Origin of the sequence: Winogradskyella haliclonae (genome assembly GCF_014635865.1) — a bacterium.
Classification (GTDB): domain Bacteria; phylum Bacteroidota; class Bacteroidia; order Flavobacteriales; family Flavobacteriaceae; genus Winogradskyella; species Winogradskyella haliclonae.
This window is the reverse complement of record NZ_BMDQ01000001.1, coordinates 518,316-575,986: the sequence shown is the minus strand read 5'-3', so window position 1 is coordinate 575,986 and position 57,671 is coordinate 518,316. Positions and strand designations below refer to the sequence as shown.

The following is a 57,671-nucleotide window of genomic DNA, read 5'->3' as shown; positions in this document are numbered from 1 at the left end:
CCTCATCGTTACGTATGATTCCTGGAAGTGAAAAAATTATAAAACACACTTTAAGGCGAAACCCCAATAAACGACTAACATTACCAGAAGATGTCGCAAATGCTGTTTATTTATTAAGTAAAGACGAAGCTGCTTGGATTACAGGTACGATTATCCCTGTTGATGGCGGAGAACATTTAAGTTAGAATGACTGTATCAGAAATCATAGCACTATTACCTTACCAAAAACCTTTTTTGTTTGTGGATGGTATTGAAGCCATTTCAGATGAAGGCATAACAGGACATTATACATTCAATAAAGACGAGACCTTTTACAAAGGTCATTTTAAAGACAATCCAATAACACCTGGCGTAATCCTCACAGAATGTATGGCACAAATCGGGCTGGTGTGTTTGGGTATTTATTTATTAAAAGACGAGTTAAATTCCGAGCATCAACCACAAATTGCATTAACGGCACACCAAATGGATTTTTATTTACCTGTTTTTCCAGAAGAAAAAGTGACGGTGATTTCAGAAAAAGAAGTATTTAGATTCAACAAACTGAAATGTAAAGTGCAACTGCTAAATGAAAAGGGCGAATTGGTGGCAAGAGGAATAATTTCAGGAATGATGAAAGCATGAAAAATAGAGTGGTCATAACAGGATTAGGCGTAGTTGCACCAAATGGTGTTGGTGTTTCAGACTTTACAGAAGCCTTAAAACAAGGCAAGTCCGGAATTACGTTTCATCAAGAATTAAAGGACTTAAAATTTTCTTGTCAAATTGGTGGAATTCCAAACATTTCAGAAGAAAAAAAGAAAGAGTACTTCACAGATTTACAACTAAGAGGCTTTAATAGTTCTGGTATTTTATACGGCTGTATTTCTGGAATTGACGCATGGAAAGACGCAGGTTTTGATACGAATCCGGATAGCAAATTAGACTATGATACAGGACTTATTTTCGGAACAGGAACGTCTGGTGTTGAGAAGTTTCGAGAAGCGATTTATAAACTAGATGAAGGCAATGTAAGACGACTAGGAAGCACTGTTGTTTTGCAAACCATGGCAAGTGGTGTAAGTGCATATTTAAGTGGGATGTTAGGTTTAGGAAATCAAGTCACAACAAATTCTTCGGCTTGCACAACAGGAACAGAAGCCCTTTTAATGGGCTTTGAACGTATTCAAAATGGAAAAGCAAAGCGCATGTTGGTTGGCAGTTGTAGTGACCACGGACCTTATGTTTGGGGTGGTTTTGATGCTATGCGTGTGATGACTTATAAGTACAATGATAATCCAGAAAAAGGGTCACGACCAATGAGTGCATCAGCTTCAGGCTTTGTACCAGGAAGTGGCGCAGGTGCCTTAGTTTTAGAATCTTTAGAAAGCGCATTAGAACGAGGTGCAAAAATCTATGCTGAGGTTTTGGGAGGTGAAGTCAATTCTGGAGGCCAACGGCAAGGCGGAACATTAACGGCGCCTAATGCTGAAGCTGTACAACGTTGTATCAAAAAGGCAATTGAAAATTCGGGGATTTCTTCAAATGACATAGAAATCATTAACGGGCATCTCACAGCAACTTCAAAAGATACTTTAGAAATCGAAAATTGGACCAAAGCACTAAATAGAAACGGAAAGGCTTTCCCATATATAAACTCAACAAAATCTATGGTTGGACATTGTTTAGCAGCAGCTGGCGCTATTGAGAGTGTCGCTAGTGTTATACAACTTAATGAGCAGTTTATTGCTCCAAATAGTAATTGCGAAGATTTACACCCAGAAATAAAGAAGCTTGTTGCTTCAGAACACATTCCGACAGAAAAAATGGATTTAAGCTTTAACATCCTGGCAAAAGCTAGTTTTGGCTTTGGTGATGTTAATGCCTGTGTTTTATTTAAGCGATATATGGCGTAACTTTACATTATTAAAACTATACGATGACTAACCAAGAGTTAATTACCAAATTAAAAGCGATTGTATCACCTTACATACAGGATGAAGAAGCATTTAAAAACCTTTCTGAGGACACAGATTTTATAAAAGATTTGAAAATTAATTCAGCCAATTTAGTAGACATTATTCTAGATATTGAAGATGAATTTGATATTCGATTAGAAAACGAAGACATGGAAAAAATGCTTGATGTAAAATCAGCCATGGCTATTGTAAACACTAAGCTAGCTGGCTAATGGTTGGAAATGATATTATAGATATCGCTCAAGCAAAAAAAGACTCTAACTGGCAACGGCCACAATTTTTAGATAAAATATTTACGATTAATGAACATTATTTGATTCATAACTCTAAGGATAAAACTGAAACGATTTGGCGTTTATGGAGTATGAAAGAAGCTGCATACAAGTTATATGTACAGCAAAATCCAAGCCGATTTTATGCACCAAAACAGTTTGAATGTTTTATTGAAAATGATACAGGCATTGTAAAGTTTAAAAACTTTAGCTCTTATACAGAAACTAAAATTACATCAGATTACATCATCTCCGAAGCCTCTTTAAAACCGTCAAAACTGAATTCTGAAGTCATTCAATTCAACGCTCCACAGATAAACAATCAAAGTGAATTTTTAAGGCAAAAACTGATGTCATCAGCTTCAAAACAATACAATATTTTAGAAGATGAGTTAGATTTTAAAAAGGATGATTATGGGGTTCCTACTCTGGTGTTTAATGGTGGTACAATACATGTAAGCCTAACGCATCATGGCAATTTTGGTGCTTTTGCAATAGCTTAAAAATGGAGAAATTAAAAAAAATCATAGCATCGATTATCAAATTCAGAATAGCAATTATAGCTGTTTTGGTAATAACTATGGGGTTTTCTGGATATCAAACACTTAATAAATTAAGCGTTGATAACTCGTTGAGTATTTGGTTTTTGGAAGATGACCCAAGCTATAGAGCCTATATCGATTACCAAGAGCGCTTTGGTTCTGATGAGATTTTTGTTGGGATGATTCCTGTTGAGAATGCTCTTGAAGCATCAAATATTGATCAACTTAAAAAATTACATACCGCACTAGATTCTCTTTGGTATGTAAAAACATCATTTAGTTTGGCTGAGGCAAAGTATCCTATTTATGCAAACAACAATTTACTTTTTGATGATTTGTATACGTCCAAACGCAGTGAAAAAGGTCTAAAGAATTTATTCAAAAAAATACCAAATATTACACAACAGTTAGTTACTGATGATTATAAGAACTTGTTTTTCTACATTCAATTAAATCCAACACCAACCATAGAAGAAAAACGTGAAGTCATTGCTGGAGATATTAGAGCTGTGATTGAAAATTATTATGACGACTACTACCTAACAGGAGCACCTGTGCTTAACGAAGCCTATAGCAAAGGTATTTATAAGGAGAGTCTCGTCTTTGGTATTTTAACCGTTTTGGTTATTACCATAATGTTGTTATTTCTCTTACCGAGTAAGCGGTATTTAATCGTTTCTCTGTTGTGTGTCGCTGTACCAATTTCAATTTTATTCGGAATTATAACCTCGTTTGGTTTTGCATTAAATATGATTTCGATGCTAATTCCAACCATCTTAATGGTCTATTCGGTTAGTGATGCGGTTCACATCATTAATATCTATCATAAAGAAGGTATAGACAACGAAAATCTGTCAAAATTAGACTTACTGACACTTGCAGTACGTAAAAGTATCACACCTTGTTTTTATACGACCTTAACTACGTTTGTTGGTTATTTTGCCTTGTACTTATCGCCGTTGCCTGCATTTAAAAACATGGGTGTTTTTACTTGTATTGGTTTGGTTATGGCCTTTGTGTTAGTGTATGTTATTACCATTATAGGCTTTAGTTTTATGGATTTAAACTTTAAGACAGCTAAACCTATTTTGAGTTTAAAACGGTACAGTCAAACCAAAACAATTAATTGGCTTAATGCGCTTACTTCTCGTTATAAGAATAGTATTATTGTGGTGTCTTCGTTGATACTGATTTTTGGCTTGTATTCGATTTTTAAAGTGCAAATTGATACAAATTCACTTGACTTGCTGGCTGAAGGAAAAGCCAAAGAAGATTTGCGTTATGTTGAGAGTAAGCTAAACAGCAGTTCTCGATTGCAGCTTAATATTACTTCCAAGAAAGGAACGATGTTAGAGCGAGATGCTATCATACAATTAGAAAAACTACAAAATGTATTGAATAAAAACACCTTGCTTTCTGCACCGGTGTCTGTAGTTAATATCAAACGTTTTTTAGAAAAACGTTCACCAGTTTTATTCCAATCTAATATTTCGAAAGAAAAAATAGATGCTACTTTATCCGAAATAGGAGAGAATAGCAGTGAGTTTTTTAAACTCTTTTCTGAAGACTTTAAAACTGCAGGAATCACTTTGGGCGTCAAAGAAATAAAAACTTCAGAGTTAGAAACGGTATTAGGAGATATAAAATCGGCTTTTGAAAATAATTTTGATACAGATAAGTACAGCTTAAAAATCAATGGCTTTTCTGTGGTGTTCTCACAACTTAATGACTTTATTTTACAAACACAATTCAAATCATTTTTTGCAGCATTTTTTGTTGCATTTCTGTGTTTATGGTTTTTTATAAAACGAATCAAAACCACAATTTTGGTGCTTATTCCAAACATTTTGCCATTAGCTATTTTGGCTATTTTCATGAGTTTATTAGATATACCTTTAGATGTATCTACGGCAATGATTACGCCAATAATGCTCGGTATTGCTATGGATGACACCATTCATTTAGTCCATAAATACCGAAAAAGTAAACGTGTTCAAGGCACGTCTGAAGAGCGTATGGATCGCGCCATGCATTATACGGGAAGTGCGTTATTCTCGACAACAATAGCCTTAGTTAGTGGTTTCTTAATCATAGCCTCAAGCGCCGTGCCTTCTGTTAGAGATTTTGGATTGCTTTGCGCTGTAACCGTTGCGATTGCTCTAATTACAGACATCTTTTATTTGCCAGCGTTGTTAAAGAAGTTTGATAGGTAATCAATTGTTGAATGAAAAATACACACAACTTTTAGGAACTATTTCTGAGTGATGCTCAACAAAAACAGATTTTGAGTCATGTTCAACTTCTAGCAACCAAGATTCGCCATTAAAATAGGAGCTTTTTACCACGCCTTTTAAATCAGATTCTTCAACTATTTTCAATTGATGTGCGTAGTAAATCTCACCATCAATACTATTAAATTCATCAAAGAACGACGCAATTAAAGGTAGTTTCGGGTTGTTGTATAAGTTTTGGGGTGTGTCTTGAGCAATGATTGTTTTATGATGTAAAACCAGCATTTTGTCTGCAAAACCTAAAACATCATTTTTGTCATGAGTGGCAACAATGCAAGCAATATTTTTTTCTTTTAGGTATTTGAAGACGCTTCTACGAAGCGACTGTTTTTTAAAATTATCAATATGACTAAAAGGCTCGTCGAGCAATAAAATTTCAGGTTGTTTAGCCAGTGCGCGAGCTAAAGCCACACGTTGTTTTTGACCACCACTGAGGTTTTTGACTTTTGTTTTTGCAAAAGCTTCAAGTTCAACAACCTTAATGAGCTCGTGGGTGCGTTGTTGTTTTTCTTCAGGATAGAAACGGGACAGATATTTACCAATATTTTCTTCGACTGTTATAAAAGGCATCAAATCAAATTCCTGGGTTACATATTTCATAAAATCATAACCAATAACCAGATTATATTTTGGTCCTAGAATTTGTTGTTCTTTCCAGAAGATTTCGCCTTGAGGTAAATCATACTCACCATAAAGTAATTTTAAAAGTGTGCTTTTTCCCGAACCACTTTCACCAATAATGGCTAGATTTCTTCCAGGATTTAGAGAGAAAGATAGGTCTTCTAAAACGAGAATTTTATCATAACCAAAATGGATGTTTTTTACTTGAAGCATGCTGCAAAAATACCATAAAAAAGCCTACTTAATTTTAAGTAGGCTTAATGTATTATTAATTTTTTGTTTTAGTCTTTTAGCTTTTCTTTTGACTTACTTGGTAGGTCTTCAAAGCCCATATTAAAGAGTGTAAAACCATATACGTCTGCGGTTCTTTCGAGTATTTTACTCACAGGTGTTCCTGCACCATGACCAGCATCTGTTTCTATACGTATTAAAGTAGGATTATTACCGGTTTGTTTGGCTTGCAATTCGGCAGCAAACTTAAAGCTATGCGCAGGGACAACGCGATCGTCATGATCCCCTGTTGTGACCATGGTCGCAGGATATTCAACACCTTCTTTTACGTTGTGTACAGGTGAGTAACCCTTTAAATAATCGAACATTTCTTTACTGTCTTCAGCTGTTCCATAATCATATGCCCAACCCGCTCCAGCTGTAAATGTATGGTAACGCAGCATATCTAAAACGCCAACAGCAGGTAAAGCCACTTTCATTAAATCTGGGCGTTGTGTCATGGTCGCACCAACTAATAAACCTCCATTAGATCCACCACTAATTGCTAAATAATCTGATGAGGTGTAGTTGTTTTCAATTAGATATTCTCCGGCAGCAATAAAATCGTCAAATACGTTTTGCTTTTTTAGTTGTGTTCCTGCATCATGCCAAGCTTTTCCGTATTCGCCACCACCACGAAGATTTGGCACAGCATAAACACCACCCTGCTCCATCCAAACAGCATTTGTAATACTAAAGCTAGGCGTTAAACTAATATTGAAACCGCCATAACCATACAATATCGTTGGGTTTTTACCATTAAGCTCAAGCCCTTTTTTATGTGTAATAATCATAGGCACTTTTGTACCATCTTTTGAGGTATAAAACACTTGTTTACTTTCGTAATCTTCAGGATTAAAATCGATATCTGGTTTGCGGTACAACTCTGATGTACCATCCTTAATATTGTATTTATAGATGCTTCCTGGAGTGACATAATTAGTAAAAGAGTAATAGGATTCAGTATCTTCTTTTTTAGCTCCAAAACCACCGACAGAACCAACACCAGGTAATTTTACTTCTCTCACCAATTTTCCGTCGTAGTCATATTGTAAAACCTTAGATACGGCATCTACCATATATTCGGCAAAGAAATAACCACCGCCAGTTGATGGACTTAACACGTTTTCTGTTTCAGGAATAAAGTCTACCCAGTTTTCTGGTGCAGGATTACTAGCGTCTACTGTAACTATACGTTGATTTGGCGCATCCATATTGGTCATGATGTATAATTTAGACCCTACATTTTCAATAATATTAGAATCCGTGTCTGTATGGTCTAGAATGGTAATAAATTCTGAATTTGGCTGAGTCAAATCTTTAATCATTAGCTTATTTCCAGATGTTGAAACACGAGGTGTTACAATTAAATAACGGTCATCTTCGGTTACACCACCATATATGTAGCGATGCTTTTGTTCCGCTGTACCACCATAAATTAATTGATCTTCAGACTGTTTTGTACCTAGCTTGTGGTAGTAAACTTTATGTTGGTCTGTTTTTGCAGACAACTCACTTCCTTTTGGCTTGTCGTAACTTGAATAATAGAAGCCTTCGTTTTTGTACCAAGACATACCGCTAAATTTGATATCAATTAAAGTGTCTTCAACTATTTTTTTAGACTCCACATCCATGATTAAAATCTTACGCCAATCGCTTCCGCCTTCAGAAATCGAATAAGCCAATATTTTACCATTTTTAGAAAAACTTGTGCCGCCTAAAGAAATGGTACCATCTTCTTTAAATGTGTTTGGGTCTAAAAACACCTCTGCAGTACTTGGGTCAGCTTCGTTTTTGTAGCGATATATGACATACTGATTTTGAAGACCGTCATTTTTATAGAAGTATGTGTAATCACCTTCTATGAAAGGCGCACCTACTTTTTCGTAGTTCCATAATTTAGACAAACGCTCCTTAAGCTCTTCACGGTATGGAATGCTGTCTAAAAAACCTCCGGTTGTTGCATTTTGAGTTTTTACCCATGCTTCAGTTTCTGGACTTCTATCATCTTCTAACCAACGATAAGGGTCACTTACGTCTTCACCAAAATAGGTGTCAGTATGTTCTACTTTTGCCGTTTCAGGATAATCTACTTTAATGATTTTTTTTGGTTTAGTTTCGTTTTTACAAGACATAAAAAATACGAGTGCTACAAGCACATAAGATATGTTTTTCATTGTTTTAAGGTGGTTTATTTTTCTAAAATTAATCAAAAAAGCACCTATGGGATGTCCAAAGATGCTTTTTTAAGATTTTTTTATGGAAGCTTAGGATTAAACCAGATTATTAGCCAGAAGATATTCAGCTATTTGTACCGTATTTGTTGCTGCTCCTTTTCTGAGATTATCACTTACAATCCACATGTTTAAGGAGTTGGGCTGTGACATATCTCGACGTATACGACCTACAAATACATCATCTTTTCCGTTGGCATACATTGGCATTGGATACGTATTTACATCGATATTATCTTGCACAATAACACCATCGGTTTCGCTTAATAGTTTACGGACATCAGTAACATCAAAATCATTTTCAAATTCGATATTTACGGATTCGCTATGACCACCAGCTGTTGGTATACGTACAGCAGTTGCAGTTACGGCAATAGTTTTATCGTCAAGTATTTTTTGAGTTTCTCTTACCAGCTTCATCTCTTCTTTAGTATAGCCTGTTTCTTCAAAAACATCGCAATGCGGAATTGCATTTTTGGCGATTGGGTATGGATAAGCCATTTCACCTTTTTTACCGGCGATTTCGTTTTCTAGTTGTTCTACAGCTTTTACTCCTGTACCCGAAACAGATTGATATGTAGAGACAACTACACGTTTCATCTTGTATTTTTTGTGAAGAGGCGCTAAAGCCATTACCATTTGTATGGTTGAGCAGTTTGGATTAGCTATAATTTTATCTTCTTTAGAAAGTTGGTTTGCATTAATTTCTGGCACCACGAGCTTCTTGTCTAAATCCATACGCCAAGCGGATGAATTATCAATTACTGTCGTGCCAACCTCTGCAAATTTTGGAGCCCATTCTATAGAAGTACTTCCTCCAGCAGAAAATAAGGCAATATTCGGTTTTTGTTCAATTGCTTCAGGAATACCAATGACTTTAATTGGTTTATTTTTAAATGGAATTTCTTTACCAACAGATCTTGGTGAAGCCACCAATAATAATTCATCCATAGGGAAATTTCTTTCCTCTAAAACTTTAAGCATAACACTACCGACAAGGCCAGTAGCACCAACAATAGCAATCTTCATGTAATTAAAAATTTATAGGGTCAAAATTAGCTATTTCTAGAGTTGAAACCCTAAATTTTTTCCTAAAAAAGAACCGCTTCACAGATTGAAGCGGTTTTGTTAAAAATATGTAATGTAGCGGTTAGCTAAATTGTGTTATTTTTTTAGTAAATCTCTTATTTCAGCTAAAAGATCTTCTTGACTTGGTCCAGATGGTGCTTCTGGAGCAGGCTCTTCTTTTTTCTTCATTTTATTTACACCTTTAACTACCATAAACATTACAAATGCTACAATGATAAAGTCAATGACATTAGTTAAAAACGTTCCATATTCTAGAAACACATCTCCTACGCGTTCTCCTGCATCGTTAACAGTACCTTCTTTTAGTTGATATCTCATTGCTTTAAAGTCAGTATCAAAAATAAGACCAATTAAAGGAGACACAATTCCTCCAGTAAATGATGCAACAACCTTATTGAAAGCGGCACCCATAACAAAACCTACGGCAATGTCTACTAGGTTGCCTTTCATAGCAAATTCTTTAAATTCTTTAAGCATAATTTTAAGTATTAAGTAGTTAGTATTGAACACCAATTTAATCAAAAAATTAACATCTTTTATGAAAATAGAGAAAACTCCTATAAGACTTGTTTAAAAAAGAGTCGTTTAACACGCTGCGAAATAGCCGTTAAAACCTCATAAGAAATGGTTTTTGTGGATTCTGCAATAGCTGAAGCTTTATGGTTTTCATCAAAGATGATAACTTCATCACCTTCTTTACAATCAATGTTGGTGATATTAACCATAATCATGTCCATGCATACGTTACCAATGATTGGTGCGCTTTGCCCATTAATAAAAACAAACCCTTTTTCGTTGCCGAATTGTCTAGAAATTCCATCGGCGTGACCAATAGGGATTGTAGCTGTTTTTTCGAATCCTTTTGAAGTGTACGCTCGATTGTAACCTACAGTTTCCTCTTTTTCAATTAAATGAATCTGGGAGATAATAGATTTTAATTTTGCTATGGGTTTTAAGTTTTGATCTTCAGTAGCGGAATTTCCAAAACCATAAAGTCCAATACCACAACGAATCATATCAAAATGCGCCTCAGGATAATTAATAACACCAGAAGTATTGCAAAGATGTAACCATGGGCTATAGTCCATTTGAGACTCGAAATCAGCAGCAATGGTTTTAAAATCTGTGATTTGTCTTAGGGTAAATTCTCTTTCATTTTCATCTTCGCTTGCAGCTAAATGAGAAAATAAAGATTTAACAACAATCGATGATGTGTTTTTGAGTTGATTTGCTATATAATCAACATCATTATGCCAAAAACCTAGGCGGTTTAAACCTGTATTAAACTTTATATGGACAGGATAGTCGCTTTGCTTTTGTTCTTCAGCAATTTTTATAAACTCTCGTAAAATTTTTGGACTGTAAATACTTGGCTCAAGGCAACGCTCAATAATAGTTTTAAAATTCACAACCTGTGGATGCAAGACTAATATTGGGATTGTAATGCCTGCATCGCGGAGCGCAACACCTTCTCTAGCATAGGCTACTGCAAAATAATCTGCATTAAGTGTCTCGAGGTGTTTTGCGATTTCCACAGAATCACTTCCGTAGGCAAATGCTTTTACAACGGCTAGAAATTTAGTGTTAGGATTGAGTTTAGATTTTAAATAATTATAGTTATGCGTCAACGCATCTAAGTGAATTTCTAAGATGGTTTCTTGAGCTTTAGGCATCAGAATTTTTATCTTTAGTAATCAATTCTTCTGCATCTTTAACTTTCATCTGACGCACCTTTTCGCGAAGCATACATTTGTAATAAGCAGCTCTACTTAGAGGCTCATATTCGTCAACTTCGCCTAATAAAACAAGATCATCACTCTTAGCTTTTCGGTAGCTATATTGAGCTAAGTTTCCAGTTTTTGTACAGACAGCATGCACTTTAGTGACGTACTCAGCTGTGGCCATAAGGTTTGGCATTGGGCCAAACGGATTGCCTTTAAAATCCATGTCAAGACCAGCAACTATAACACGAATACCTTTATTAGCTAAATCGTTACAAACACTTACGATTTCGTCATCAAAAAACTGAGCTTCGTCAATACCAACAACATCACAACCGTCTGCTAAAATAGGAATATTAGCGGCTGCAGGAACAGGTGTTGAACGTATTTCGTTAGCATCATGAGAAATTACTTTTTCTTCATCATAACGCACATCTACAGAAGGCTTAAATATTTCAACTTTTTGTCGCGCAAATTGTGCACGCTTTAATCGACGGATTAATTCTTCAGTTTTACCAGAAAACATAGATCCGCAAATGACTTCAATCCAGCCAAATTGTTCTTTATGATTTACTGTATTTTCGAGAAACATTTTGTAATTTTAGCACTAAATCGTGTCTAATTTTCGTTTGTATAAAGGTGACGCAAATTTATTAAAAAACAAAAGTAATACTCATGAAAAAGAAATTAGAATCAGAATTAATTAGCATAGCGCATAGGATTCTAAAATTAACGGGGAAAGAAGACATCAATCGTATGCACGAAGAAGTTGCTGCATTGTATGAGAAACTCACGGTTTTAAAATTTGCGCAAGAAAATTTTGAAGATGATATTCCAACAATTGGCAATGATTCTTCATTTTTTGAAATGCTGGATACGGCTTTCAATAATAGGATTAGTGATAATATTGAAATTGAAAATAAAGTCTATGTAGACATGGACGAGCGTGAAAACGAACGCATCATTGAACCTGTAATGAACAAGATTAAAGACATGGTAGCCTTTATGCCAGAAGAAGATGAGGTCGTTGAAGAAGCACCTAAGGCAAGTTCTAATGGGCAACAAACAAAAACAATAGAGTTTGAAACCATAACTCAGGATTTTGCAAATATTCCAGAGTTTGAGCCTATTGAAGATGCTCAAAAGAGAGAGGCCGAAAACAAAGTAAAGTCCTTAAATGACAAACTAAAATCTGGTGGATTACAGATTGGTCTTAATGATAAAATTGCCTTTATAAAGCATTTGTTCGATGGAAAGAACGAAGATTATGATCGCGTTATATCTCAGATAAATACAGCCACAACATTACAAGAAGCGGAAGATTTTATACATCAATTGGTAAAACCCGATTACAACAATTGGGAAGGAAAAGAGGAATACGAAGAACGCTTTCTTGAGATTGTAGAAGGTAAATTCAACTAAAATATGTTGACCAAAAAAATTATTTACTGGGTAGCCACTGCTGTCCTCTGTGGCATTATGCTTTATTCTGCTCAGATGTATTTCAGAAATACGGAAATGGTACAAGGTTATTTTGAAGCATTAAATTACCCAACTTATTTCGTAATCCCGCTAGCAGTTTTAAAAGTGCTGGGTGTAATTATGATTTTATGGCGAAAAAGCCAATGGCTCACTGAATGGGCTTACGCAGGTTTCTTTTTTGACCTAGTATTAGCTACTGCTGCACATCATTATGCAGGTCATGGCGTAGTAGGGTTTTCATTATACGCGTTAGTTGCGTTGTTTCCATCTTATTTTTTAGGGAAGTATATACGCGATTAATATGTCTAAACTCTATCTTGTACCTACACCGATTGGCAATTTAAAGGATATGACCTTTAGAGCTATTGAGGTACTGAATGATGTTGATTTAATTCTAGCAGAAGATACGCGTACTTCAGGAAAACTCCTAAAGCATTTTGATATTGCAACGCAAATGCAAAGTCATCATATGCATAATGAGCATAAAACAGTCGATGGCTTAATAGAAAAACTAAAGTCTGGATTATCAATTGCTGTTATTAGTGATGCTGGCACACCTGCTATCTCAGACCCAGGATTCTTATTAACACGTGCTTGTGTAGAAAACAATATTGAAGTTGAATGTTTGCCTGGCGCTACAGCGTTTGTACCAGCACTAGTTAATAGTGGTTTGCCAAACGATAAATTTGTTTTTGAAGGTTTCTTACCAGTTAAAAAAGGACGCCAGACAAGATTAGCATTACTAGCTGAAGAAACCAGAACAATGATTTTTTACGAAAGCCCACATAAACTCGTAAAAACCTTAGGGCATTTTGCTGAATATTTTGGCAATGACCGACAAGTTTCTGTATCGAGAGAACTTACTAAACTCTATGAAGAGACGATTAGAGGAACAACAAAAGAGGTTTTGGAATATTATACCAATAAACCACCGAAGGGCGAAATTGTTATTATTGTAGGAGGGAAAAAGTGATGGAAGATTTATTACATAACATTAGCCAATGTACCATTTGCAAAGCTTATTTACCTCTAGGGCCGAGACCGGTAGCGACAGCACATATCAATTCTAAAATTATAATTATTGGTCAAGCGCCAGGCACTAAAGTTCATGAATCTGGAATTCCTTGGGATGACCAAAGCGGAAAAAAACTAAGGCAATGGTTAGGAATTACAGATGCACAGTTTTACAATATTGAGAATTTTGCCATTATTCCTATGGGGTTTTGTTATCCTGGTAAAGGAAAAACAGGAGATTTACCGCCGCGACCAGAATGTGCACCGCAATGGCATGAGCAGCTATTAGAAAAAATGCCAACTGTAGAATTGATTATTTTAATAGGTGCTTATGCACAGAAGTACTATTTAAAAGATAAAGCAAAGCACACATTAACAGAAACAGTAGGCGAATACAAAAGCTATTTGCCAAATTACTTTCCAATACCACATCCCTCACCAACAAATCGATTTTGGCGCGCTAAAAATCCTTGGTTTGAGGAGTTGATAGTACCAGAGTTGCAAACTAAAGTAAAGGCCATTCTGAAAATAAAGAAACCTCATCAGAAATGATGAGATTTAATTTTATCTAAAAGTTGTAAAGCGACAATCTAGTACCTCGACCCATCATGCTTCCCAACCTCAAAACCATGTTTACCAAGGTATTGATTACCACTTTCTACAGCGCCTTCTTCAATGTCTGTTCCCATAGAGTCGTTCCAACGGTTAAGATACCCGAAAAGAGAAATTACACCTAACATCTCTACAATTTCGCCTTCATCCCAATGCTCATATAAACGTTTTTTAATATCTGTATTTACAGTGTTTGGCACTAATGAAGCTGCTAAACTAAAATCTAAAGCGGCACGCTCTGCTTCAGAAAATGCAGGATGTGTTCTATAGTCCCAAATATTGTCTAATTGCTCTTGTTCAGCACCATAACGTTCAGCAGCTCTAATAGCGTGAGCTTGGCAATAACGGCAGCCTGTACTATTACTACTTACCCAAGCAATCATACGCTTTAAGGCTGAGGTCACACGACCTTCGTTAGCCATAACCGCTTTGTTAAGGTTTATAAATGCTTTACTTATTGCTGGTCTGCGCTGCATGGTTAATACAGAATTTGGACAAAACCCAAGGGTTTCGTTAAAGAATTCTGCGAGTTGTTTAGTTTCTAAATCATGCTCTGGAGATAACGGTGTTACTAATGCCATAGTTTTAAAAAGTACTTAAAGTTTGAGATGTCTAAAGTACTTAAAGTACACTTGCGTTGCAAACTAAACTTTAGTACACTTTAATCTTTTTAAACCATTTTAACTTGTTAACTTTAGGCACTTATAATTTAGAAACTTTAAATATGGCTGATAAAATCACAACACATTGGAAAGGTGGATTAACTTTTGAATCTGATAATCCAAGCGGAAAAAAAGTAATTATGGATACTGGTATCGATGGTCAAGATGAACGCTTTGGATTGTCACCTAAAGCCATGATGTTATCGTCTTTAGCAGGATGCTCTGCATTGGATGTGATTTCAATTTTGGATAAAATGAAATCGCCAATAGATGATTTTAAGATTGAAGTTTCTGGTGAGCTAACCGATGAACATCCAAGGTATTACCACTCTGTAATTGTAGATTATCATTTTTACGGTTCGGATTTAGATAAGAAAAAATGCGAGAAAGCAGTGAAATTATCCATTGATAAATACTGTGGCGTTATGGAAATGTTTAGGCAATTTGCCAAGGTTGAGACCAACAATCATTTTCATATTCTAATGAAGCGTTAAGAACTGCTTTATCTATTATGTTTTTCTTTTTTTAAAGCAAATAATTTAAGCATCACATAATTTTCGCGCACACTTTTTAATAATTTAACAAAAATACTGTGTTTTATTTGCAAATAGTTGTGAGTTAAAGTGGAAATCTCAATATTTGTTTTATAGAATTGGTAAAAATTCAAAAAATGAGAACTCAAATTATTAGCATTATTTCTATTGTCAGCGTAATTATTATTACGTGACGTATAGGATGTGCTACAATATTTATAAAGATGTTAAGCCTTCCTAGATTTTAGGAAGGTTTTTTTATTCTCTGTTTTTTGAAAAGAGCAATAAATTATTGAAGATAAAATTATGAATCCATATTATAACAAAGATAGTCTTGTATATCACAACGGAGCTATTGTAAAAGCATTAGGGACTAGCACACAGCTTTATAGCCAAACGTTGCATTATGGTAATGGTATATTTGAGGGTATTCGTGCATATAAAACAACTTTTGGCACAAAAATTTTCAAAGCCAGAGCTCATTATAAACGTTTAAAAAAGGGAGCTGAAGTGATGGATATTCCTTTCAATTATTCTGTTGAAGAACTTATTAAAATCACTTATGAATTATTGAAACAAAATAATTATGAAGATGCTTACATACGACCACTCATTACTACTGGCGCGGACATGAGCCTAAAGACTTCAGATGAATCTGTTTTAACCATTCAGTGTTGGAAATGGGGTAAGTATATGGGTGATAAATTATTACGTGTTAAAACATCAAAATTTCAAAGACCAAATCCTAAATCCTGTTATGTAGATGCTAAAGTTACAGGTCATTATATCAATTCTATTTTATCTGCAAACGAAGCAAAAAAAGCAGGATACGATGAGGCCTTGTTATTAGATATGAATGAGAATGTGGCAGAATCCTCAGGAGCTAATGTGTTTATGCAAAAAGGAAACATCTTAATAACACCTAAAGTAGGACATATCATGCCAGGAATTACAAGAAAAGTAGTTGTGGATTTATGCAAAGAAGAGGGTATCAAAGTCGAGGAAAGAGACTTTAGACTTCAAGAATTAAAAACAGCCGACAGTGCTTTTTTTACAGGAACAGCAGCTGAGGTTGTAGGGCTAAAATCTTTAGACGACTATCAGTTTCCGTTAGATTGGAACAAATCCCTAGGAAAAAAATTAATGCACTTATATAAACAAGAGGTGTTGTGCGAAAGAAAAGAGCTGGTAAAAGTATAACGTAATGAAAAACTTAAACAAATATAGTAAGGTTGTTACCCAAGATGATACTCAACCAGCAGCTCAAGCTATGTTGCATGCTATTGGTTTAATAAAAGAAGATTTTGAAAAACCTATTGTGGGTATAGCAAGTACAGGCTACGAAGGAAACCCGTGTAATATGCATCTTAACGATTTAGCTAAACTGGTTAAAAAGGGTGTTCAAAGCACAGACACTGTAGGGTTAATTTTTAACACTATTGGCGTAAGTGATGGAGTTTCTATGGGAACTCCTGGTATGCGTTATTCTTTACCCTCAAGAGATATTATTGCTGATTCTATGGAAACCGTTGTACAAGCCATGAGTTACGATGGCTTGGTAACCGTTGTTGGGTGCGATAAAAACATGCCTGGAGCCTTAATGGCTATGATTCGATTAAATAGGCCATCTATTTTAGTATATGGCGGGACTATTGATTCAGGTTGTCATAATGGAAAAAAATTAGATGTGGTTTCTGCTTTCGAAGCCTGGGGGAGCAAAGTTGCGGGTACAATGCCTGAAACTGAATACCAAAGTATTGTTGAAAAAGCATGTCCAGGAGCCGGTGCTTGTGGTGGGATGTATACAGCAAATACAATGGCTTCAGCAATTGAAGCTTTAGGAATGGCTTTGCCATTTAATTCATCTAACCCAGCTCTAAGTGATGAGAAAAAACAAGAATCTGTAGCAGCTGGAGAAGCATTAAGAGTATTGTTAGAAAAAGATATTAAACCTTCAGACATTATCACAAGAAAGTCGTTAGAAAATGCCATTAGATTAGTAACAATTCTGGGCGGTTCAACTAATGCAGTGTTACATTTCTTGGCCATAGCCAGAGCTGCACAAATAGAATTCACATTAAAAGATTTTCAAAATATAAGTGATAGTACACCATTTCTAGCAGATTTAAAGCCTAGTGGAAAATACCTCATGGAAGATGTGCATGCTGTAGGAGGCATTCCTGCTGTTTTAAAATATCTATTAAAAAAAGGACTGATTCATGGTAATTGTTTAACGGTAACCGGAAAAACCATTGCAGAAAATTTATTGGATGTTGAAGATTTAGCCGAAGGTCAAGATGTGATTAAGCCTATAGAAAAGCCCATCAAAAAATCAGGACATCTAAGAATGCTTTATGGCAATTTAGCACGAGAAGGAAGTGTTGCTAAAATCACAGGAAAGGAAGGCTTAAGTTTTAAAGGAAGAGCTAAAGTTTTTGAAGGCGAATATGCTGCAAATAATGGTATCAGAGACGGAAAAGTAGAAAAAGGAGATGTATTGGTTATTAGATATGAAGGACCAAAAGGTGGTCCAGGAATGCCTGAGATGCTTAAACCAACTGCAGCAATTATGGGAGCTGGTCTAGGCAAAGATGTAGCACTAATTACAGATGGTCGTTTTTCTGGAGGCACCCATGGTTTCGTGGTTGGCCATATAACTCCTGAGGCACAAGAAGGAGGAAATATAGCATTAGTAAAAGATGGAGATATCATAGTTATTGATGCAGAAACCAATTCTATAAATATTGAAATTTCTGAAGAAGAGCTTCAATATAGAAGAAAACATTGGAAAGCACCACATCTCAAATTTGAACGAGGTGTTTTGTATAAATATGCAAAAACTGTTTCGTCTGCATCTAAAGGTTGTGTAACAGATGAGTTTTAAAAAAGTATCTTATGAAAGAACTACAAACGCTACAGAAACATGAAACACAGAAAACACTTCACATAAGCGGAAGTGAGGCTATTATAAGGTGTCTTTTAGCCGAAGGTGTAGATATTCTCTATGGTTACCCAGGAGGTGCAATTATGCCCGTTTACGATGAGTTATATAAGTATCAAGGTCAAATCCATCATGTTTTAACACGTCACGAACAAGGTGCAACACATGCAGCTCAAGGTTATGCGCGCATCTCAGGAAAAGTCGGTGTGGCCATAGCAACATCTGGTCCTGGAGCAACAAATTTAATTACAGGTATTGCTGATGCACAAATAGACTCTACACCAATGGTTTGTATTACGGGTCAAGTTGGTTCACATTTACTAGGTAGCGATGCGTTTCAAGAAACGGATATTGTAGGAATATCTACTCCTGTCACCAAATGGAATCATCAAATTACTAAGGCCTCAGAGATTCCTGAGGTATTTGCAAAAGCATTTTATATTGCTAAAAGCGGTCGACCTGGGCCAGTTTTAATAGATATTACTAAAGATGCTCAGTTTGAAGTGTTTGATTTTAAGTATAAAAAATGTAAAGGTGTTCGTAGTTATAAACCTGTTCCTAAGCTCAACTTTTCATCCATTGAAGCAGCAGCAAATTTAATTAATAAGGCAAAAAAGCCTCTAGTTGTTTGGGGGCAAGGGGTAATTTTAGGAGAAGCTGAAGCTGAATTTAAGGCTGTAATAGAAAAAGCTAATTTACCTTCAGCATGGACAATTTTGGGAGCTTCAGCCATTCCGACATCACACCCATTAAATGTAGGAATGGTAGGCATGCATGGTAATTATGCTCCAAATTTTTTAACAAATGAGTGTGACGTATTAATTGCCATAGGTATGCGTTTTGATGACCGAGTTACTGGCGATTTATCTAGATACGCAAAGCAAGCAAGAGTTATTCATTTTGAAATTGACTTAGCAGAAATCAACAAAAATGTAAAAGCTGATATTGCTGTTCTAGGGAATGCCAAGAAAAGCCTTAAAGCTTTACTCCCATTATTGAATAAAAACTCTCACAAGGACTGGCTTCAAAAATTCAAAGACTTGTATCAAATAGAATTTAATAAAGTCATTCAGAACGATGTAAATCCTACTAAAGAAGGATTGACCATGGGTGAAGTTATAAAAGAGATTAATCAGCAAACCAAAGGGGATGCTGCAATCGTTAGCGATGTTGGTCAACATCAAATGATAGCATGCCGTTATGCAGAATTTAATAGAACAAAAAGTAACATTACATCTGGAGGATTAGGAACCATGGGTTTCGCATTGCCAGCAGCAATAGGTGCTAAAATGGCTGAGCCTCATCGTGAAGTTGTTGCCATTATTGGAGATGGAGGCTATCAAATGACCATTCAAGAACTGGGCACTATTTTTCAACAGCGAGTATCAGTAAAAATTGTAGTGCTTAATAACAAGTTTTTAGGAATGGTACGTCAGTGGCAGCAGCTCTTTTTTGATAAACGATATGCTTCTACAGAAATGACTAACCCAGACTTTGTAACCATTGCCCAAGGTTATCATATAGAAGCTCAAAAAGTAACAAAACGAGAATATTTAAAAGAAGCTGTAAAACAAATGATAGATTTTGAAGGTCCTTATTTTTTAGAAGTATGTGTTGAGAAAGAAGATAATGTTTTCCCCATGATACCAACGGGAGCTAGCGTATCTGAAATAAGATTAGAATAATTATGGAAAAAGAAACAAAGCTTTTTACAGTAAGTATTTATACCGAAAATAACGTAGGACTATTAAACAGAATCTCTGCAATTTTTCAAAGACGACATATTAATATAGAGTCTATTAATTCTTCCGTTTCTGAGATTGAAAACGTATCTAAATGGACCATTTTAGTGGTTTTAAAAGAAGATTTGATGAAGAAAATTATTGGACAAATAGAAAAGCAAGTAGAGGTTATTAAAGCCTATTATCATACAGAAGACGAAATCATATATCAAGAGTCGTGCATATTCAAAATGAAATCAGATTTGCTTTTTGATGAGCGTCAAATTCAAAATATAATCAAAGACAGTAATGCTGTTATAGTTACTGTAAACAAGAAATTTTTCGTTATTGAAAAATCGGGTAGACGAAATGAGATTGATTTACTCCATCGAGAGTTAAGCCTTTTTGGTATTATGCAGTTTACGCGCTCCGGTAGAATCGCAGTCTCTAAAGAAGAGATGGATATTTCAACTTTATTGAACGAATTCCAAGAACATTAAACCTAAAAACATGTCAAATTATTTCAACACATTACCATTAAGAATAAAACTCAAAGAGTTAGGGAAATGCCGATTTATGAATAGCTCAGAGTTTGAAAATGGTGTAAATGCTTTAAAAGGCAAAAAAATTGTAATCGTTGGTTGTGGATCACAAGGCCTAAATCAGGGTTTAAATATGAGAGATTCTGGGTTGGATATTAGCTATGCGCTACGCCAAAAAGCTATTGAGGAGAAAAGAGCGTCTTACAAAAGTGCCACTTCAAACGATTTTGTTGTTGGGACTTTTGAAGATTTAATTCCTTCTGCCGATTTGGTGCTCAATCTAACACCTGATAAGCAACACACCAATGTTGTAAAAACAATAATGCCTTTAATGAAAAAAGGAGCGACTTTGAGTTATTCTCATGGTTTCAATATTGTTGAAGAAGGCACTCAGATTCGCAAAGACCTTACAGTAATTATGGTTGCTCCTAAGTGCCCAGGAACTGAGGTGAGAGAAGAGTATAAAAGAGGTTTTGGTGTACCAACACTAATTGCAGTACATCCCGAAAATGACCCAGAAAACAAAGGTTGGGTACAAGCAAAAGCATACGCTGTTGCAACAGGAGGACATCGTGCAGGAGTTTTAGAATCTTCTTTTGTTGCGGAAGTAAAGTCTGATTTGATGGGAGAGCAAACTATTCTTTGCGGGTTGCTTCAAACAGGTGCTATTTTATCTTTTGATAAGATGGTAGAACAAGGTGTAGAACCCAAGTATGCCGCTAAATTAATTCAGTTTGGTTGGGAAACTATTACAGAAGCATTAAAACATGGTGGTATAACTAATATGATGGATAGACTTTCCAATCCTTCAAAAATTAAAGCTTTTCAGCTTTCCGAAGAACTTAAGGGAATAATGAGACCTTTATTTGAAAAGCACATGGAGGATATCATCTCAGGGCATTTTTCCAAAACCATGATGGAAGATTGGGCAAATGAAGACAAAAATCTTCTGGGGTGGAGAGCAGAAACAGGTGAAACGGCTTTTGAAAAAACAGCATTAACATCAAGCCATATATCAGAACAAGAGTATTTTGATAACGGTGTATTGCTTGTAGCATTTGTAAAATCTGGCGTTGAGTTAGCTTTCGAAACTATGGTAAGTGTAGGGATTATAGAAGATTCTGCATATTACGAATCTTTGCACGAATTACCATTGATTGCTAATACTATTGCAAGAAGAAAACTCTTTGAAATGAACCGTATAATTTCTGACACAGCTGAATACGGCTGTTATTTATTTGACCACGCATGTAAACCTTTACTCAAAGATTTTATGGAAACGGTAGATATATCAATTATAGGAAAACCATATTCCGATTCTAATAGTGTAGATAATTTAGAACTTATTAATGTAAACAATGCTATTAGAAATCATCCTATCGAAGCAGTCGGTAAACGATTAAGAGCTGCAATGACAGCCATGAAAACCATAAAAAAAGCAAAAAAAGGGGGGCAATTTTAGTTTAAAATAACTTTTAACATGAAAGAAGTAATACAAATATACTATCCAAAATTAGAGGATGTCAAAATCGCTGCGGAAAACCTTAGTGGTGTAGTTTTAGAATCACCACTTCCAAAAAGTATGTATTACTCTAAGTTGTATAATTGTAATGTTTTTTTTAAGCGTGAGGACCTACAGCAAGTAAGGTCATATAAAATTCGAGGAGCATATCATAAAATATCATCTTTATCTCCTTCTGAAAAAGAATCTGGCATTACTTGTGCAAGTGCAGGTAATCATGCGCAAGGTGTTGCGCTTTCTTGTAAACTCTTAAGTATCAAAGCCATTATTTTTATGCCTAGAACTACACCAAAACAAAAAATTGAGCAAGTGCAATTTTTTGGAGAAGAGTATATAGATGTTGTTTTAGAAGGTGATAATTACGATGAAGCTCGAGATGCTGCCTTGCTATTTTGCAAAGAAAATAATCAAGTATTTGTAAACCCATTTGATGATAAAAAAATTATTGAAGGACAAGCTACTGTCGGTCTAGAAATTCTTAAACAAACATCAATATTCATAGACTATGTTTTTGTACCTGTTGGAGGCGGTGGACTTTCCGCAGGATTGTCTTCAGTATTCAAATCATTGTCTCCTCAAACAAAGATTATTGGCGTAGAACCCAAAGGAGCACCTGCTATGCACAATTCTATCAAAAAAGGCGAAAGTATTCCATTAGAAACCATTAATAATTTTGTCGATGGGGCTGCGGTAAAGAACGTTGGGGGTCTCAATTTCCAAATATGCAAGAAAAATCTTGATGATATTGTATTAGTAGACGAAGGCCATATTTGCCAAACGATTTTGGATTTATATAATAAAGAAGCCTTAGTTGTTGAGCCTGCTGGAGCAATGAGTCTTACTGGCTTAAGTCATTACACGGAAAGCATTGAAGGAAAAAATGTAGTTTGTATTATCAGCGGAAGTAATAATGATATATCTAGAACCGCTGAGATTAAAGAACGTGCCTTAATGTATAGTAATTTAAAGCACTATTTTATCGTTAAGTTCCCACAACGCGCAGGTGCTTTAAGAGAATTTGTTGCGGAAATATTAGGGCCTTCAGATGACATTACACACTTTGAATACACAAAAAAAACGAATCGCCAAAAAGGGTCTGCAGTTGTAGGTATAGAATTAAAACAATCCCAAGACCTAGAACCCTTAATTGCCAAGATGAAGGCTAATAACTTTTATGGAGAATATCTTAATAATAAGTCCTATATTTTCGATTTTATAGTATAGTATTCTAGTTTTATTTTAACAAAGTAGGATAAATCTTTTTTAGAGTTTAAATTTACAGGATGCGTTGGACCATAAAGCCAAAACCAGATTCTGAGAAAATTAAGGCATTAATGGTGTCGCTTAAAGTTGATGAAATCGTAGCGACATTATTATTGCAACGCGGTGTTGAGAGTTATGACACTGCAAAGACTTTTTTTAGACCAAGTTTTGATGATTTGTACAATCCATTCTTGATGAAGGATATGGATAAGGCTGTTGAACGTATTGAAAAAGCTATAGCAAATGCTGAAAATATTTTGGTGTATGGCGATTATGATGTCGACGGAACCACATCGGTAGCTTTAATGTCTTCTTACTTAAAAACAAAAACTGAACATATTGCGACATACATTCCAGATCGCTATGATGAAGGCTATGGCGTGTCTTACAAAGGCATTGATTTAGCTGAAGACAATGACTTCTCTTTAATTATTGCACTCGATTGTGGTATTAAAGCTATTGATAAAGTGGCTTATGCTAAAGAAAAAGGGATTGATTTTATTATCTGTGACCATCATAGACCTGGAGATAAAATTCCAGATGCTGTTGCGGTTTTAGACCCAAAACGTAAGGATTGTGACTATCCATTTAAAGAACTTTGTGGATGTGGCGTTGGATTTAAATTAATATCGGCCTTAGCTTCTAAAGACGGAAAAAAAGCTGAAGATCTAGTTGAATATTTGGACTTGGTTGCCACTGCGATTGGAGCTGATATTGTGCCTATTGTAGACGAAAATAGAGTATTAGCTTATTTCGGACTGCAGGTGATTAATACTAATCCAAGACCAGGCATGAAGGCAATTATTGCTGAGGTTAAAAAAGACGAATTAACCATAACAGATGTCGTTTTTATCATAGCACCACGTATTAATGCTGCTGGCCGAATGAAACACGGAAATCACGCTGTAAGCCTACTCACAGAAACCGATTTTAATCTAGCAGCTGAGTATGCTGTAGATATTGACCAATACAATACAGACCGTAGAGAAACCGATAAGCGAATTACTGAAGAGGCTTTAATTCAGATTGAAAAAAATAACGAAATAGACCGTTTTACAACAGCTGTTTATGACGAGAATTGGCACAAAGGTGTGATTGGTATTGTAGCGTCACGTTTAACCGAAACGTATTATAGACCGACATTGGTCTTTACTAAAAGTGGTGATAAGCTAGCGGCCTCTGCGCGCTCAGTAAAAGGCTTTGATGTGTATAATGCACTAGAAGCTTGCTCAGATTATATTGAGCAATTTGGCGGCCATAAATATGCAGCAGGATTAACAGTATTGCCTGAAAATTATAAAGCGTTTAAAGAAAAGTTTGAAGCCGTTGTAAAGAAAAGTATTGACCCAAAATTGCTAACGCCAGAACTCAAGGTAGATTTAGAAATTAACTTGAATCAAATTGATGGAAAACTATGGCGAATTCTAAAACAATTTGCACCTTTTGGTCCAGGAAATATGACGCCTGTATTTATGACTCAAGGCATTAGAGATACCGGTTGGGGAAAGTGTGTTGGTGAAGATAATAAGCATTTACGATTCACAGCAACACAAAGTGCCAATGAGAAGATAGTATGTATTGGTTTTGGGCTAGGGCATAAATTAGATTTGATTAAAGACAGAAAAACGTTCAACGCAGCATATACTATCGATGAAAACCATTGGAATGGTAACATAAGTCTGCAGTTGAAATTAAAAGATATAAAAGCATAATATTTGGTAAAGAACGATCCATACGCAGCGCTTCGATATAGAGAATTCAACACATTTTTAGTATTGCGTTTTGCTCTGGTACTAGCTTGGTCAATGCAGTTTGTAGTTATTGAGTGGCAAGTGTACTCTATGACCAATGACGAATTAAGCTTAGGGATTATTGGTCTTTGTGAATTTTTACCAGCTTTTTTTCTTGCTCCTTTTGCAGGTCATATTGTTGATAAAAAAGAAAAGCGTAACCTCTTTATGCTTTGTATTGCTCTTTTTTCATTAATAAGTTTTGGATTGTTTTGGTTAACCACACAAACTGTTGAATCTTCATGGGAAACAAATACCATTTTGTATTCCATTTACGGATTAGTCTTTTTTGGAGGTGTATTACGAGCTTTTTTTGGCCCAACCATTTTTTCTCTTATTGCGCTTCTTGTCCCCAAGAAAGTATATCCTAATGCTGCAACATGGAGTAGTAGCACATGGAAAGGCGCTAATGTCTTTGGCGCTTTATGCGGTGGTTTTTTGATTGCTTGGATAGGAGTTAACCATACCCTTGGAATTATATTTTTATTAGTGATGGTTGCGTTGTTATTGGTTTTTCAAATAAAGAAGAAACCAATTTTGAATAATGCCACAAACGAATCTGTCAAGGAAAGTTTAAAAGCTGGGATTAAGTTTGTATTTAATGATAAGGTTATCCTTGGGGCATTAACATTAGATATGATTGCCGTTTTATTTGGCGGTGCAGTTGCTATTTTTGCTGTATTTGCAAAAGATATTCTAGATGCTGGACCAAAAGGATTTGGGATATTAAACGCCGCATTGTCTTCAGGAAGTATCATTACTATGCTGGCTACAACCTATATCCCAATAACAAAAAATACTGGAAAAAAATTGCTCGTTTCCGTTTTTGGATTTGGTGTTTGTATGATAATTTTTGGCGCTTCAAAATTAATGTGGCTTAGCGTTTTAGCGCTGTTTTTCTCTGGCGTCTTTGATGGTATTTCTATGGTTGTCCGTCAAACAATATTGCAACTTAAAACACCAGATGAAATGAGAGGTAGAGTAGGTGCTGTAAACTCAATGTTTGTAGGCTCATCAAATGAGTTAGGCGCTTTAGAAAGTGGAATCGCAGCAAGGATTTTTGGCGCCCCTTTAGCAGTAATGCTCGGTGGTACAGTGACATTGATTGTTGTGGCAGTAATGAATTTTAGCAATAAACCGCTTCGAGAGTTAGATCTAACAAAAGATATAGCGATAGAAGATGAAAATGATATCGGCTAATATTCCTTTAGTTTGAAGTCTTTTCCATCAAATTCACCATAGGTAAAATAGTGTATCCAATCGCCTAGATTTATATATTTTGATGTATCATTTAACGAAATTTCAAGAGGTAAATGCCGGTGACCGAAGATAAAATAATCACGATGTTTTTCTTCCAATTTCTTTTTGCTGTAAACAGCTAACCACTCCTTATCTTCTCCTAAAAATTTAGCATCATCATCTCCTGAAATGAGTTTGTTTTTTACTGAGAAATACTGTGCAATGCGCATGCCAATATCTGGATGTCCCCAACGAAACAACCATTTAAAAAATGGACTTAAAAAGACCTTTTTCATACGCTTATAGCCTTTATCACCGGGGCCAAGACCATCACCATGACCAATAAAAAAGGCTTTATCACTTAGTTTAAATTCTTGAGGTTTATGATAAACTGGGATACCGAGTTCTTCTTCAAAATAACCATTCATCCATAAATCATGGTTACCCACAAAATAATAAATAGGAATGCCAGAATCTGCAATTTCAGCAAGTTTCCCCAAAGTTCTTGTAAATCCTTTAGGAACTACAGTTTTGTATTCAAACCAAAAATCGAATAAATCACCTAAAAGAAAAATTGCAGCAGCATCTTCCTTAACTTCATCTAACCAAGCCACAAATTTTTTCTCACGAGGACGAGAAGCTTCAATTGTTGGCGCACCTAAATGATTGTCTGAAGCAAAGTAGATTTTTTTTCCATTAGGAATCTCTATGTGATGATTGTTACTCATTGTCTGAAGCATACCATTGCGCGTAACTCGTGGCTGTTTCTTGAAGTTTTAAGGAGTGTAACTTTATATTTGAAGGCAGATGTCTTTTTATCTTTTCAGCAAAGTCAATCACCATCATTTCACTAGTGGGTTGATAGTCGACTAAAAGGACATTGTGCCCTCTGTCTTTGAGTTCTTTAGCCAACTCAACATGAGGTGTGTTTTTGTTGAACACAGTCGCATGGTCAAAAACATCAACAATCTCAGCTTTTACTATTTTTTTGAGGTCACCAAAATCGATAACCATTCCAAATTTTACATTTGATGTATCTGAAATAGGAACACCGATAACTGTAACGTCTAATCTGTAACTATGCCCATGTACATTTTTACATTTGCCGTCATAACCGTAAAGCGCATGACCAGTTTCAAAAGAAAATTGTTTGGTGATTCTAATATTACTCATTATCTACGACCTTTTCTTTTGTTTACAAAATATACGATAACAAGCACTAGTCCTAATAAAAGGAACAAACCATTTCCACTAAAAAAACTTAAGATATCCATATTTATAATTTAATGTCGATATATCGCCAAATTTAAGGGTTTTGAGCAAGCGGTCTAAATGTTTTCCTGAATTTTATGATTAATGGTATACCTCTAGCAATTACCCATAAGGTAAAGGCTATAAAAACACCATAAAGTTTAAGCCCAATATGGTCTGTATAATATATAACAGGAATAAAAACTAATACTGTTGAAAAGAGCAGTAAATTTCTTAAGTATTTCATCTTTCCTAGACCCTTAAACACACCATCAAATATAAATGCCAAAGCGCATAAGGGTTGCATTAGAAGCACAATCCAAAACACATTATAAAAAGCAGTTAATACTTCAGAATCACTGGAAAAAATGCGACCGACAGGATAATAGAGTACAGCTCCAATAAGTGCCATAATTAAGCCGACCACAATACCATGCTTTATTAACTTATCACTTAAATCTATAAGATTTTTGTAGTCTTTTGCGCCTAATAATTTTCCAGATAAAATATTACCCGCACTAGCATAACCATCAATTAAAAAGGCACCCAAAAACCAAAGATTTATAGCAATAGTATATGCTGCAATATAAGTAGGGCCATAAGATGTAGCAAAACTAGTCCCATAGTATAAAGCAACGTTTAAGGCAATGGTTCTTATGAATAGATTAAGAATCATTAATGCAAATCGTTTTATTTCTGGATTAAAAGGAAAACGAACCAACAGTGGAATGTCTGTTTTTTTTAAAATGTAGAATGCAGACAAACCCGCCATAAGCATTTGTGCAATAACACTTGCATAAGCGGCACCTTTAATATGCATTGCAGGAATAATATCTGTTACGCCATAGACTAAAACAAAATCGAATATAATGTTTGCTAATGCTCCAGAAATTGCAATAAGCATTGGATAATATGTGTTTTGAAGTCCTCTAAAAGTGCCAAAAACAGCAATTGTAAATAATGTGAACGGAAAGCCCCAAACACGTATTTGATAATAATCTACACTAAAGTCAAGAATAGCATCTGAAGCATTATAAAGCTTGAAAATTTGTGACGCGAAAGGATAAGTACAAGCAATAATAATTAAGCTCAAGGATGTAATGATAAATATCGCTTGAGCAGGCAAATTTTTAACGGCCTGCACATTTCCAGCACCTAAATATTGAGACACTATTGAAGAAATGGCACTTCTCGTTTGGCCTAAAACCCAAATAAGCATCGATAAAAATGTAGAAACAATACCAACAGCAGCTAAAGATTCAGTAGCATTCAAAGACATATTGCCAATAATCGCAGCATCAGTTAATGAAAGTATAGGTTCTGAGACGCCAGAGATTAATGCTGGAATGGCTAGTTTATTAATATGCTTTAAAGAGATAGTTTGACTCACAAGACCTTTTCGTAACAGTAAAATGGATATTCACTTTGCTTAGGAAAATAAATATTACCCAAGCGTTTATAATCGCGAAGTTCGTAAAACTTTTGGTTTCTCTTGTTCTGAGAAAAAGTGTCTAATCTTATAGAGGTATAGTTATTATCTATAGCGTAACGCTCCGCATAATCCATAAGGCTTTGCGCATAACCTTTGCCTTGATACTTAGGATGAACACCTAACCTGTGAATGTATATATTATTTTCATTTTCAGTTAACCACTTTATGGGGATATATTCTTCGTCCATATACGTTGAAACAACTAAGGTTCCTGCAATTTTTTCATCTATTTCTAAAACATAAAGCTCTTCTCGTTTCACATCATTTATAAAAGCGCCCTTATTAGGATAATGTTCATTCCATTGGTAAATTCCATTGGCAATCATATGTTTAGCACATGCTTTAGTCATATCCATGATGGCTTCTATATCCATTAAAGTTCCTTTCCGAATCATTAATAATGTTTACTTTTGTGGTTAAATTCTATAGTAATGAAAAATATTCTAGTTCCTGTTGGGTCTTCAAAAAACGCAAAATGTCATTTACAATATGCTGTTGATTTTGCAAAAGCTTTTGGAGCCAAGGTATATGTTGTTCAAATATATAATGTTTATACCAAAGCTGGCACTATGATTAAGATAGATCATATATTAGAACGTGAGAGCCAAGCTTTCTTAGATGAACATGTGGCATCAATAGACAAAAAGGGCGTTGAGGTTATTACTCGCGTTTTTAAAGGTAAGTTGGTTGATACTATAGAATCAGTTTGTAAAGCCTTAAAAATTGACCTAATCGTTTTAGAACCCCGAACAAACTCTATTAAAGAAGAAGTGTATTTAGGAAAAACATCAGGTAAAATTGTTAAACAGACAGAAATTCCTGCATTGATAATCCCTGAATGTTATGAATACAAGCCTATTGTAAAAATGTTAATGGCTACCAAATCAGCAGCTGTTAAAAAAGAAGGGGCTTTAAAACCTTTAATAGCCATTAAGAATCAGTATAAGGCGATTGTTAATTTGCTATTGGTAAAAACACCTAATTATGATAAAGACGATTTAGAGGTTAGCAAAGAATTGTCGGCTATTATAACAAACACGACTAAAACTGATGCGCCAACAACATTTCAAGCGGTGTTAGAGCATTATCAAGACCATAATCCAGACTTACTATGTGTTGTAAGACGTAAAAGAGGTTTTTTTAAAAAATTATGGGAAGACAATACTATCCTAAAAAAAGACTTCCATAGTACTACAATTCCTGTACTGGTTTTAAGTGGTTTAAAGTAATTTTTGGGGATGTAGCTCAGTTGGCTAGAGCGCTTGACTGGCAGTCAAGAGGTCGGCGGTTCGAGTCCGCTCTTCTCCACTATTAACAAAACCTGTTTTTTCAACTCACCTATAGTAAAATACCATTCATCTACACTTAAAGATACTTTCGTCGACAGTCAACAGAAATTTTATTTAAAAAACACCATCTTGAAGTTTTTATAGTAACTTGTTGAGACTAGCGTATGAATAATCTTAATATATTGTTAATTGAAGACGATCAAATTGAAATATTAAAATTTGAACGAATTCTTAGTACCATTTCAAAAAACCACAAGCAGCATAATGAAACCAATGGAGAAGCAGCATTGCAATACCTAAAAACAACTAAAAACTTTCCTGACCTGATACTTCTTGACTTAAATATGCCTAAGATGAATGGATTGGAGTTTTTAAAAATTCTTAAATCTGATGATGGTTTTCATCATATTCCTGTAGTAGTTCTTACAACATCAAATAATAAAGAAGATATTAAAGAAGCCTATCGTATAGGCATTGCAGGCTATGTTATGAAGCCACTAAAGTATGAGGCATACACGTCTCAATTAAAAACAATTATAGAGTATTGGTCAATTAATCAATTAGTATAGAATGAAAGGAATAGTATTTACAGAGTTTTTAGATTTAGTAGAAGATAAATTTGGATTAGCAACAGTCCAAGAAATTATAGATCAAACAGAGCTCTCTACTGGTGGGAGTTACACGGCAGTTGGGACTTACCCTTTTTCTGAAATGTTAGGCTTGCTTAAAGCATTAAGTGCGAAGACCAGTATTAGTATAGATGATTTACTAAAGGTATATGCCGAGCATTTTTTTGGTGTATTAGTTGAAAGTTACCCACAATTAATTGAAAGTTATAAGGATCCCATTGAAATGCTATCTTCAATAGAAAATCACATTCATATTGAAGTTCGTAAAATATATTCTGATGCAGAATTACCTTCTTTTGAGACATTAGAAAAAACGAACAACAAACTTATTATGATTTACCGCTCTAGTAGAGCAATGTATAGTTTTGGATTAGGCTTGATGCACAAAACTTTTGAGTCTTTTGACAGTAAAGCAACTATATTAGTAGAGAAAATAAAAGATGATGGTACTGAAGTAAAATTTAGTATTACAAAGAATGAATGAGTAAAAACGAGATAGACATACTCAAAAAAGCACTTGTTAGAGAACGAGAAGCACGAAAACAAGCCGAAAAAATTCTCGAAGAAAAATCAAGAGAGTTATATACGCTCTCAAGAAAATTAAAACATGACCTTAATGAAACTACATCAGAGTTAAAAGGTGTTTTTGATAATCTCGTTGATGCCTATGTTTTAATGGATATTAAAGGGAATGTCCTAAAAATGAATGATACCGCTACCACACTTTTTGGTTATAACCCAGAAAATGAAAAAATAAATGTTGTAAAACTTATTTATAAAGAGGATATGGCTTATGCAATGCAATCGTTTTCTCAATTAGTAAAAAATGGAGCATTCTCGGACTATCAAGCTAGAGTGAATACCAAAAATAATGGGGTGCGTAGTGTTCATATTAATGCTAGTATTATTAAAAATGAAGAAGGAAAACCCATAGGTGCTCAAGGTATTGTTAGAGATATTACGCAACAACTAGCAAATGCATTAAAATTAGAGGAGCAACAAAAGCAGCTTACAGCCATAGTAAATAACTCAAGTTTAGGAATTGTATTAACACAATATGGTAAGATTATCCAAACCAATAAGGCCTTTGAAGAGATGCTTTCTTACAGTAAAAAAGAATTACAAGAAAAAGAAGTTCAAGATATCTCATTAGCTGAAGATTATTCTGTTTCAAGAGGTTTAATGGAGGCATTAAACAAAGGGGAGATAGATAACTTTTCTGTTAACAAAAGATACGTAAAAAATGATAAGACTACGATCTGGGCTAGAACTAATGTTGCCGCTGTTAGAGATAAAAAAGGGGCTATAAAATATCAAGTAGCACTAGTAGAGGATATTTCTGAAGACTTAAAATTAGAAAAAGAACGTAAACAACTTATACTTGATTTAGAGCGAAAAAACAGAGATCTAAATGACTTTGCACATATTGTTTCTCATGATTTAAAATCACCTCTGAGAGGGATGGATACATTGATAAACTGGATACAAGAGGATTATGCAAGTGCTTTTGATGAAAAAGCAAAAGACACCTTTAGAATGCTACTCAATAAGGTAGATAAAATGGATAGCTTAATTGATGGTATATTAAAGTATTCTAGTATCGATAAAACAGACAAGGGCAATGAAAATGTTAATTTACAAGAATTAGTGACAAGTGTCATTGATATCCTTCATATACCTAAAAATGTATTAGTTAACATAAAAAATCCATTACCAAATATTAAGGGAGATACATCTCGTCTACAACAGCTATTTCAAAATTTATTAAATAATGCTATTAATGCCATAGACAAAGAGAAAGGTTTAGTCTATGTAGATTTTGAAGATAATAAAACACATTGGAAGTTTTCTATTTCAGATAATGGTAAAGGCATAGCTGAGGTATATACAAAAAAGATTTTTGAGATTTTTGAATCCTTAGGAGATAAAGATACTAGCACTGGTATTGGCTTGTCTATAGTAAAGAAAATCGTAGAATTCTATGATGGCGACATTTGGGTAACTTCAAAAGTCGGAAAAGGCACTACCTTTCATTTCACTTTAAAGAAATAATAAATGCAAGAGAGCCCTACACTTAATTATATTAAAGAAATAGCTGGTGATGATAAAGATTATGTGGCTAAGTTGTTAACTATAATTAAAACAGAATTTCCTCTGGAAAAAGAACAATTTATAGTATTTTACAAACAACAAGATTTTCGGCAATGTGCAGAAATGGTTCATAAACTAAAACACAAAATTAATATTTTGGGTCTTGAAAAAAGTTATGAAGTCGCACGTGATTTTGAAAATCAACTTAAAAATAATAATGACAGTTTATATCCCCCATTCTATCAAATATTAATGCATATTGAAAACTATCTTGACAGCTTATGAAAAGTATAATTATAGATGATGAAGCCACAGCACGTAGTATAATAGAGCATTTAGGCTCACAGAATAATGATGTCGAAATTATTGAGGCTTTCCCAAGTGCAATTGAAGCTATTAAATATCTTAATCAAGAAGAAATTGAACTTATCTTTTTAGATATACACATGCCAGCTTTTACGGGGTTTGACTTTATTCAAACATTAAAAGATCCACCAAAAATAATTATTACGACTAGTGATAAAAATTTTGCCCTTGATGCTTTTGAATATGATTGTATTATCGATTATTTAGTTAAGCCAATTACACAAGAGCGTTTTGATAAGGCCATTAAAAAAGCGAAAAACAAGACCTTAAACACTACTACTGTAGAGACCTCGTCGAGTAATGATTTATATGTAAATATAGACCGTAGATTAGTTAAGATTAATATTCCTGATATATATTTTATACAAGCAAAAGGAGATTATATTAAAATAGTTACTGAAGATAAAAACCTTATTGTACATGCTACATTAAAAAAGATTGAAGATAAATTACCAGACAGTCTATTTTTAAAAGTGCATCGCTCATATGTTATAAACACAAAAAAAATTATTGATATTGAAGATAATAGCGTGCTTATAAAACAAGATATTGTTCCAGTAAGTCGTTCCAATCGCTCGGAACTCATGAGGCGCTTAAATTTACTATAACAAATCATTGATAGTGAGATATTTATTGGGTTTTATTTTTAATAAAATATATAATATTAGTAAGCTCTAAAAACCGTTTACCTACACTCAACTACTACTCGTCTACAGTAGTATTCTCACTAACGATATTTAGCTAGTCCCGAAGCTATACGCAGATATATTTGCTATATGCAAAAGATAATTATATATCTGCTTATAAGCGTTTTGACTTCACTTTTTGTGAAAGCGCAATCCCTTGATAGTTTACTTATTTCTTCTGAAGAGCTATATAGAATTAATGAAACTTATTTATCGCTTCCTGTTCCTCAAAATGTTTTTAAGTTTAATAATAAGCAACCAGAAGATAGTACAATTACAGATTATCAGATTGCTATAAAACAACTTGAAAAAGATGCTTACAGGAAAGATCTTGGTCTTGTTTTTAAAGCGAACGCCCAATACAATTTTAATGATGACTTAGATGAGGAGAGCAATCGTATAACACGAAGTCGTTTAAAAACTGAGTTAGAATGGAATATACTAAAGGAAGGGTTTTTAAATAATAAACATAAAGCACAACAAAAGAATATTGAAATTTCATTACTACAGCAAAAAAAGGCTCAAGAAAAGCGCATTGCTTGGCGTAGACAATTTCGGATAGATTACACCTATTCAATTAACCAAGAACTCTTGACTTTATTTAAACATAAAGAAGCGTTTTTAAACCGTTATTTCGATATACTATCTGTTTTACATTATCAAAAGCTTATTAAGCGCGAACAACTCATTGAGGTTGGTGAAAAAATCACTATTGCTCGGAAAGAAGGAGAGCATATAAAACAATATAACAAGCTCATAAAAGATAGTGTTTCTAGTACATATATACCGTCTATTTTACCAATTTTAATTATTAAAAAAGAGCCTTATCAGTTTCAAATTGCAATGGCATCAAATAGAGATTCTTTACAAGCAGCTTTAGTATATAACAAAGCTAGCTGGCTTGATAACATTTCTTTAAGTGCCTATGCTAACTATAATTGGACCCAGAGCGATATTAATACACGTAATTTTGCTTCAGTAGGTTTACGTCTAAGAGTTCCTCTTCGTTTCAATGAAAATGAATCTATTACAAAAGCAAAAATAAGACTTACCAATACAATTGATAACACACATGAAAAAGGACAGCATAACCAAGTTGTAACATATTTTGCGAGTTATAGAGAAAAAATAAGAGACTTACATGTACAGCACAAAAACTGGGAAATTGTGCAAGAGCGGAAACGCGTTTTACAGGTATTAAAAAAAGAACTCAATAATCCAGAAGCAGGAATTCAATTACTAGCATTACAGGAGGAGCAATATGATATTTTAGAAAACATACTGATTCTTAAAAAGCAACTGTATACATCACTATCACATCTATATGAGCTTTATGGGGACCTGAAAACTCAGCCGTTTATATTCAAGAAAAGACCAAGTAAAGATGTAATTATTTTAAATGATAAATCCAGTTTTCCTCACACTTTTCAGAAGGCTTTTTTAAAAGCTCATAATATAACATCTGTAAGTGTCTTAGATAAAAATATAGTACTTCAACAAAAGTGGAAATCTTCTGGCTTTAAAATACGTGTAGTTTCAAAATACACCAAAGAAACCATGTTACACCAATGGATGCGCGAAGTATTAAAAACTATTAAAACAACAAATAATGAGAGCATTTTCATTTCAGAGAAAGGTAGCAGTAATCCGCACCTTAAAAGAACCAAAAATTAAGAAGAAAAAAGTCAATATTGACCGTTTAATATACTTTGGTCTGATAGCCATTCTTATCACTTTTTTAATACGCTATTCGTATAATAAATTAGCGATGATAGAAGGAAATGGTCAAATATTAATGGATAAAGTTGACGTGAATTTCACTCAAGATATAAGAGTTCAACACATTAATATCCAAGAAGGTGATACAGTTAAATATAATCAGCAATTATTCTCTTATAAACAAAGCGCATTTGACAATGACGCATCATTGATACTACAGGCTCAAAAATCTCAAATGGATGCTACTAAAAATGCTCAAAAATTGGCTTTTGAGATACAGCAAAAATACATTCACTTAAATGCATTACTTAGTCAATTAGAGTATTTAAAATCTGTAGAAAGTCAATTAATTAAACTTGTAATGCTTGATGTGTATACGAAAGAAAAAATTGATGAAATACAACTCGACGTACAACGAAAAGAGATTGAGGTTAAACTTCTTAAAAATGAACTATATCTACTTGATAAGCAAAAGCAATTCATAAATCCATTAGATGGAAAATCAATGTTATCAAATGGTAATAGCACACATGATAATACGTATAGTTCTCCCATAAATGGTGTGATTGGTCAAATTCTAAAAAGCGAAAATGAATCTTGTTACAAGACAGAAAACGTGATGACTATACATAATACAGATGATGTTTTCATCAAAGCCTATTTTCCTTTAAAAGCTTTAGAACATATAAAACAAGGCGAAACTATTGATGTGTTATTTCCTGACAATTCAATATCTAAAGGCATTATAAACAAAGTATATATAGCCACATATGAAGCCCCAGACGAATTCCAAAAAACATATGAGCCAACTGAGCGAAATATTCTAGCAGAAATTATACCACTAAATGATATACAAAAGTCGCAATGGGCCAGTTATCATAAGCTTAATGTAAAAGTGGAAATAAGCAGACTTTAATTTGTTTAATACGCTAAAAACCATTCACCGTTTCAGAACTACCACTCATCTACACAGATGATACACACTAGCTAAAAACATAAAAACTAGAGAGTTGCTAAGCTAATTTAGCATCAGATAACAACCCCAAACTTTAATATAAATCTTAAACAATACAATTATGAGAACAGCAGAAGCATTAAAAACTCAATTTCCTTTACAAGACGTACAAGAATTAAAAGTAGCCTATAAAAAAACACCTTTATTTGAACAACTACTAAATAAAGAAGTCTCAATTGCAGTGGTTGGACTAGGTTATGTAGGATTACCTTTAGCAGTACATATGGCAAGTAAATTCAGAGTGCAAGGCTTTGATGTTAATACTGAAAAAGTATTACAATTATTACAACACAAAGACCCTTGTGAAGAACTAGACTCAAGTGCTTTTGAAAATAAAGACATTTCATTTTCATTTGAAGAGAACACACTGGCAAAAGCAAAATTTTATATCGTAGCTGTGCCAACGCCAATAGACAGTCATAAAAAACCTAATTTAAACCCATTAAAATCTGCAACGGCAACTGTTGCAAAGCATTTAAAAAAGGGAGATTGTGTAGTGTTTGAATCAACTGTATATCCAGGATGTACAGAAGAAGTATGCGTGCCTATTTTAGAACGGATTTCTCGCTTAAAATTCAATAAGGATTTCACAGTCGGTTATTCTCCAGAACGAATTAATCCAGGAGACAAAGCACATACATTTACACAAATCACAAAAGTGGTTTCTGGCAGCACAAAAGATGCTTTAGAGTTAATAGCAAATGTATATAACACTGTCGTTACAGCAGGAGTCCATAAAGCCTCAAGCTTAAAAGTCGCAGAAGCTTCAAAAGTAGTTGAAAACATTCAGCGAGATGTAAATATTGGTTTAATGAATGAGCTTGCGCAGATTTTTAACCGATTAGATGTGCCTATTAAAGATGTACTTGAGAGTGCTGGCACAAAATGGAATTTTCAAAATTATTTCCCTGGTTTAGTTGGAGGCCATTGTATCGGTGTAGACCCGTATTATTTAATTGACCGTGCACGCCAATTCAACTTTAAGCCAGCTTTATTAGAACAGGTTCGTTCTACAAATGAGAGTATGATTACACACATTGTAAACCAAATAACTAAGCATTGTCGCTTTTCTTTTGGATCAAATGGCAAACACATTCTTGTAAAAGGGATAACATTTAAAGAAGATGTAAACGATATCCGAAATTCTAAAGTCGCTGATATTGTAAAAGCACTTATAAAAAAAGGCTATAAAGTCACCGTGGAAGACCCTTATGCAAATGCTCAAGAAGTTCAGCATGAATATGGTTTTAAGCTAACTCCAATTTCTAAAATCAATACTAAATTCAATGCTGTTATTATGGCTGTAAATCATTCAGTATACCAAAATCTTGAAAATCTAAATGAGCATTTAAAAATAAATGGATTTGTATATGATATCCGTGGGACATTTAAACACCTAGTAAAAAATCATAAATACATAACACTTTAAAAATCATATTATGAACTTAAAAAAATACTACTTAACGTTTTTGACTCTGTTTACCATAGTAAGCTGCTCAAAACCAGATGATGATACTAATCTAATTGAAAATGAAGAAGCTGCAATTGATGTTTTATTTCGCGAAGGTGTAAATAATTCTAGATTACAACTCATTAACAGAAGCATTCTTGCTAAAGTGCCATTAGACTATGTAAGTGGAAGACTAAATAATGCCAATGCAGAAGTAACAAATCAACAGCCATATTTTTGGACATGGGTGGCAAGAGTAAACTCACCTATTATAAATGGAGAGCTGCTTAGTGCAACACATTGTACTATAAAAAACAACAAGGCATATGTAAGTTACCATAAACAAGGTAACACACACTTGGGTAGTATAGAGATTTTAGATATCACAGACCCAGCAAATCCGATTTTACTACAACAAATTGATTTTCTTAATGCTGACATCAATGCTATCACTGCTGAGAGCAATGGTACAATATGGGCTGCAGGATCTCATAAAAACCACGGAGCTACAGTTTATAAAATTGATGCTGGCACACAAAGTTTTGAAAGAATCAACCTTTCTAATAGCTTAAACACTGGTATTTCGGCATCAGCAAATGGTATCGCAATAACTAATAATTATGTATTAGTAAGTGCTGGTAAGACACATGGTGGGCAGTTTACAATTGATAAAAACACTTTAGAGATTGTGTATGTTGATGCTTATAGTGATTGCAAATATGTAGGTGTAAATGGAACAAGTGATAATGCTAAATATGCAAGCCTAATCACGGGAGATGTTGCAACTATTAAAACTGGTACAGTTAACAGTTTTGTGTCATCTAATTCTTATTCAGTGGGAAATATTGTTCATACCAATGTAGAAGAAGCTTATCGAGGAAAAAACACATTAGTGTTTGATCCTTATAATTCGGACCGTGTATTTGTTGCAATGGCTGAAAAAGGTTTTAAAGCTTACAATGTTAATTCTGGAGTAGAAATGAATCACTCAAAAGGTACTATGTTGTTAGAAGGTAATACCAACGCAATCACTTTAGATGATGACTATATGTATATTGCAAACGGCGCTGATGGTATTGCTATTGCAGACCATGCTGCCAATTATGCAGAGGTGCAACCTTTTTTTGTATGGGATATGGAAGAACAACCGGCATCTGCAAATTATATAACTGCACAAAACGATTGGGTGTTTGTATGTAAAGGACAAGGAGGATTTAACATTCTTTACAAGCAAGATAAAGCAAGTTATATGACGGTAAGTCCTTATAACGACTCTGGAACACCTATTACTATGGAAGAAGATGAAGTTATTTGTAGCACATTACTTCCAAATTTGTTTAATGACATTTTACCTGAGCAGCAAAATGCAATAACATCTCATCCCGAATATTTTGCTCACCCAGCAAAGAATATTCATATAAAGGAGACGGCTGAAGTTACATTAACTTTTGTTAGTGAAGGAGCAGGATATAAAAATACATTGGGATATTACACGTATAACATTAATAACCCTCCACAAACAGTTGATGATTTAATTAAAGTAGTGGTATTCCCCAATGCCTCTGCACAAAATTCTGGAGGAGAGCTTATTCCGGGTAATACTTTAAAACTATTAGGGACTTTTGAAGCGGATACTATAATAGGTTTTTTTGTTATCGCAGATGGATGGCGTAATAATCAAATTACAGAAGGGTTTTATACTCAACATACCAATGCAATATTAAATAATAATGACCAACAACAGGCGCTCATATTTCATGACTCTACTTGTAATTCAACAATTATTTGTTTTGAGGATATAAGTGTTCCTAATGGAGATAAGGATTTTAATGATGCTATCTTCCAAATACAAGCTAATCCCTCATCAGCTATAGATACAAGTGAGTATTATCAAATACAATAACCGTTTAAAAATAAGATACAACCCTTTTTAAATATCTAAAAAAATGTTCAACGTATTAAGAAATAGCGACTCTGCAAAAGAACTTGTATATCAAGGTGTGCGTCTTGTTTTAGTACGTAGAGTGACTGAGCTACAACAACAATGGAGAGATTATAATGGATTAATAATAGATACCGCTATAGAGCATGAAGCTAAGGCTATTGTAGAGGCGGTTAGAAGAGCCAAAGGAATTGAGAGTTTAATACCTCTTTTTATTAATGACATACAGGATTTCCCCCGAGAACTTGTGTGTCATACTGACGGCTTTATAGATACTCAACATCAAGAAAATGTAGCTCATAAAACGATAGCTATAAATAAACGACTTGCACAAATAATGGTTAAAGACTCATCAAATTTTGATGAAGAAATAAAATATAAAACATTAGGATTTATATATAGTCGTAATCAAATTTTTGCCCCTTTTACGTCTCGTGTAAGTCGTATTGGCTATCATTTTCCTCTGTTAAGTTTATATTACAAAAATGAAGAAAAAACACTTCTAAAAATATTAGAATCTTTAGAAAAACAAGGTTATATCGCAAAAACTTTTAGAGATCATATCCATTTATGTAAAAGCTGTGATAGTAATTATTTAAATTTTAAAGAAATATGTTCGAGTTGTAAAAGTGCTGATATACAAGCTCGAGATATGATTCATCATTTCGTGTGCGCTCATGTTGCTCCCGAAAATGATTTTAAAACTGAAGATGGTCTTTCTTGCCCAAAATGTGATAAACATTTACGGCACATAGGAATAGACTATGACAAACCTTCTTCAATTTTTTCATGCAATAGCTGTGCAAATGAATTTCAAAATCCAGAAATGCAAGCCTCTTGTTTTGATTGTGATACTGACAATACACTTTCAGAACTACTACAAAAAACTATAGGGGATTACAGTATAAGCGCTCATGGAGAACAGTGGTTATTTGATATGCAATCACCTTTAAAAAAGCAAATAGAGACATCAGAAATCGACGATGGCACAATTCCAATTTCTATTTTCAAAGTTTTATTAAAACAAGAAGTTAAACGTATACTCACAACTGGTATTACGAGTCAATTTGTAACTATACAATATGAAAATGCGCAATTCAAAACTTTGAACGAAACAATGCAGCATGCATTAAAAACAGAAATTGCAGAAATCATTAGGTCTTACCTTTTACCAAGTGATATAATGACCGTTCAAGACTATAATCTATTTCACATTTTTATTCCGGACACTAAAAACCCATATCCTGAGAGAATAGAACATATAGATTATAACCTCAACAAACTATTAAATGATAATATTAAAAAAGAGAAATCGCCTATAACAGTAACTAAAACTGCCCTTAATTCTAATACTAAGATTGATACATTGTTTAATTACAAAGACTTATCGCAATGTTAGAGCAATTAATACCTGAATACATACTATATTGGAATGCTGTAGGGATACCAAAGTTCATTCGTGTATTTTGGTATTTTGTTCTATTTGAGTTTACAAGATATATTATAATTGACTACGTTGTTTTCGCTATTTTTTCACTTACAAAAAATCGTAGAAATAAGTGTTTTGCTCAAGCAAGACAAGCCCTATTTAATGAAAATCCATTTGTATCGGTAATTATTCCTGGTAAAAATGAAGGGAAACATCTGTTTAAACTCACAAAGTCTCTTGACGAACAAACTTTTTCAAATTTTGAACTTATCATTGTTGATGATGGTTCTGATGATGAGACTCCAACAATAGGAAAAAACTTAGAACAATTAGGCTTAATTGACAAATTCATCCGTAATGAAATGCGAGGCGGTAAAGCTAGCGCAGCAAATTTAGCTTTACGTTTTAGTAAAGGAAAATACATTGTTCATCTTGATGCCGACTGCTCTTTTGATAGAGACGCCATTGAAAATGTCTTGATTCCTTTTTTTATGGACTCTAAAATTGGAGCAGTTGGTGGAAATGTAAAAGTTAGAAATTACAAGGATAGTTTATGTGCCAAGTTACAAGCTATTGAGTATTTAAAAACAGTCTCCGTAGGACGCATTATCACCTCCTATTTAGGGATTTATAAAATAATTTCTGGGGCGTTTGGCGCATTTAAAAAAGAGGCTATTGACGCTATTGGAGGTTGGGATATTGGACCTGGATTAGATGGAGATATTACAGTAAAAATAAGGAAGTCTGGCTACAAAGTATATTTCGAGCCTAGTGCAATTTGTTTAACTAATGCGCCATCAAAATTTAAAGTATTAACTAAACAACGTTTGCGTTGGGATAAATCTATCATTCGGTTTAGAGTTCGTAAGCACAAAGATGTATATTTCCCTACAGCTAATTTTAATTGGGCGACCTTTTTTTCATTAACAGAAAATGTATTCTACAATGTTGTTTTAGATATATTATGGTGGATTTATATCATAGATATAATTATTAATTATAGTGGCTCCTTACAATTTATTATTCCAATGAACTTTACCTTATATTTCGTAATGAATTATGTCCAAATGTCTAGTATTTCATTGTTTTCTGAACGAAGTAAGGAAGAACGTTATCTATGGAAGTACGTTGGTTTAATGACATTATATACTGGCACGTATTTACGTATAGTAAGAACAGCAGCATATTATAAGGAGTTTTTCTTCAAACGCTCTTTTGAAGATCCGTGGAACCCTTATAAATCATCGATACAAGCAAAACGAGCAGGTTTGTAGAATTGAGGACATTACTTTATAAAGTTAATTATCTCTGATACAACTTCTGCTAGTTGCTTAGAAATATATGTTTCCACCCAAGGATGCTTCACATTAAACACATGATTGGCATTTTTAATAATTTTTAGCTGACTATTTGTAGCCCATTGATGTATATTTTTAGCTTCTTCGACATGAATTGAAGTATCTGCATCACCGTGAATAATGAGTTGAGGGACTTTAATAGCTTTACAAGCAGATTTAATATTTAAACGCTCTTTATTCTCAACAAAATCTTCATAGAATTGGTAGTAATGTGGCATTTGCTGTTTTGTTCTGCCATTAGTTACATATTTGACACCATCTTTTTTCCATTGGTCTAAGTTGCCGATAGTAGCGGTACGTTTTTCAAAATCGCAAACACTAGCTAGTGTTACCAACTTTTTGACTCTTGAGTCTTCAGCTGTTTTTAAGATAGCAATACCACCACCACGACTATGACCAATGAGGTAGATTTTAGAAGTATTTACAGCACCATTACTATAAAAAGATTTAGTTGTCCAGTCTATAACATCACCTAAATCATCTAATTCTTTGGTATAGTTATTATTGCCAAAAGCCTCTAAGTCTGGAAAATCTATAGGGCTTTCAACTGTTCCTCCATTATGAGAAAAGTTGAATTTTACAAAGCAAAATCCAGCATCTGCAATTGATTTTGCCATAATGTCCCATGCACCCCAATCTTTAAAACCTTTGTAGCCATGACAAAAAATAACTATAGGCTGATTTTGTAATTTAAGATTACAAAACGTATCTATAACAATTGGTTTTTGATTGTCGTGCTGTAGAACGATGTTTTTTTCAATATGCATTATCTAAGTTCTTTTTCAGTAAAGTCAATATCAGGGTTACAGATTTCTATAATAAGAGACTTAAGTTGAGTTTCAAAATTCTGAAGTGTTTCCTCAGAGATTAAGTGATTTTTCTTTCTGCTATATACGGACTCTTTTTCAGCAAATTTTAAAAGCCCTTGTTTTAGATTTTTAAAAGATATAATACCAGCCTCAAGAGGGAACTGTACAATGTCTTGTTGTGTTAGCATATAAGCATAACACAAAATTTGAAACGACTTGCTGTATTTGTCATAATCAGTATTGAGTAAATCCCAATCTACAATCTCAACCATATGTTGCTCTACTTTCCCTGATTTATAGTCAATGACACGGATTTTTCCATTTAATTCGTCAACGCGGTCTACTTTACCAGTAATAGTTACAGGAAAGGCTATTTCAGGGATATCAATTGACACATGACTTTCTACTTCAATAGCAATTATTTTTATTGAATTTCCAGCTTTTAATACTTCTATTTCAGTAGTTAAAAAATTTGAAATATAACGTTTGGCAATTTCAAAACTGATTAGGTTTTTTCCTTTTGTGATATCGCCTTTTTTGTATGTGGCGGCAAAATGATGCGCTATTGTTTTGTCAATTAGACCTTTCATACTTTCTAAATGAGAAAGTGTTAGGTGTTTGCCTTCAAGTGGTTTATAAAAGTCCTCCAAAGTATTATGTATAACTGTTCCTAGCGTGTTTGCAGCAACAGTTTCTTCAACTTCTTCAGCATTTTTAACACCCAAAACTTTCTCGAAATAGAAATCTATTGGGTTTCTGATATAATTGGTAAGTGATGATGGCGAAAATCCTTTTGCGGCTATCTCTTTAAGCCTTTCAACGACGTCATTTGTTTTTTTAACTATAGTAAGTGTTTCTTCAATTTTAGGAACATTTGGAGAAACAATTTTGTGTTTTATATCATGAATGCCCTCAACCTCGAGTTGTGTAATAAACCTACTTTTTTCTCCACCTTTTAGTGCGTCGACTTCTGTATTGTATAGTAAGTATATATTTTTTGCTCGTTGTATCAAACTATAAAAGTGATAGGTATATACCGCATCTTTTTCTTTAAAAGTGGGTAGATTATTTTCGATTTTTACATCAAAAGGAATAAAGGAATTGTTGGTTTTTCCGCCTGGGAGAATACCTTCATTTACTGATGTAATGATTACGGTTTCAAAATCAAGAACGCGAGATTCTAGCATCCCCATAATCTGTAGGCCATCAAGAGGCTCTCCTTGAAAGTCTAAGGTTTCTGTATTTAGGAGTTCTTTATAGACACTGTGTAAGGTCGAAACATCTTTTATATAACCATAAGTAGTGTTTAAATTTGCAAGTTCATTAAAAAGCACATTAAAACGATATAAGTATTCTAACTCTAAGTGTTTTTTTGATTTTAAATGGTCTAATGTGTTTTTAATTTTAAATATAAGTTTAAGGCAATTCTTAATGTTATTAGATATTGAGGTTTCCCAATCTCCAAAGAGTAAGCTTAGAACGTTTATATCGCTATCATCGGCTAAGTTTAAAAGCTCATCTGCAGTTAAATAAGTAATGTTATTATGCCGAATGCTTTGGATGATTTTATCACTAGACACAAGTAGATATTGTGTCATTTGATTTGATAGTATATTGATGATGTCCTTAAAATAATAGCGTTTAGAGTTTAGCTTATGCATTCTAAAGAGTTCCTCAAACAATGCCGCAAGAGGTACAGATTTTAGAGTTAAGCCCATTGTAACATTTACAGCCTCTATACCATTAGGTAGTGAATTTAACATTGGAGTTAATAGCGTTTCATCTCCTAAAACTATAGCGGTATTATTAAGGCCTTGAGATTGTTGCAAAAGCGTTGTTATAAGATGCCCTACATATTTGCTTTGCCCAACAGATTTAGGGCAGCCAATTACATTTATATTTTTTTCTTCTCTGTAAACAGAACTTGTCCAGTTAAAATCATTTTGCCTGTAGAAAGACCAATTTTGTTTATGCTGCCGGGCAAAGTAACCAGCGCTATGGATTTGGTCATTAATAAAATGAGAATCTATGTTCCAATAGATATAAGCTAAGTTGTTTTGAAGTAACTCTTGAATTATTCTTTCTTCGGCCGTATTTAAGGCATTAAAACCTAAAAAAACATGAGTCTTATTTGTGTTTTGAATATATGCTTCAATATGTTCTGTTGCTTCCCTATATATTAAGCCTTGATAAGCACTTTCTTTTTTTATTAAGTCATTTACAAATTGATTATAGTATGTGTTTAGACTTTGCCAAAAGGTTAAATAATTTGAAGTCAGTTCTGTTTTATTTTCTTGTAATGACCAATGATTTAGCTCTTGAATAGCGCCTAAGTAATCAAAAATGGCATTAGAAGAGATAAGGTATCTGTCAATCTCGTTAAAATCTTGAATCAGTACCTGCGCCCATTTAGAAAAAGAATCAAAAGGTTCAATGTTTTCTTCTGGTGTTATAGTTTTATAGGAATCATAAAACTGAAAGAGCAATTCAATACCTTTTACTTGTTTTAGTTGAGATAAATCCTGCACAAAATCTTCAATGCTTTGTATTGAAGGGGAGAAAGAGGTTTTCTCAATATAATTATGAAGTTGACTTTTAAGGAATACACCAGCTCTTTTACTTGGTAGAACAAATATAATTTCTGAAAAATCCAGATGCTTGGATTTTAAATCTTGTAAAACATCAGTTATAAAAGTTGGCATAGCTAAAAATAAAAAACGCTTCGGATATCCGAAGCGTTTTATGAGATTTTATACTGAAGAAATTAATTAGACAAATTAATTTCTACTCTTCTATTTTTTCGCCTTCCGTCTTTGTAAAAGTTTGTAGCTATAGGCTTCTCTTCACCAAAACCTCTTGATGTCAATCTAGAATCTTTAATACCGTTAGCAACTAAATATTGTTTTACCGAATCGGCTCTTTCTTGCGATAAACGTAGATTTAGTAAGTCTGACCCTATACTATCTGTATGACCATCAATAGTAAATTTAGCATCTGGATTACTCTTAAGTATTTCAATAATATCTGATAAAATTTCTTTTGATTCTTCTCTTATATCTGATCTACCAGGAGAAAACAGTATGGTCTTAGCGTACTTATTAAGAAGCTCTTTGTCTTGCTCAGTAATTTTTGGACAACCATTATTTTCTACGATACCCTTTTCATTCGGACATCTATCATCTTTATCAAACACCCCATCATTATCTCTGTCGGGCCACGGACAACCAGCATTAGCCGAAGGACCAGCTGTAGTTGGGCATTTATCTTGTTTATCGGTTAAACCATCGCCATCAGAATCTGGACAGCCCATTAGAGACTTAAGCCCAGCAACAGTTGGACATTTATCATTCTTATCTGCAATACCATCGCCATCAGAGTCTGGACAACCATTAAACTCGGCTAAACCTGTTGTATCAGGACATTCATCTACAGAATCTTCAATACCATCTCCATCAGAATCAGGACAGCCATTGTATATAGCCAAACCTGGCTCTTCAGGACAAGCATCTTTATCATCATATATACCATCACGATCTGTGTCTGAAACACCTCCGTATTTGTAAGTTATAGAAGCAGAATGTTGAAAGTGTCTAAATCCATAAACTTCAAAAACATGTTTGTAAGTGCTTTGAAGATTAAAAGCAAACTTTTCAGAAAACCAATACCTCATACCTATGGATGCATTTAAGGTACCAGAACCTATTTTATTCAACCAGGTATAACCACCACCACCACTTATGTATGGATCAATTCTATTTGAATTAAACAAATCCATAAGGCTGTAATTAATTGCACCGTCTATAGAATAGTATGTTAAATCATCAACTTCATTTGTTGTTTCTTCTCCAGTAGAATAATTAACATTGGTTCCAAATTTATTTATCTTATTAAATGAACCAATTGCAGAAAAACTAAGACCACCTGTCCAATGTCTTGAAAGCTCTATTCTCGAAAAAAATGGAAATATATTCCAGTGATCAGTAGCATTAAAAAACTCATCAAATAAATCACCCTGCGGATCAGGTTGCCCAACAGGATAGTAATCTACAGCATTTACACCAAGGCTTAAAGCCCATGGGTTATTTTGGTCTTGCGCTTGTGTTGTATTTATACTTGTAAAAAGTAGTATAGCCAAAATTAGTTTATAAATATCCCCCATAAATTTTAAACTTAATTTGTTTATTTTCAATAAAGCATAAATATATAATAAAAAAACGCTTCGGAAACCCGAAGCGTTTTTTTATTATATATTGTTAAACAAAAACCTAGTTAGCTAAGTTAATCTCAACTCTTCTGTTTTGTTTTCTTCCTGCTCTTGTTTTGTTATCAGCGATAGGTTTGTCTTCACCATATCCTTTAGAAGATAATCTAAATTGATCTACACCATTAGCAACTAAATAATCCTTAACAGAAGCTGCTCTTTCTTCAGATAATCTAGTATTTAATTTGGCAGAACCAACACTATCAGTATGGCCTTCAACTGTAAACTTAGCGTCAGGGTACTTGTTTAAGATAGCAATGATATCTGCTAATACTTGCTTAGATTCATCTTTGATAGAAGATTTACCTGTATCAAACAATATTGTCTTAGCATATTCGTTTAATTGTGCTTTTTCTGTTTCAGTAATTTCTGGACAACCGTCATTAGCTACAGTACCTGCAACATCTGGACACTTATCATCCTTATCTAATACACCGTCTCCATCTTTATCTTTGTATGGGCATCCATTGTTAGCAGAAGGACCTGCTTCGTTAGGACAACCATCATCACCATCAGCAATACCATCACCATCAGCATCTGGACAACCAGCTAAAGACTTAAGGCCAGGAACAGTAGGGCATTTGTCACTTCCATCTACAACACCGTCACCATCAGAATCAGGACAACCGTTAAACTCAGCTAAACCAGCTTCGTTAGGACAATCATCTTTAGAATCTTCGATACCATCGTTATCAGAATCTGGACAACCATTAAAAGCCTCTAAACCAGCCTCTTCTGGGCAAGCATCTTCGTGGTCATATATGCCATCACCATCAGTATCTACACCTCCAAATTTAAAAGTGACACCAGCAGAATGTTGAAAATGTTTAGCTAACCTATCTTCAAATGAGTGCTTATATGAAGTTTGTAGGTTTAATGCAACTTTATCAGATATCCAATAATTTAATCCCAAAGTACCATTTAAAGTACCAGCACCAATATCATCTACCCAAGTATAACCACCACCAACACCTAAATAAGGGTCAATCTTATTTGAGTTTATTAAACTCATAAAACTATAAGAGACAGTACCATCAACGGCATAATAATCTAAATCAGGTAATCTATTAGTTGTTTCCTCACCAGTTACAAGATCAACATTTGATCCAAACTTGTTGATTTTATTTAAACTACCCGCAACAGTAAAAGTAAAACCATCATCTATATATCTGGAAACTGAAATTCTAGAAAGAAAAGGTAAAACATTCCAATGGTCATTAGCATTGAAGAATTCATCTAAAAAGTCTCCTTGAGGAATATCTTCCCCTACAGGATAAAAATCAACTGCGTTGGTACCAATACTAAAAGCCCAAGGGTTGTTTTTGTCCTGAGCGTTAGCAGTGCTAAAGCTAGCTAAAAGCACAGCTACAAATAATAATCTGCTAAGATTTTTCATATTCTAAATAATTTAATTTTAAGTGTTAATTGTTAGCAAATGTAAGTTGTTAAATATTATTAACAAAGACAAATATATAAAAATATTGATATAATGCCTTTAAATAAAGACATTCTAAAGAATTTATATTATTTCTAATTGTTTCCCCACTTTAACAAATGCGCCTATAGCTTTATCTAAATGTTCTTTTTCATGTGCTGCCGAAAGTTGTACTCTTATCCTTGCCTTTTCTTTAGGTACAACAGGAAAAAAGAAACCAATTACGTAAATACCTTCTTCTAATAACATATTAGCCATGGTTTGAGATAATTTTGCATCATATAGCATAACAGGAACAATGGCCGAATCTCCATCTATAATATCAAAACCAGCTTTTTTAAGTCCGGACTTAAAATAAGTTGTATTTGATTCTAATTTATCTCTTAGAGAAGTATCTCCAGAGAGCATATCGAACACCTTTATAGACGCGCCAACAATTGCAGGCGCTAAGGAATTTGAGAATAAATAAGGTCTAGAGCGTTGTCTTAAAATTTCAATAATTTCTTTTTTTGCAGTTGTATATCCCCCCATAGCTCCTCCCAATGCCTTACCTAGTGTTCCAGTAATGATATCTATGCGACCCAAAACACCTTTTGCTTCAAGAGTTCCTATTCCGGTTTCTCCAATGAAACCGGTGGCATGACACTCGTCAATCATAACCATCGCGTCATATTTATCAGCTAAATCACAAATCTTGTCTAGAGGTGCGACCAAACCATCCATAGAAAACACACCATCTGTAACTATAATTTTATGTCGAGCACCATTTTCATTGGCTTCAATAAGCTTTGCTTCTAGCTCAGTCATATTATTATTTTGGTAACGATACCTAGCAGCTTTACATAATCTTACACCATCTATTATAGAGGCATGATTTAAAGAATCAGAAATTATAGCATCTTCTTTTCCTAATAAAGGTTCAAAAACACCTCCATTTGCATCAAATGCTGCAGCATATAATATGGTGTCTTCAGTACCATAAAAATCTGCTATTTTTTGCTCTAGTTCTTTATGAATGTCTTGGGTACCACAAATAAACCTAACAGAAGACATACCAAACCCGTGTGTATCCATTGTATCTTGAGCAGCTTTCACCACCTCAGGGTGAGATGAAAGGCCTAGGTAATTATTGGCACAAAAATTTAATACTTTTTGACCTGTGTTTAATGTTATTTCTGGACCTTGAGCAGATGTTATTATACGCTCCGATTTAAATAACCCAGCATCTTTTATGTTTTCAATTTCTTTACTAAGATGTTCTTTTATTGCTCCGTACATTTTTGCGTTTTTAGTTTTTTCAAAGTTACTATTTAACTTCAATAATTTCTATGTTCTTGTTTATATAAACGAGTAGTTTTTTTTCAATTTGAAAACCCATATCAACTAAAACTCTTGAATATGCGTCCAATTGCATATCGTATTTTTTATCTATATTACCTGTTTTGTAGTCTATAATAACAACGTTTTTGTCTTTAATTGCTAGCCGATCTGGTCTAAGAAAAAGCCCATCTTTGGTAATAATGTCTCTTTCATTATAGATGTCATAGTTGCTGCTAAAATATTCTGAAATCTCATTATTGTTAATTATTGCTAATACTGTTTTTTTTAGCTCTTCAATTTCAGGACGTTGTATTTGCCCAAGATTTATAAGAGACTCAATAGCAAAATCTACATCATGTTTGGTTTTAATTTTAGACATGAGGAGATGTATTAGATTTCCGCGTTCAATGGCTTGTTCTTGTTCGGTATCCCATAAAACACCGGAGTTTGTTATAATTTTAAGGTTATGGGTTTCTTTTGAGGTAGATATGAACCGGTAGTCTTCCGTATCTACTATCTTTAAAACGTTATCAGTTTTGTTATTTGGTAAACCAAATGAATATTCTAGCGTATCATCTTCCCATTTATTACAATGCATTAGATATTTAATAAGCAAACCAGCATAGGTTTTGTCATTTATAGCGCCTTTACTATTAATATCTTTTTTTGAAACAATATATAACTGCTCAATGGCCCTAGTTAAAGTTACATAGAGTAAATTAATATTGTCTAGCTCCAGTTTGGACTGATGCTCATTAAAAATGTCTTGCCCTTTTTCGCCAAAATTCTGAAAGTCTTTCGAAAATTTAATCAATGCAAAATTGAAACCATAAAAATCTTGATTTTCTATAGGGAACCAAGATTTTGGTTCTATTTCACGATACATGTCTAAGTCAGCAAATGGGAATATAACAACAGGAAACTCAAGCCCTTTGGATTTGTGGATAGTCATTACAGAGACGGCATCTAATGTAGTAGGTGTTGAGATACTTAAAGTTTCTTTTTTAGATTCAAAAAATTCTAAAAACCCTAAGATATTTGGAGTTTGTTTATTACTGTAATCAAGAACTGTGTCTAAATAAAATTGTACATACGCATCGGATGCGTTTTCACATAGAGACAAGCCTCTAACTAAACATTCAGCCATCTCATAAAGCGGCATTTGCAGTAAACTATTATAGTCTAACTGTACACTTACGTGCACTAATTCTTTGAATAAATCTTCTATTGATAGATTTAGATGTGATTTAAAAAAGAGATGCTTGTCCTCAATATTAAATAATTTTGAAATACCATCAAGCATATCTAATCTCAACTTTTGGTCATCTGGATTAATCAATACAGCTAAAACTAAATTAAGCAGATTGACTTTAGGTGAATTAGTAAGCAGTAGTGTTTCTGAAGAGGTGATATTAATATTTTGATGGGTTAAATAATCAGAAACAGCGATACCTTCTTTCTTTTTTCTTACCAAAATGCATATGTCTTTCTTTTGATAGCCTTTTTCAAGGCAGGACTTAACGATTTCAAAAGTTTTTTTTATGTAAGCTTCATTTCTATCCTCAGAGATTTCAAAATCTAAAAAGGAAAGGTTAACATATCCGCTTTGGTTTTTAGAGCTTATTTGCTTTGCATCCTCATATAAAGATTTGTAATCCTCTTTAGAAAAGAATTGATTTGAGATAAAGTCAAAAAAGGAGTTATTAAAATCAATAATAGTCTTATAACTACGATAGTTGGTATTAAGATTATTAAGCTCTGCATTTATCTGAAAAGGGTTTTCAACACCTTCATATAGGTTTATAAACTGCTGCGCATCGCCACCACGCCAACGATATATAGCCTGTTTTGCATCACCAACTATCATTGCTGAGCCATGAGTTGACGATAATGCATTATCCATTAAGGGAATTAAATTCTCCCATTGCATTTTGGATGTATCTTGAAATTCATCTACAAAATAGTGACGAAATTTCTCGCCCAAGCGTTCATATATAAATGGTGTAGGCTGATTTTTTATTTCGTTACTTATTAAGGTATTAAACTCTGATATAAGAAGTTTGTTTTCGTCTTCTTTTAAAGTATTAAGTTCTTTTTGTAACGCATTTATTACAGAAAGCGGCGTTATGTTTTTGTAAATTGCTTTATTGAACTTAAGTTCAATAAGCAAGGATTTTGTCTTATTAAAGGCACTTGCAATAGCGGGTTGTATCTCTTCAATTGTTGATGCAATATTTTCTGGAACACGTTTAGGGTAGAGTGTTTTATTTTCTAAATCTTCTTGCCACTTAGCTACAAAAGTTACATTAAAGTTGGCGTTAGATAGTTTTTCAAAGTGCTTTGGTAGATAGCTACCAGAAAAATCATCAAATTGTAATCCAGCTTCTTCAATAAGATTTATGATTAAAGTGGCTTCTTCTACAATTTGATTAGCAAGATGCGTTGTTTTTTTATATAGATCTTTTTTTAACTCGTTAAAGTCATCTATAGTTTTTTCTTTAAGCTCATTTAAGTACGGTAAGTCATTTTCATTAAGAAGCAGTCTTCCTGTTTTTTTAAAATCATAGCTTATATCCCAACTTTTATCATCATCCGCCTTTTCTATGGCAAAATCAACAAGAGTTTTAGTTAATGCTTTATCAGTCCCTGCTTTTGCGATTAGTGCGTCAATAGCCTTAGTAAGCATATAATCTTGATCTAATTCTACTTCAAAATTTATAGGGAGTTTTAAATCAAAAGCAAAAGTCCTAATGACACGGTGTGTAAAACCATCAATGGTTGAAATATCAAAAGCACCATAATTATGTGTAATGTTATTTAGAACTTTTTTAGAACGTTCAAATAGTTGCTCTGGACTAATAGAAAGTTCTTTACTGATTTCTATAAACATAGGATGTTGATGCGTTAAGTTTTCTTTTGAAGAAAAAAGCTTTAGCATATCGATAATCCTTGTTTTCATTTCGCCAACAGCTTTGTTGGTAAATGTGATAGCAAGAATATGTTTAAAATGGTCTTGATTTTTTGAAGCTATAAGAAGTTTAATGTAGGATTTAGCGAGCGTATATGTTTTACCACTACCGGCAGACGCACTAAATATTTTAAAAGTTGGCTTCAACTAATGATTAATTTTATACCAAAATAGGTAATCTTAATATTATATTTTGAATTTCTACTAGGCAATATTGTAAATTTGCTATAATCTAATCATTAACACATAAAAACATAAATATTATGGCTTTTGAATTACCAAAACTAAAATATGCTTATGATGCTTTAGAACCGCATATTGATGCGCGTACTATGGAAATACATCACTCAAAGCATCATAACGGATATACAACAAAACTTAATGCTGCTGTTGCAGGTACGGATTTAGAAGGAAAATCTATCGAAGCTATTTTAGGCAACCTAGATATGTCTAATAGTGGTGTTAGAAATAATGGCGGTGGTTTTTACAATCATTCTTTATTTTGGGATGTTATGAATCCTGAAGATAGAGGATATCTTTCGGGAGAATTAAAAGATGCTATTGAAGCAGCGTTTGGATCTAAAGATGCTTTTATTGAAGCTTTTAGTAAAGCTGCAGCTACTCAGTTTGGTTCTGGTTGGGCATGGTTATGTGTTCATAAAGGAGGTAAGGTTGAAGTTTGCTCTACACCAAACCAAGACAATCCTTTAATGCCAGGAGTCACTTGTGGCGGAACTCCAATTTTAGGCTTAGATGTTTGGGAACATGCATACTATTTAAACTATCAAAATAGAAGACCAGATTATATTGATGCGTTCTTTAAAGTGATTAATTGGAATGAAGTAGAAAGACGTTATGCTGAAGCAAAATAATTAAGGAAGACCCTTCAATTATATAAATGACCCAAGTCGAAAAGGCTTGGGTTTTATTTTTTACTAGATTATATAAAATGAAAAAGGGTAAACTAGAGTTCACCCTTTTTGCCCCAAATCTACCATAAACTTAACCTACTTATGTTATGGTAACTTCAAATATACTTTAAGCGAAACAAATATTATGTATAATATAGACGAAACACATAAATATCAGTCTAAGAGATATTTTTTGTAGACATTTATCTGCTTGAATGAGTATTATGGTGTTTGTAGAAAATAAAAAAGAGCGAAATAAATCGCCCTTTTTTGCCCCAAATCTACCATGAACTTAACCTACTTATGTTATGGTATATAGCTAATATATAGGTCTAATATTTAACAAGTATAAATTATTAGATTAACGGCATTTTTTTTGGCTTAACAACTAAATATAATTGTAGAGTGGTAGTATGCTTTAATAAGCCCTCTCTTTATTACCCTCGTAAAAATTGATAAAGGCTTTGTTGACAACACGGTTACCACCAACAGTTGGATAATTCCCAGTAAAATACCAATCGCCTAAATTCTTTGGACATGCTTTATGCAAATTAGCCACTGACTGAAATATAATTTTTACTTCTGCCTTGACATCTTCGTCACTAAGAAGCTCAGATATTTTATCAGAAATTTGTTCATCAGTGAAGTTGTCATAGATTTCCTTTACAAAGTTTTTGACATCTTTATCCTTTAAGTTTACTTGAGCTTTACATTTTTTATAAACCTCTTCGACAACATCATAGTTATTGGTGTCTTTTAGTAAGGCTAAGGCAGCTCTAAAAGCAACTAGACCTTCAAGATTGGCCATATCTATGCCATAACAATCAGGATATCTAATTTGTGGTGCGGATGAAACGACAACAATCTTTTTAGGATTTAAGCGATCCATCATTTTGATGATACTTTTCTTAAGTGTTGTGCCTCTTACAATACTATCGTCAATAATTACAAGATTGTCAGTAGGTTTTATAACGCCATAGGTCACATCATATACGTGAGCTACTAAATCGTCACGACTACTATCTTCAGTAATAAATGTTCTAAGTTTTACATCCTTAATGGCTATTTTTTCTATACGCGGTCGCTCAGACAATATTTCTATAACATGCTCTGCCGATAATTTTCCATTACCGTCTAATATGGCTTGAGTTTTTCTTTGATTAAGGTGTTCTTCAACAGTATCAATCATACCAAAGAATGATGTTTCTGCTGTATTTGGAATAAAAGAAAACACAGAATTTTTAGTGTCTCCATCAATAGCTTCAAGAACTTTAGGCATAAGTAACCTTCCTAGTTCTTTTCGCTCTTCATAAATTTCTGCATCACTACCTCTAGAAAAATAAATGCGCTCAAATGAACAAGCTTTTCGCTCTAAAGGCTCTAATATTTGTTTTATTGAGGTTTCCCCAGATTTTTTAGTAATAATAGCATGTCCTGGTTCTAACTCAATGACATCGTTAAAATCAATATTAAACACAGTTTGTATTACAGGGCGTTCAGAAGCAACAACAACAACTTCGTCATCTTGGTAATAATATGCTGGCCTAATGCCTGCCGGGTCTCTTAGCACAAAGGAATCGCCGTGTCCTAATAAACCAGCCATAGCATAACCGCCATCCCAATTTTTTGCTGCTTTTTTTAAGATTTTACCAACTTTTAATCGCTCAGCAATAAGAGGAGAACATTCAGCTTTACTATAACCTTCTTTTTTTAAGTCCTTATATATTTTAGAAACAGCATCATCTAAAAAATGACCAATTTTTTCCATAATGGTTATGGTGTCTGCTTTTTCTTTCGGATGCTGGCCTATATTAACAAGATTATTGAAAAGCTCACTAACATTGGTCATGTTAAAGTTACCAGCAACGATAAGGTTTCTATGCATCCAATTGTTTTGTCTTAAAAACGGATGCACACTTTCCACACTATTTTTACCAAAAGTGCCATAACGAACATGGCCTAAAAGTAATTCTCCTATGTAAGGAATGTGTTTTTTCTGAGCTGCAACATCGTCTTGATATTCTGGATTTTTGCTAAGGTCATCATTTATGCGCTCATTAATTTGAGCAAAAATATCTTGTATAGGCTGCTGTGCTATAGAACGCACGCGACTTATGTAACGTTCACCTGGCTGAGTGTCTAATTTGATACTTGCAAAACCGGCACCATCTTGGCCTCGATTATGCTGCTTTTCCATCATGAGATACATTTTGTTTACCCCATAAAATGCACTTCCATATTTTTTCTTATAAAACTCTAAAGGTTTTTTTAATCTAATTAATGCTATACCGCATTCGTGTTTTAAAGCATCACTCATTGTAGCTGTGAGAGTTTGTTGTGTTGTTGAGTATTCAAAAATAATGAAATAAAAAACGCGCCAAAATTAGGCGCGTTAGTTTCTATTAATTCAATTCTATTTCGAATTGTGTTAAATCTTTAAATTGCTGCAGGCGTTCATATATTTCTTCATCTGTAAGGCTTAGCATGCGTTCCGTTCCAAATTTCTCTACACAAAAAGAAGCCAATGCTGAACCATATATTACTGCTTTTTTCATATTCTCAAAAGAGACATTTCCTGTTTTTGCGAGATAGCCCGAAAAACCACCTGCAAATGTGTCTCCAGCTCCAGTTGGGTCAAACACTTCTGCTAGAGGTAGTGCAGGTGCGTAAAACATATTGTCTTCATTAAATAACAATGCACCATGCTCACCTTTTTTAATCACGACATATTTTGGTCCCATGGTATGGATTTTTTTCGCTGCATTAACTAAAGAATATTCTCCAGATAATTGTCTAGCCTCTTCATCATTGATTGTAATTACATCAACATTTTTAAGAACAGCTTTTAAATCTTCCATAGCGATATCCATCCAAAAATTCATGGTGTCTAAAATGGCTAGCTTTGGTTTTTTAGACATTTGGTCTAATACA

The 57,671-nt window shown here is 33.9% G+C and carries 51 protein-coding genes and 1 tRNA gene (2 of these 52 cut by a window edge); 33 read left to right on the top strand and 19 right to left on the bottom strand.

Annotated elements, in window-relative coordinates; all coding sequences use genetic code 11:
- The 6 genes in view from IEV10_RS02625 to IEV10_RS02600 are tightly spaced (at most 23 nt apart) and all read left to right on the top strand, a layout consistent with a single transcriptional unit that may run on beyond the window.
- Positions 1–185, top strand: the end of a protein-coding gene (locus IEV10_RS02625; protein WP_229719571.1) for an enoyl-ACP reductase FabI. It extends 610 nt beyond the left edge of the window; 185 of the gene's 795 nt are visible here — the last part of the coding sequence; the start codon falls outside the window, past its left edge; the stop codon is at positions 183–185.
- Position 186: 1 nt separating this feature from the next.
- Positions 187–624 carry a 3-hydroxyacyl-ACP dehydratase FabZ family protein gene (locus IEV10_RS02620; RefSeq protein WP_188373138.1) on the top strand — a complete coding sequence of 146 codons (438 nt, stop codon included), beginning with the start codon at positions 187–189 and terminating at the stop codon, positions 622–624.
- Positions 621–1,895: a beta-ketoacyl-[acyl-carrier-protein] synthase family protein gene (locus IEV10_RS02615; protein ID WP_188373137.1), complete on the top strand. Its 1,275-nt coding sequence runs from the start codon at positions 621–623 to the stop codon at positions 1,893–1,895. Before IEV10_RS02620 ends, IEV10_RS02615 begins: the two co-directional genes overlap by 4 nt.
- A gap of 23 nt (positions 1,896–1,918) precedes the next feature.
- Positions 1,919–2,170 (top strand): acyl carrier protein, encoded by a 252-nt coding sequence (locus IEV10_RS02610; RefSeq protein WP_188373136.1) that lies wholly within the window; start codon positions 1,919–1,921, stop codon positions 2,168–2,170.
- Positions 2,170–2,733, top strand: coding sequence for a 4'-phosphopantetheinyl transferase family protein (locus tag IEV10_RS02605; protein WP_188373135.1), 564 nt, complete (start codon positions 2,170–2,172; stop codon positions 2,731–2,733). The genes IEV10_RS02610 and IEV10_RS02605 overlap by 1 nt, the downstream gene beginning before the upstream one ends.
- A 2-nt stretch (positions 2,734–2,735) precedes the next feature.
- Positions 2,736–4,985, top strand: a complete 2,250-nt coding sequence (locus IEV10_RS02600; RefSeq protein WP_188373134.1) for an efflux RND transporter permease subunit — start codon at positions 2,736–2,738, stop codon at positions 4,983–4,985.
- On the opposite strand, the gene IEV10_RS02595 is transcribed toward IEV10_RS02600, so the two are convergent.
- The 6 genes from IEV10_RS02595 to IEV10_RS02570 form a co-directional block, all read right to left on the bottom strand.
- Entirely contained in the window at positions 4,986–5,897 is a 912-nt protein-coding gene (locus IEV10_RS02595; protein ID WP_188373133.1) for an ABC transporter ATP-binding protein, read from the bottom strand.
- 68 nt (positions 5,898–5,965) lie between these two features.
- On the bottom strand, positions 5,966–8,131 hold the full coding sequence (locus tag IEV10_RS02590; protein ID WP_188373132.1) for a prolyl oligopeptidase family serine peptidase: 2,166 nt from the start codon (positions 8,129–8,131) through the stop codon (positions 5,966–5,968).
- 96 nt (positions 8,132–8,227) lie between these two features.
- On the bottom strand, positions 8,228–9,217 hold the full coding sequence (locus IEV10_RS02585; RefSeq protein WP_188373131.1) for an aspartate-semialdehyde dehydrogenase: 990 nt from the start codon (positions 9,215–9,217) through the stop codon (positions 8,228–8,230).
- 135 nt (positions 9,218–9,352) lie between these two features.
- Positions 9,353–9,754, bottom strand: coding sequence for a large-conductance mechanosensitive channel protein MscL (gene mscL / locus IEV10_RS02580; protein ID WP_188373130.1), 402 nt, complete (start codon positions 9,752–9,754; stop codon positions 9,353–9,355).
- An 80-nt stretch (positions 9,755–9,834) separates the two neighbouring features.
- Positions 9,835–10,950: an alanine racemase gene (gene alr, locus IEV10_RS02575; RefSeq protein ID WP_188373129.1), complete on the bottom strand. Its 1,116-nt coding sequence runs from the start codon at positions 10,948–10,950 to the stop codon at positions 9,835–9,837.
- Entirely contained in the window at positions 10,943–11,590 is a 648-nt protein-coding gene (locus IEV10_RS02570) for a thymidine kinase (RefSeq protein WP_188373128.1), read from the bottom strand. The genes alr and IEV10_RS02570 overlap by 8 nt, the downstream gene beginning before the upstream one ends.
- 83 nt (positions 11,591–11,673) lie before the next feature.
- Here IEV10_RS02570 and IEV10_RS02565 point away from each other — a divergent pair, with 83 nt between their 5' ends.
- From IEV10_RS02565 to IEV10_RS02550, 4 genes are read left to right on the top strand one after another with little or no spacing between them, the layout of a single operon-like run.
- On the top strand, positions 11,674–12,420 hold the full coding sequence (locus IEV10_RS02565) for a DUF8457 domain-containing protein (RefSeq protein ID WP_188373127.1): 747 nt from the start codon (positions 11,674–11,676) through the stop codon (positions 12,418–12,420).
- A gap of 3 nt (positions 12,421–12,423) precedes the next feature.
- Positions 12,424–12,780: a DoxX family protein gene (locus tag IEV10_RS02560; protein WP_188373126.1), complete on the top strand. Its 357-nt coding sequence runs from the start codon at positions 12,424–12,426 to the stop codon at positions 12,778–12,780.
- A gap of 1 nt (position 12,781) precedes the next feature.
- Positions 12,782–13,453 (top strand): 16S rRNA (cytidine(1402)-2'-O)-methyltransferase, encoded by a 672-nt coding sequence (rsmI, locus tag IEV10_RS02555; protein ID WP_188373125.1) that lies wholly within the window; start codon positions 12,782–12,784, stop codon positions 13,451–13,453.
- Entirely contained in the window at positions 13,453–14,046 is a 594-nt protein-coding gene (locus tag IEV10_RS02550; RefSeq protein ID WP_188373124.1) for a uracil-DNA glycosylase family protein, read from the top strand. The genes rsmI and IEV10_RS02550 overlap by 1 nt, the downstream gene beginning before the upstream one ends.
- A gap of 38 nt (positions 14,047–14,084) precedes the next feature.
- On the opposite strand, the gene IEV10_RS02545 is transcribed toward IEV10_RS02550, so the two are convergent.
- A complete protein-coding gene (locus tag IEV10_RS02545; protein ID WP_188373123.1) occupies positions 14,085–14,687 on the bottom strand; it encodes a carboxymuconolactone decarboxylase family protein in 603 nt (200 codons plus the stop codon).
- A gap of 143 nt (positions 14,688–14,830) precedes the next feature.
- Between IEV10_RS02545 and IEV10_RS02540 the strand changes: the two genes are divergently transcribed.
- The 9 genes from IEV10_RS02540 (at position 14,831) to IEV10_RS02500 (ending at position 26,280) form a co-directional block, all read left to right on the top strand.
- Positions 14,831–15,262 (top strand): OsmC family protein, encoded by a 432-nt coding sequence (locus tag IEV10_RS02540; RefSeq protein ID WP_188373122.1) that lies wholly within the window; start codon positions 14,831–14,833, stop codon positions 15,260–15,262.
- 345 nt (positions 15,263–15,607) lie between these two features.
- Positions 15,608–16,501, top strand: a complete 894-nt coding sequence (gene ilvE, locus IEV10_RS02535) for a branched-chain-amino-acid transaminase (protein ID WP_188373121.1) — start codon at positions 15,608–15,610, stop codon at positions 16,499–16,501.
- Between the two features lie 4 nt (positions 16,502–16,505).
- On the top strand, positions 16,506–18,185 hold the full coding sequence (gene ilvD / locus IEV10_RS02530) for a dihydroxy-acid dehydratase (protein WP_188373120.1): 1,680 nt from the start codon (positions 16,506–16,508) through the stop codon (positions 18,183–18,185).
- An 11-nt stretch (positions 18,186–18,196) separates the two neighbouring features.
- A complete protein-coding gene (gene ilvB / locus IEV10_RS02525; protein WP_188373119.1) occupies positions 18,197–19,927 on the top strand; it encodes a biosynthetic-type acetolactate synthase large subunit in 1,731 nt (576 codons plus the stop codon).
- Between the two features lie 2 nt (positions 19,928–19,929).
- Complete coding sequence (gene ilvN / locus IEV10_RS02520; RefSeq protein ID WP_188373118.1) at positions 19,930–20,463, top strand: acetolactate synthase small subunit; 534 nt, start codon at positions 19,930–19,932, stop codon at positions 20,461–20,463.
- A 10-nt stretch (positions 20,464–20,473) separates the two neighbouring features.
- Positions 20,474–21,967 carry a ketol-acid reductoisomerase gene (gene ilvC / locus IEV10_RS02515; RefSeq protein WP_188373117.1) on the top strand — a complete coding sequence of 498 codons (1,494 nt, stop codon included), beginning with the start codon at positions 20,474–20,476 and terminating at the stop codon, positions 21,965–21,967.
- Between the two features lie 18 nt (positions 21,968–21,985).
- A complete protein-coding gene (ilvA, locus tag IEV10_RS02510) occupies positions 21,986–23,251 on the top strand; it encodes a threonine ammonia-lyase IlvA (RefSeq protein ID WP_188373116.1) in 1,266 nt (421 codons plus the stop codon).
- 59 nt (positions 23,252–23,310) lie between these two features.
- Entirely contained in the window at positions 23,311–25,002 is a 1,692-nt protein-coding gene (gene recJ, locus IEV10_RS02505) for a single-stranded-DNA-specific exonuclease RecJ (protein ID WP_188373115.1), read from the top strand.
- A gap of 3 nt (positions 25,003–25,005) precedes the next feature.
- On the top strand, positions 25,006–26,280 hold the full coding sequence (locus tag IEV10_RS02500; protein ID WP_188373114.1) for an MFS transporter: 1,275 nt from the start codon (positions 25,006–25,008) through the stop codon (positions 26,278–26,280).
- On the opposite strand, the gene IEV10_RS02495 is transcribed toward IEV10_RS02500, so the two are convergent.
- From IEV10_RS02495 to IEV10_RS02480, 4 genes are all read right to left on the bottom strand, one after another.
- On the bottom strand, positions 26,277–27,029 hold the full coding sequence (locus IEV10_RS02495) for a UDP-2,3-diacylglucosamine diphosphatase (RefSeq protein ID WP_188374175.1): 753 nt from the start codon (positions 27,027–27,029) through the stop codon (positions 26,277–26,279). The two genes, IEV10_RS02500 and IEV10_RS02495, sit on opposite strands and share 4 nt — an antisense overlap.
- Positions 27,030–27,039: 10 nt before the next feature.
- The gene (locus tag IEV10_RS02490) at positions 27,040–27,492 is read right to left on the bottom strand and encodes a 6-pyruvoyl trahydropterin synthase family protein (RefSeq protein WP_188373113.1); all 453 of its coding nucleotides are present in this window, start codon (positions 27,490–27,492) and stop codon (positions 27,040–27,042) included.
- A gap of 133 nt (positions 27,493–27,625) precedes the next feature.
- Positions 27,626–28,960 carry an MATE family efflux transporter gene (locus IEV10_RS02485; protein ID WP_188373112.1) on the bottom strand — a complete coding sequence of 445 codons (1,335 nt, stop codon included), beginning with the start codon at positions 28,958–28,960 and terminating at the stop codon, positions 27,626–27,628.
- A complete protein-coding gene (locus IEV10_RS02480) occupies positions 28,957–29,457 on the bottom strand; it encodes a GNAT family N-acetyltransferase (protein ID WP_188373111.1) in 501 nt (166 codons plus the stop codon). The genes IEV10_RS02485 and IEV10_RS02480 overlap by 4 nt, the downstream gene beginning before the upstream one ends.
- 36 nt (positions 29,458–29,493) lie before the next feature.
- Here IEV10_RS02480 and IEV10_RS02475 point away from each other — a divergent pair, with 36 nt between their 5' ends.
- From IEV10_RS02475 to IEV10_RS02415, 13 genes are all read left to right on the top strand, one after another.
- Positions 29,494–30,291 carry a universal stress protein gene (locus tag IEV10_RS02475; RefSeq protein WP_188373110.1) on the top strand — a complete coding sequence of 266 codons (798 nt, stop codon included), beginning with the start codon at positions 29,494–29,496 and terminating at the stop codon, positions 30,289–30,291.
- A gap of 5 nt (positions 30,292–30,296) precedes the next feature.
- Positions 30,297–30,370, top strand: a tRNA-Ala gene (locus tag IEV10_RS02470).
- A gap of 145 nt (positions 30,371–30,515) precedes the next feature.
- On the top strand, positions 30,516–30,920 hold the full coding sequence (locus IEV10_RS02465) for a response regulator (protein WP_188373109.1): 405 nt from the start codon (positions 30,516–30,518) through the stop codon (positions 30,918–30,920).
- A 1-nt stretch (position 30,921) separates the two neighbouring features.
- Complete coding sequence (locus IEV10_RS02460; RefSeq protein ID WP_188373108.1) at positions 30,922–31,464, top strand: heme NO-binding domain-containing protein; 543 nt, start codon at positions 30,922–30,924, stop codon at positions 31,462–31,464.
- Positions 31,461–33,032, top strand: a complete 1,572-nt coding sequence (locus IEV10_RS02455; RefSeq protein ID WP_188373107.1) for a PAS domain-containing sensor histidine kinase — start codon at positions 31,461–31,463, stop codon at positions 33,030–33,032. The genes IEV10_RS02460 and IEV10_RS02455 overlap by 4 nt, the downstream gene beginning before the upstream one ends.
- Before the next feature lie 3 nt (positions 33,033–33,035).
- Positions 33,036–33,356 carry an Hpt domain-containing protein gene (locus tag IEV10_RS02450; protein WP_188373106.1) on the top strand — a complete coding sequence of 107 codons (321 nt, stop codon included), beginning with the start codon at positions 33,036–33,038 and terminating at the stop codon, positions 33,354–33,356.
- Positions 33,353–34,045, top strand: coding sequence for a LytR/AlgR family response regulator transcription factor (locus tag IEV10_RS02445; protein ID WP_188373105.1), 693 nt, complete (start codon positions 33,353–33,355; stop codon positions 34,043–34,045). The genes IEV10_RS02450 and IEV10_RS02445 overlap by 4 nt, the downstream gene beginning before the upstream one ends.
- A 168-nt stretch (positions 34,046–34,213) precedes the next feature.
- On the top strand, positions 34,214–35,797 hold the full coding sequence (locus tag IEV10_RS02440) for a hypothetical protein (RefSeq protein WP_188373104.1): 1,584 nt from the start codon (positions 34,214–34,216) through the stop codon (positions 35,795–35,797).
- On the top strand, positions 35,733–36,758 hold the full coding sequence (locus IEV10_RS02435) for an HlyD family secretion protein (protein WP_188373103.1): 1,026 nt from the start codon (positions 35,733–35,735) through the stop codon (positions 36,756–36,758). The genes IEV10_RS02440 and IEV10_RS02435 overlap by 65 nt, the downstream gene beginning before the upstream one ends.
- A 160-nt stretch (positions 36,759–36,918) precedes the next feature.
- Positions 36,919–38,286, top strand: coding sequence for a nucleotide sugar dehydrogenase (locus IEV10_RS02430; RefSeq protein ID WP_188373102.1), 1,368 nt, complete (start codon positions 36,919–36,921; stop codon positions 38,284–38,286).
- A 10-nt stretch (positions 38,287–38,296) separates the two neighbouring features.
- Complete coding sequence (locus tag IEV10_RS02425) at positions 38,297–40,210, top strand: DUF4114 domain-containing protein (RefSeq protein WP_188373101.1); 1,914 nt, start codon at positions 38,297–38,299, stop codon at positions 40,208–40,210.
- A 43-nt stretch (positions 40,211–40,253) separates the two neighbouring features.
- Entirely contained in the window at positions 40,254–41,648 is a 1,395-nt protein-coding gene (locus IEV10_RS02420; RefSeq protein ID WP_188373100.1) for a TackOD1 domain-containing metal-binding protein, read from the top strand.
- A complete protein-coding gene (locus IEV10_RS02415; protein ID WP_188373099.1) occupies positions 41,642–42,952 on the top strand; it encodes a glycosyltransferase family 2 protein in 1,311 nt (436 codons plus the stop codon). The genes IEV10_RS02420 and IEV10_RS02415 overlap by 7 nt, the downstream gene beginning before the upstream one ends.
- An 11-nt stretch (positions 42,953–42,963) precedes the next feature.
- On the opposite strand, the gene IEV10_RS02410 is transcribed toward IEV10_RS02415, so the two are convergent.
- The 6 genes from IEV10_RS02410 to IEV10_RS02385 form a co-directional block, all read right to left on the bottom strand.
- Entirely contained in the window at positions 42,964–43,803 is an 840-nt protein-coding gene (locus tag IEV10_RS02410; protein ID WP_188373098.1) for an alpha/beta hydrolase family protein, read from the bottom strand.
- Positions 43,803–46,547 carry a PD-(D/E)XK nuclease family protein gene (locus IEV10_RS02405; protein WP_188373097.1) on the bottom strand — a complete coding sequence of 915 codons (2,745 nt, stop codon included), beginning with the start codon at positions 46,545–46,547 and terminating at the stop codon, positions 43,803–43,805. Before IEV10_RS02405 ends, IEV10_RS02410 begins: the two co-directional genes overlap by 1 nt.
- A gap of 62 nt (positions 46,548–46,609) precedes the next feature.
- On the bottom strand, positions 46,610–48,004 hold the full coding sequence (locus IEV10_RS02400) for an OmpA family protein (protein ID WP_188373096.1): 1,395 nt from the start codon (positions 48,002–48,004) through the stop codon (positions 46,610–46,612).
- Between the two features lie 106 nt (positions 48,005–48,110).
- The gene (locus tag IEV10_RS02395) at positions 48,111–49,502 is read right to left on the bottom strand and encodes an OmpA family protein (RefSeq protein WP_188373095.1); all 1,392 of its coding nucleotides are present in this window, start codon (positions 49,500–49,502) and stop codon (positions 48,111–48,113) included.
- A 123-nt stretch (positions 49,503–49,625) separates the two neighbouring features.
- Positions 49,626–50,819, bottom strand: a complete 1,194-nt coding sequence (gene kbl, locus IEV10_RS02390) for a glycine C-acetyltransferase (protein WP_188373094.1) — start codon at positions 50,817–50,819, stop codon at positions 49,626–49,628.
- A gap of 28 nt (positions 50,820–50,847) precedes the next feature.
- Entirely contained in the window at positions 50,848–53,976 is a 3,129-nt protein-coding gene (locus tag IEV10_RS02385; protein ID WP_188373093.1) for a UvrD-helicase domain-containing protein, read from the bottom strand.
- A 116-nt stretch (positions 53,977–54,092) separates the two neighbouring features.
- On the opposite strand from IEV10_RS02385, the gene IEV10_RS02380 reads away from it, so the two are divergent.
- Entirely contained in the window at positions 54,093–54,701 is a 609-nt protein-coding gene (locus IEV10_RS02380; RefSeq protein WP_188373092.1) for a superoxide dismutase, read from the top strand.
- Between the two features lie 457 nt (positions 54,702–55,158).
- On the opposite strand, the gene IEV10_RS02375 is transcribed toward IEV10_RS02380, so the two are convergent.
- A complete protein-coding gene (locus IEV10_RS02375) occupies positions 55,159–57,057 on the bottom strand; it encodes an amidophosphoribosyltransferase (protein ID WP_188373091.1) in 1,899 nt (632 codons plus the stop codon).
- 85 nt (positions 57,058–57,142) lie between these two features.
- Positions 57,143–57,671: the 3' portion of a PfkB family carbohydrate kinase gene (locus IEV10_RS02370; RefSeq protein ID WP_188373090.1), read on the bottom strand. 401 nt of this gene lie beyond the right edge of the window; the window shows 529 of its 930 coding nt (coding positions 402–930); its start codon lies off the right edge, out of view; it ends in the stop codon at positions 57,143–57,145.

Coding starts and splice junctions, on each gene's coding strand:
- IEV10_RS02620 (WP_188373138.1), top strand. CDS start 187: ATGACTGTATCAGAAATCATAGCACTATTACCTTACCAAAAACCTTTT.
- IEV10_RS02615 (WP_188373137.1), top strand. CDS start 621: ATGAAAAATAGAGTGGTCATAACAGGATTAGGCGTAGTTGCACCAAAT.
- IEV10_RS02610 (WP_188373136.1), top strand. CDS start 1,919: ATGACTAACCAAGAGTTAATTACCAAATTAAAAGCGATTGTATCACCT.
- IEV10_RS02605 (WP_188373135.1), top strand. CDS start 2,170: ATGGTTGGAAATGATATTATAGATATCGCTCAAGCAAAAAAAGACTCT.
- IEV10_RS02600 (WP_188373134.1), top strand. CDS start 2,736: ATGGAGAAATTAAAAAAAATCATAGCATCGATTATCAAATTCAGAATA.
- IEV10_RS02595 (WP_188373133.1), bottom strand. CDS start 5,897: ATGCTTCAAGTAAAAAACATCCATTTTGGTTATGATAAAATTCTCGTT.
- IEV10_RS02590 (WP_188373132.1), bottom strand. CDS start 8,131: ATGAAAAACATATCTTATGTGCTTGTAGCACTCGTATTTTTTATGTCT.
- IEV10_RS02585 (WP_188373131.1), bottom strand. CDS start 9,217: ATGAAGATTGCTATTGTTGGTGCTACTGGCCTTGTCGGTAGTGTTATG.
- mscL (WP_188373130.1), bottom strand. CDS start 9,754: ATGCTTAAAGAATTTAAAGAATTTGCTATGAAAGGCAACCTAGTAGAC.
- alr (WP_188373129.1), bottom strand. CDS start 10,950: ATGCCTAAAGCTCAAGAAACCATCTTAGAAATTCACTTAGATGCGTTG.
- IEV10_RS02570 (WP_188373128.1), bottom strand. CDS start 11,590: ATGTTTCTCGAAAATACAGTAAATCATAAAGAACAATTTGGCTGGATT.
- IEV10_RS02565 (WP_188373127.1), top strand. CDS start 11,674: ATGAAAAAGAAATTAGAATCAGAATTAATTAGCATAGCGCATAGGATT.
- IEV10_RS02560 (WP_188373126.1), top strand. CDS start 12,424: ATGTTGACCAAAAAAATTATTTACTGGGTAGCCACTGCTGTCCTCTGT.
- rsmI (WP_188373125.1), top strand. CDS start 12,782: ATGTCTAAACTCTATCTTGTACCTACACCGATTGGCAATTTAAAGGAT.
- IEV10_RS02550 (WP_188373124.1), top strand. CDS start 13,453: ATGGAAGATTTATTACATAACATTAGCCAATGTACCATTTGCAAAGCT.
- IEV10_RS02545 (WP_188373123.1), bottom strand. CDS start 14,687: ATGGCATTAGTAACACCGTTATCTCCAGAGCATGATTTAGAAACTAAA.
- IEV10_RS02540 (WP_188373122.1), top strand. CDS start 14,831: ATGGCTGATAAAATCACAACACATTGGAAAGGTGGATTAACTTTTGAA.
- ilvE (WP_188373121.1), top strand. CDS start 15,608: ATGAATCCATATTATAACAAAGATAGTCTTGTATATCACAACGGAGCT.
- ilvD (WP_188373120.1), top strand. CDS start 16,506: ATGAAAAACTTAAACAAATATAGTAAGGTTGTTACCCAAGATGATACT.
- ilvB (WP_188373119.1), top strand. CDS start 18,197: ATGAAAGAACTACAAACGCTACAGAAACATGAAACACAGAAAACACTT.
- ilvN (WP_188373118.1), top strand. CDS start 19,930: ATGGAAAAAGAAACAAAGCTTTTTACAGTAAGTATTTATACCGAAAAT.
- ilvC (WP_188373117.1), top strand. CDS start 20,474: ATGTCAAATTATTTCAACACATTACCATTAAGAATAAAACTCAAAGAG.
- ilvA (WP_188373116.1), top strand. CDS start 21,986: ATGAAAGAAGTAATACAAATATACTATCCAAAATTAGAGGATGTCAAA.
- recJ (WP_188373115.1), top strand. CDS start 23,311: ATGCGTTGGACCATAAAGCCAAAACCAGATTCTGAGAAAATTAAGGCA.
- IEV10_RS02490 (WP_188373113.1), bottom strand. CDS start 27,492: ATGAGTAATATTAGAATCACCAAACAATTTTCTTTTGAAACTGGTCAT.
- IEV10_RS02480 (WP_188373111.1), bottom strand. CDS start 29,457: ATGATTCGGAAAGGAACTTTAATGGATATAGAAGCCATCATGGATATG.
- IEV10_RS02475 (WP_188373110.1), top strand. CDS start 29,494: ATGAAAAATATTCTAGTTCCTGTTGGGTCTTCAAAAAACGCAAAATGT.
- IEV10_RS02465 (WP_188373109.1), top strand. CDS start 30,516: ATGAATAATCTTAATATATTGTTAATTGAAGACGATCAAATTGAAATA.
- IEV10_RS02460 (WP_188373108.1), top strand. CDS start 30,922: ATGAAAGGAATAGTATTTACAGAGTTTTTAGATTTAGTAGAAGATAAA.
- IEV10_RS02455 (WP_188373107.1), top strand. CDS start 31,461: ATGAGTAAAAACGAGATAGACATACTCAAAAAAGCACTTGTTAGAGAA.
- IEV10_RS02450 (WP_188373106.1), top strand. CDS start 33,036: ATGCAAGAGAGCCCTACACTTAATTATATTAAAGAAATAGCTGGTGAT.
- IEV10_RS02445 (WP_188373105.1), top strand. CDS start 33,353: ATGAAAAGTATAATTATAGATGATGAAGCCACAGCACGTAGTATAATA.
- IEV10_RS02440 (WP_188373104.1), top strand. CDS start 34,214: ATGCAAAAGATAATTATATATCTGCTTATAAGCGTTTTGACTTCACTT.
- IEV10_RS02435 (WP_188373103.1), top strand. CDS start 35,733: ATGAGAGCATTTTCATTTCAGAGAAAGGTAGCAGTAATCCGCACCTTA.
- IEV10_RS02430 (WP_188373102.1), top strand. CDS start 36,919: ATGAGAACAGCAGAAGCATTAAAAACTCAATTTCCTTTACAAGACGTA.
- IEV10_RS02425 (WP_188373101.1), top strand. CDS start 38,297: ATGAACTTAAAAAAATACTACTTAACGTTTTTGACTCTGTTTACCATA.
- IEV10_RS02420 (WP_188373100.1), top strand. CDS start 40,254: ATGTTCAACGTATTAAGAAATAGCGACTCTGCAAAAGAACTTGTATAT.
- IEV10_RS02415 (WP_188373099.1), top strand. CDS start 41,642: ATGTTAGAGCAATTAATACCTGAATACATACTATATTGGAATGCTGTA.
- IEV10_RS02410 (WP_188373098.1), bottom strand. CDS start 43,803: ATGCATATTGAAAAAAACATCGTTCTACAGCACGACAATCAAAAACCA.
- IEV10_RS02405 (WP_188373097.1), bottom strand. CDS start 46,547: ATGCCAACTTTTATAACTGATGTTTTACAAGATTTAAAATCCAAGCAT.
- IEV10_RS02400 (WP_188373096.1), bottom strand. CDS start 48,004: ATGGGGGATATTTATAAACTAATTTTGGCTATACTACTTTTTACAAGT.
- IEV10_RS02395 (WP_188373095.1), bottom strand. CDS start 49,502: ATGAAAAATCTTAGCAGATTATTATTTGTAGCTGTGCTTTTAGCTAGC.
- kbl (WP_188373094.1), bottom strand. CDS start 50,819: ATGTACGGAGCAATAAAAGAACATCTTAGTAAAGAAATTGAAAACATA.
- IEV10_RS02380 (WP_188373092.1), top strand. CDS start 54,093: ATGGCTTTTGAATTACCAAAACTAAAATATGCTTATGATGCTTTAGAA.
- IEV10_RS02375 (WP_188373091.1), bottom strand. CDS start 57,057: ATGAGTGATGCTTTAAAACACGAATGCGGTATAGCATTAATTAGATTA.